Annotated in this window: 54 protein-coding genes and 1 pseudogene (1 of these 55 running past the window's edge); 32 read left to right on the forward strand and 23 right to left on the reverse strand. The window is 59.9% G+C overall.

The genetic code is table 11. The annotated features are described in order from the left end of the window. The first annotated feature begins 79 nt into the window (after positions 1–79). Complete coding sequence (locus tag E5K03_RS12835) at positions 80–883, forward strand: succinylglutamate desuccinylase/aspartoacylase domain-containing protein (RefSeq protein WP_138007216.1); 804 nt, start codon at positions 80–82, stop codon at positions 881–883. Positions 884–902: 19 nt separating this feature from the next. Here E5K03_RS12835 and E5K03_RS12840 read toward each other — a convergent pair whose 3' ends face one another. Both E5K03_RS12840 and E5K03_RS12845 read right to left on the reverse strand, forming a co-directional pair. Beyond that, positions 903–1,349, reverse strand: coding sequence for a UPF0179 family protein (locus E5K03_RS12840; protein WP_138007217.1), 447 nt, complete (start codon positions 1,347–1,349; stop codon positions 903–905). An 88-nt stretch (positions 1,350–1,437) separates the two neighbouring features. Then, positions 1,438–1,827: a DUF5820 family protein gene (locus tag E5K03_RS12845; protein ID WP_138007218.1), complete on the reverse strand. Its 390-nt coding sequence runs from the start codon at positions 1,825–1,827 to the stop codon at positions 1,438–1,440. Positions 1,828–2,291: 464 nt separating this feature from the next. On the opposite strand from E5K03_RS12845, the gene E5K03_RS12850 reads away from it, so the two are divergent. The 6 genes from E5K03_RS12850 (at position 2,292) to E5K03_RS12870 (ending at position 12,018) form a co-directional block, all read left to right on the forward strand. Next, on the forward strand, positions 2,292–4,370 hold the full coding sequence (locus tag E5K03_RS12850) for a PrkA family serine protein kinase (RefSeq protein ID WP_138007219.1): 2,079 nt from the start codon (positions 2,292–2,294) through the stop codon (positions 4,368–4,370). A 12-nt stretch (positions 4,371–4,382) separates the two neighbouring features. After that, positions 4,383–6,650: a PrkA family serine protein kinase gene (locus E5K03_RS12855; RefSeq protein ID WP_138007220.1), complete on the forward strand. Its 2,268-nt coding sequence runs from the start codon at positions 4,383–4,385 to the stop codon at positions 6,648–6,650. Further along, complete coding sequence (locus E5K03_RS12860; protein WP_138007221.1) at positions 6,641–7,957, forward strand: YeaH/YhbH family protein; 1,317 nt, start codon at positions 6,641–6,643, stop codon at positions 7,955–7,957. Before E5K03_RS12855 ends, E5K03_RS12860 begins: the two co-directional genes overlap by 10 nt. Positions 7,958–7,996: 39 nt before the next feature. Beyond that, positions 7,997–10,003 carry a SpoVR family protein gene (locus E5K03_RS12865; RefSeq protein WP_138007222.1) on the forward strand — a complete coding sequence of 669 codons (2,007 nt, stop codon included), beginning with the start codon at positions 7,997–7,999 and terminating at the stop codon, positions 10,001–10,003. A gap of 61 nt (positions 10,004–10,064) precedes the next feature. Further along, entirely contained in the window at positions 10,065–10,991 is a 927-nt protein-coding gene (locus E5K03_RS17285) for a DUF5995 family protein (RefSeq protein ID WP_171006691.1), read from the forward strand. A gap of 64 nt (positions 10,992–11,055) precedes the next feature. Then, a complete protein-coding gene (locus tag E5K03_RS12870) occupies positions 11,056–12,018 on the forward strand; it encodes a sensor histidine kinase (RefSeq protein WP_171006692.1) in 963 nt (320 codons plus the stop codon). Positions 12,019–12,194: 176 nt separating this feature from the next. Here E5K03_RS12870 and rpl12p read toward each other — a convergent pair whose 3' ends face one another. From rpl12p to E5K03_RS12895, 5 genes are all read right to left on the reverse strand, one after another. After that, positions 12,195–12,524: a 50S ribosomal protein P1 gene (rpl12p, locus tag E5K03_RS12875; protein WP_138007224.1), complete on the reverse strand. Its 330-nt coding sequence runs from the start codon at positions 12,522–12,524 to the stop codon at positions 12,195–12,197. A 24-nt stretch (positions 12,525–12,548) separates the two neighbouring features. After that, entirely contained in the window at positions 12,549–13,604 is a 1,056-nt protein-coding gene (locus tag E5K03_RS12880; protein ID WP_138007225.1) for a 50S ribosomal protein L10, read from the reverse strand. Further along, positions 13,604–14,242, reverse strand: a complete 639-nt coding sequence (locus E5K03_RS12885) for a 50S ribosomal protein L1 (protein WP_138007226.1) — start codon at positions 14,240–14,242, stop codon at positions 13,604–13,606. The genes E5K03_RS12880 and E5K03_RS12885 overlap by 1 nt, the downstream gene beginning before the upstream one ends. Positions 14,243–14,449: 207 nt before the next feature. Further along, complete coding sequence (locus E5K03_RS12890) at positions 14,450–14,923, reverse strand: 50S ribosomal protein L11 (RefSeq protein WP_137196167.1); 474 nt, start codon at positions 14,921–14,923, stop codon at positions 14,450–14,452. Positions 14,924–15,064: 141 nt separating this feature from the next. After that, positions 15,065–16,129: a M20/M25/M40 family metallo-hydrolase gene (locus E5K03_RS12895; RefSeq protein WP_138007227.1), complete on the reverse strand. Its 1,065-nt coding sequence runs from the start codon at positions 16,127–16,129 to the stop codon at positions 15,065–15,067. A 160-nt stretch (positions 16,130–16,289) separates the two neighbouring features. On the opposite strand from E5K03_RS12895, the gene E5K03_RS12900 reads away from it, so the two are divergent. Next, a complete protein-coding gene (locus E5K03_RS12900) occupies positions 16,290–17,264 on the forward strand; it encodes a zinc-dependent metalloprotease (protein WP_138007228.1) in 975 nt (324 codons plus the stop codon). Between the two features lie 90 nt (positions 17,265–17,354). On the opposite strand, the gene E5K03_RS17755 is transcribed toward E5K03_RS12900, so the two are convergent. Then, entirely contained in the window at positions 17,355–17,489 is a 135-nt protein-coding gene (locus E5K03_RS17755; RefSeq protein WP_265338735.1) for a hypothetical protein, read from the reverse strand. Positions 17,490–17,802: 313 nt separating this feature from the next. Between E5K03_RS17755 and E5K03_RS12905 the strand changes: the two genes are divergently transcribed. Together E5K03_RS12905 and E5K03_RS12910 are read left to right on the forward strand one after the other, a co-directional pair. Beyond that, positions 17,803–18,429 carry an IS607 family transposase gene (locus E5K03_RS12905; protein ID WP_138007229.1) on the forward strand — a complete coding sequence of 209 codons (627 nt, stop codon included), beginning with the start codon at positions 17,803–17,805 and terminating at the stop codon, positions 18,427–18,429. Beyond that, positions 18,422–20,080: a zinc ribbon domain-containing protein gene (locus E5K03_RS12910; protein ID WP_205743000.1), complete on the forward strand. Its 1,659-nt coding sequence runs from the start codon at positions 18,422–18,424 to the stop codon at positions 20,078–20,080. Before E5K03_RS12905 ends, E5K03_RS12910 begins: the two co-directional genes overlap by 8 nt. Positions 20,081–20,236: 156 nt before the next feature. On the opposite strand, the gene E5K03_RS12915 is transcribed toward E5K03_RS12910, so the two are convergent. From E5K03_RS12915 to E5K03_RS12925, 3 genes are read right to left on the reverse strand one after another with little or no spacing between them, the layout of a single operon-like run. Then, positions 20,237–20,458, reverse strand: coding sequence for a hypothetical protein (locus E5K03_RS12915; RefSeq protein WP_138007230.1), 222 nt, complete (start codon positions 20,456–20,458; stop codon positions 20,237–20,239). Then, positions 20,458–20,961, reverse strand: coding sequence for a nuclear transport factor 2 family protein (locus E5K03_RS12920; protein ID WP_138007231.1), 504 nt, complete (start codon positions 20,959–20,961; stop codon positions 20,458–20,460). The genes E5K03_RS12915 and E5K03_RS12920 overlap by 1 nt, the downstream gene beginning before the upstream one ends. Before the next feature lies 1 nt (position 20,962). Then, complete coding sequence (locus tag E5K03_RS12925) at positions 20,963–21,514, reverse strand: hypothetical protein (RefSeq protein ID WP_138007232.1); 552 nt, start codon at positions 21,512–21,514, stop codon at positions 20,963–20,965. Between the two features lie 713 nt (positions 21,515–22,227). On the opposite strand from E5K03_RS12925, the gene E5K03_RS12930 reads away from it, so the two are divergent. Both E5K03_RS12930 and E5K03_RS12935 read left to right on the forward strand, forming a co-directional pair. After that, entirely contained in the window at positions 22,228–23,250 is a 1,023-nt protein-coding gene (locus E5K03_RS12930) for a ribonucleotide-diphosphate reductase subunit beta (protein WP_138007233.1), read from the forward strand. A 2-nt stretch (positions 23,251–23,252) separates the two neighbouring features. Further along, positions 23,253–24,941 carry a ribonucleoside-diphosphate reductase subunit alpha gene (locus tag E5K03_RS12935; protein ID WP_138007234.1) on the forward strand — a complete coding sequence of 563 codons (1,689 nt, stop codon included), beginning with the start codon at positions 23,253–23,255 and terminating at the stop codon, positions 24,939–24,941. 34 nt (positions 24,942–24,975) lie between these two features. Here E5K03_RS12935 and E5K03_RS12940 read toward each other — a convergent pair whose 3' ends face one another. Further along, the gene (locus E5K03_RS12940; protein ID WP_138007235.1) at positions 24,976–25,329 is read right to left on the reverse strand and encodes a hypothetical protein; all 354 of its coding nucleotides are present in this window, start codon (positions 25,327–25,329) and stop codon (positions 24,976–24,978) included. 88 nt (positions 25,330–25,417) lie between these two features. Here E5K03_RS12940 and E5K03_RS12945 point away from each other — a divergent pair, with 88 nt between their 5' ends. Then, positions 25,418–28,111: an AAA domain-containing protein gene (locus E5K03_RS12945; RefSeq protein WP_240730025.1), complete on the forward strand. Its 2,694-nt coding sequence runs from the start codon at positions 25,418–25,420 to the stop codon at positions 28,109–28,111. A 55-nt stretch (positions 28,112–28,166) separates the two neighbouring features. On the opposite strand, the gene E5K03_RS12950 is transcribed toward E5K03_RS12945, so the two are convergent. The 3 genes from E5K03_RS12950 to E5K03_RS12960 form a co-directional block, all read right to left on the reverse strand. Then, the gene (locus E5K03_RS12950; protein WP_138007237.1) at positions 28,167–30,224 is read right to left on the reverse strand and encodes a glycoside hydrolase family 15 protein; all 2,058 of its coding nucleotides are present in this window, start codon (positions 30,222–30,224) and stop codon (positions 28,167–28,169) included. Between the two features lie 100 nt (positions 30,225–30,324). Continuing rightward, positions 30,325–31,023, reverse strand: a complete 699-nt coding sequence (locus E5K03_RS12955; protein ID WP_138007238.1) for a VOC family protein — start codon at positions 31,021–31,023, stop codon at positions 30,325–30,327. Between the two features lie 9 nt (positions 31,024–31,032). Next, a complete protein-coding gene (locus tag E5K03_RS12960) occupies positions 31,033–33,786 on the reverse strand; it encodes an ATP-dependent helicase (protein ID WP_138007239.1) in 2,754 nt (917 codons plus the stop codon). A 463-nt stretch (positions 33,787–34,249) separates the two neighbouring features. On the opposite strand from E5K03_RS12960, the gene E5K03_RS12965 reads away from it, so the two are divergent. The 3 genes from E5K03_RS12965 to E5K03_RS12975 all read left to right on the forward strand — a co-directional run bounded on the left by E5K03_RS12965 (position 34,250) and on the right by E5K03_RS12975 (position 35,655). Next, entirely contained in the window at positions 34,250–34,510 is a 261-nt protein-coding gene (locus E5K03_RS12965; RefSeq protein ID WP_138007240.1) for a type II toxin-antitoxin system HicB family antitoxin, read from the forward strand. Continuing rightward, on the forward strand, positions 34,511–34,762 hold the full coding sequence (locus tag E5K03_RS12970) for a type II toxin-antitoxin system HicA family toxin (RefSeq protein ID WP_138007241.1): 252 nt from the start codon (positions 34,511–34,513) through the stop codon (positions 34,760–34,762). A 134-nt stretch (positions 34,763–34,896) separates the two neighbouring features. Beyond that, positions 34,897–35,655 (forward strand): MBL fold metallo-hydrolase, encoded by a 759-nt coding sequence (locus E5K03_RS12975; RefSeq protein ID WP_138007242.1) that lies wholly within the window; start codon positions 34,897–34,899, stop codon positions 35,653–35,655. Between the two features lie 73 nt (positions 35,656–35,728). Here E5K03_RS12975 and E5K03_RS12980 read toward each other — a convergent pair whose 3' ends face one another. Then, the gene (locus E5K03_RS12980; protein ID WP_138007243.1) at positions 35,729–36,013 is read right to left on the reverse strand and encodes a type II toxin-antitoxin system RelE family toxin; all 285 of its coding nucleotides are present in this window, start codon (positions 36,011–36,013) and stop codon (positions 35,729–35,731) included. Beyond that, on the reverse strand, positions 36,006–36,287 hold the full coding sequence (locus E5K03_RS12985; protein ID WP_138007244.1) for a ribbon-helix-helix domain-containing protein: 282 nt from the start codon (positions 36,285–36,287) through the stop codon (positions 36,006–36,008). The genes E5K03_RS12980 and E5K03_RS12985 overlap by 8 nt, the downstream gene beginning before the upstream one ends. 201 nt (positions 36,288–36,488) lie before the next feature. Between E5K03_RS12985 and moaA the strand changes: the two genes are divergently transcribed. Both moaA and E5K03_RS12995 read left to right on the forward strand, forming a co-directional pair. Then, positions 36,489–37,505, forward strand: coding sequence for a GTP 3',8-cyclase MoaA (moaA, locus tag E5K03_RS12990; RefSeq protein WP_137196184.1), 1,017 nt, complete (start codon positions 36,489–36,491; stop codon positions 37,503–37,505). Between the two features lie 513 nt (positions 37,506–38,018). After that, a complete protein-coding gene (locus E5K03_RS12995; protein ID WP_138007245.1) occupies positions 38,019–39,419 on the forward strand; it encodes a hypothetical protein in 1,401 nt (466 codons plus the stop codon). Positions 39,420–39,541: 122 nt separating this feature from the next. On the opposite strand, the gene E5K03_RS13000 is transcribed toward E5K03_RS12995, so the two are convergent. Next, complete coding sequence (locus E5K03_RS13000) at positions 39,542–40,645, reverse strand: pyridoxal-phosphate-dependent aminotransferase family protein (RefSeq protein WP_138007246.1); 1,104 nt, start codon at positions 40,643–40,645, stop codon at positions 39,542–39,544. Between the two features lie 41 nt (positions 40,646–40,686). On the opposite strand from E5K03_RS13000, the gene E5K03_RS13005 reads away from it, so the two are divergent. The 6 genes from E5K03_RS13005 to E5K03_RS13030 all read left to right on the forward strand — a co-directional run bounded on the left by E5K03_RS13005 (position 40,687) and on the right by E5K03_RS13030 (position 44,295). Then, positions 40,687–41,031 carry a hypothetical protein gene (locus E5K03_RS13005; protein WP_321167631.1) on the forward strand — a complete coding sequence of 115 codons (345 nt, stop codon included), beginning with the start codon at positions 40,687–40,689 and terminating at the stop codon, positions 41,029–41,031. Further along, on the forward strand, positions 41,028–41,867 hold the full coding sequence (locus E5K03_RS13010; RefSeq protein ID WP_138007247.1) for a BKACE family enzyme: 840 nt from the start codon (positions 41,028–41,030) through the stop codon (positions 41,865–41,867). Before E5K03_RS13005 ends, E5K03_RS13010 begins: the two co-directional genes overlap by 4 nt. A gap of 49 nt (positions 41,868–41,916) precedes the next feature. Then, positions 41,917–43,149 carry a tripartite tricarboxylate transporter permease gene (locus E5K03_RS13015; RefSeq protein WP_240730026.1) on the forward strand — a complete coding sequence of 411 codons (1,233 nt, stop codon included), beginning with the start codon at positions 41,917–41,919 and terminating at the stop codon, positions 43,147–43,149. Between the two features lie 88 nt (positions 43,150–43,237). Beyond that, positions 43,238–43,417, forward strand: coding sequence for an HVO_2753 family zinc finger protein (locus E5K03_RS13020; RefSeq protein WP_137196188.1), 180 nt, complete (start codon positions 43,238–43,240; stop codon positions 43,415–43,417). A gap of 2 nt (positions 43,418–43,419) precedes the next feature. Continuing rightward, positions 43,420–43,686 carry an elongation factor 1-beta gene (locus tag E5K03_RS13025; RefSeq protein ID WP_138007248.1) on the forward strand — a complete coding sequence of 89 codons (267 nt, stop codon included), beginning with the start codon at positions 43,420–43,422 and terminating at the stop codon, positions 43,684–43,686. Positions 43,687–43,854: 168 nt separating this feature from the next. Next, complete coding sequence (locus E5K03_RS13030) at positions 43,855–44,295, forward strand: universal stress protein (RefSeq protein WP_138007249.1); 441 nt, start codon at positions 43,855–43,857, stop codon at positions 44,293–44,295. 8 nt (positions 44,296–44,303) lie between these two features. Here E5K03_RS13030 and E5K03_RS13035 read toward each other — a convergent pair whose 3' ends face one another. Next, positions 44,304–45,044, reverse strand: a complete 741-nt coding sequence (locus E5K03_RS13035; protein WP_138007250.1) for a hypothetical protein — start codon at positions 45,042–45,044, stop codon at positions 44,304–44,306. A 323-nt stretch (positions 45,045–45,367) separates the two neighbouring features. Here E5K03_RS13035 and E5K03_RS17600 point away from each other — a divergent pair. After that, a pseudogene (locus tag E5K03_RS17600) lies at positions 45,368–46,194 on the forward strand (DUF3179 domain-containing (seleno)protein). Between the two features lie 45 nt (positions 46,195–46,239). Here E5K03_RS17600 and E5K03_RS13045 read toward each other — a convergent pair. Beyond that, positions 46,240–47,673 (reverse strand): FAD-dependent oxidoreductase, encoded by a 1,434-nt coding sequence (locus E5K03_RS13045; RefSeq protein ID WP_138007252.1) that lies wholly within the window; start codon positions 47,671–47,673, stop codon positions 46,240–46,242. A gap of 217 nt (positions 47,674–47,890) precedes the next feature. On the opposite strand from E5K03_RS13045, the gene E5K03_RS13050 reads away from it, so the two are divergent. After that, positions 47,891–48,838, forward strand: coding sequence for an NAD-dependent epimerase/dehydratase family protein (locus tag E5K03_RS13050; RefSeq protein ID WP_138007253.1), 948 nt, complete (start codon positions 47,891–47,893; stop codon positions 48,836–48,838). A 32-nt stretch (positions 48,839–48,870) separates the two neighbouring features. On the opposite strand, the gene E5K03_RS13055 is transcribed toward E5K03_RS13050, so the two are convergent. Beyond that, a complete protein-coding gene (locus tag E5K03_RS13055) occupies positions 48,871–49,245 on the reverse strand; it encodes a winged helix-turn-helix transcriptional regulator (protein ID WP_138007254.1) in 375 nt (124 codons plus the stop codon). 123 nt (positions 49,246–49,368) lie between these two features. On the opposite strand from E5K03_RS13055, the gene E5K03_RS13060 reads away from it, so the two are divergent. Together E5K03_RS13060 and E5K03_RS13065 are read left to right on the forward strand one after the other, a co-directional pair. Continuing rightward, positions 49,369–50,094 carry an NAD(P)H-hydrate epimerase gene (locus tag E5K03_RS13060; RefSeq protein WP_240730028.1) on the forward strand — a complete coding sequence of 242 codons (726 nt, stop codon included), beginning with the start codon at positions 49,369–49,371 and terminating at the stop codon, positions 50,092–50,094. Positions 50,095–50,175: 81 nt separating this feature from the next. Continuing rightward, on the forward strand, positions 50,176–50,526 hold the full coding sequence (locus tag E5K03_RS13065) for a thioredoxin family protein (protein ID WP_138007255.1): 351 nt from the start codon (positions 50,176–50,178) through the stop codon (positions 50,524–50,526). 61 nt (positions 50,527–50,587) lie between these two features. Here E5K03_RS13065 and E5K03_RS13070 read toward each other — a convergent pair whose 3' ends face one another. Continuing rightward, complete coding sequence (locus E5K03_RS13070) at positions 50,588–51,907, reverse strand: RimK family alpha-L-glutamate ligase (RefSeq protein WP_138007256.1); 1,320 nt, start codon at positions 51,905–51,907, stop codon at positions 50,588–50,590. Between the two features lie 105 nt (positions 51,908–52,012). Between E5K03_RS13070 and E5K03_RS13075 the strand changes: the two genes are divergently transcribed. The 3 genes from E5K03_RS13075 (at position 52,013) to E5K03_RS13085 (ending at position 54,069) form a co-directional block, all read left to right on the forward strand. Beyond that, entirely contained in the window at positions 52,013–53,035 is a 1,023-nt protein-coding gene (locus tag E5K03_RS13075; protein WP_138007257.1) for a succinylglutamate desuccinylase/aspartoacylase family protein, read from the forward strand. Between the two features lie 115 nt (positions 53,036–53,150). After that, the gene (locus E5K03_RS13080) at positions 53,151–53,336 is read left to right on the forward strand and encodes a hypothetical protein (protein WP_138007258.1); all 186 of its coding nucleotides are present in this window, start codon (positions 53,151–53,153) and stop codon (positions 53,334–53,336) included. A gap of 52 nt (positions 53,337–53,388) precedes the next feature. Further along, on the forward strand, positions 53,389–54,069 hold the full coding sequence (locus tag E5K03_RS13085; RefSeq protein ID WP_138007259.1) for a cyclodeaminase/cyclohydrolase family protein: 681 nt from the start codon (positions 53,389–53,391) through the stop codon (positions 54,067–54,069). A gap of 23 nt (positions 54,070–54,092) precedes the next feature. Here E5K03_RS13085 and E5K03_RS13090 read toward each other — a convergent pair whose 3' ends face one another. Then, positions 54,093–55,661 carry a phytoene desaturase family protein gene (locus E5K03_RS13090; RefSeq protein ID WP_138007260.1) on the reverse strand — a complete coding sequence of 523 codons (1,569 nt, stop codon included), beginning with the start codon at positions 55,659–55,661 and terminating at the stop codon, positions 54,093–54,095. 122 nt (positions 55,662–55,783) lie between these two features. On the opposite strand from E5K03_RS13090, the gene E5K03_RS13095 reads away from it, so the two are divergent. Continuing rightward, positions 55,784–56,363: the 5' portion of a helix-turn-helix domain-containing protein gene (locus E5K03_RS13095; protein ID WP_240730029.1), read on the forward strand. Its footprint extends 62 nt past the window's final position; the window shows 580 of its 642 coding nt (coding positions 1–580); it begins with the start codon at positions 55,784–55,786; its stop codon lies beyond the right edge, outside the window.

Raw genomic sequence — 56,363 nt, forward strand, 5'->3', positions numbered from 1 at the left:
GATGGCTGGTCGTCGATCGTCCCCGTCTGTGACCAAGCGATCGATTTTCTCAAATGCACGGAGCCCATGGACACGGTATATGGAAGTCATCGAGCTCGGGGAGGGCACCCCCGAGGTTGCGGTCGTCGGCGGTATTCACGGCGACGAGCCGTGTGGTCCGCTCGCGATTGAGCGGGTGCTCGCCGACGAACCAGCTGTCGAGCGGCCGGTCAAGTTCATTATTGCCAACGAGGAAGCGCTCGCCGAGAACGTCCGGTATCTCGAGGCAGATCTCAACCGGGCGTTCCCGGGCGATCCTGAGTCACCAGTACACGAGATTCGGCTCGCACACGACGTCGCCCGCGAGATCCAAGGCTGTACCACCCTTGCACTCCACTCGACGCAGTCGTACGCCGCTCCGATCGGCGTGATCAAATCTGTTGACGAGGTCGCACGAGCGATCTACCCACGGCTCCCGGTCGACGTGATCATCGAAACCGACGAACACACCGACGGACGGCTGATCGAGTACCCCCACACGATCGAAGTCGAGTGTGGGCTGCAGGGCTCGGACGCAGCTGTCGAAAACGGCTATGACCTCGTGCGCGCGTTCCTTGCGGCCACAGGGGTGTGTCCGATCGATCCCGCAGAAACCCGCTTCGAGCTCCCCGACCGCGAGGAGGTAGAGGTGTTCCGCCTCGAAGCGCCGATCCCGAAACCCGACGGCGACCACTACGAGGTCTTCGCGAAGAACTTTCGGAAGGTCGACGCCGGCCAGGCGTTCGCGTCTGTGGACGGAGAGACGCTTGTCGCTGATCGGCCGTTCTATCCGGTGTTATTGTCGCCGTACGGCTACCAATCGATCTTCGGGTATATTTCGCAGCGAGCCGGGACAGTCGAGTGAGCAGCGATCGTTGGGTGGGTCACTCTTCTGGTGAAAGCTCGACGAGGGTGAGCGATCGATCGAGATAACAGTATTCGTGTGGGGGATCGCCGACAACCGCCGAGATTCGGTACTCCTCGTCGAATGAGGCCCCCTCCGGGACACAGTATTCGTGACTTGGGCAGTCGACGTGCGGACAGGGACCCGCAAGCGAGGCTTTGCTTCCGGCGAACGCTCCACGAGATGGGACGTTCGCGTGGATTGCGACCGGCTCAACCTCCACAGCCCTGACGCCAGTGTCGTGGACTGCGCAGTCGAGCGTCTGCGCATTCTCCCTGACATCAGTGACGCGATAGCGCCTCCCCTCTGTGAGGTTGAGACACTGGCTCCGATACGGACACCCTTCACAGGCCGGCGATTCTCCCTCGTAGACGAACTCGGTGTCAGGCTCGGCGAGGCGGGTTCCAATGAGTGTGACGGTGGACATATCGATCCGTAGGACGGTTGCTCCGTTAAGTCGTTCGCCCTCTCGGTTAGTCTGTCAATGTGAGCGGTAGGTGATCAGCTGTCCAGCCTCAGGTCTCTTCGTGACCAGTGAGTTCGTCGAGCCGATCGAAGTACGCCTCTCGGGGGACCTGATACGCCGCCCGGTAGTCGATCGCCCCGGTTGCGAACCGCTCGGCGATCGATCGCGCGCCGTCGATCGCCGCCGCTCGCGAATCGAACGCTTCGGTTTCGACCTCGATGTCGGGTTCAGTAAACAGGATTACCCGCCAGGTATCGGTCTGCACCGATCCTGCGCCGGGTCGGCGACGCGGCGAGCCGTTGGTCACGTAGATCGTCGGCAGACACGCCGAATCGAACGCATCGCCGCTGAAAATATCTGGCCGGTACGCAAGAATGACCCGCCCCTCGGGCTCTTCGTTCCACAGCCGCCACCCCTCGGGAAGTGTCTCGTCGTTCATACCTGCCGCTTTGGCCTCGATCGGCCTAAGCGATCGGATTCGGGTTGGGAGTTCCAACGTTTTCGGCTGGCAGCTACTGCACCGTCGATTTGACGGATAGTATATAAATACCGCCGAAAGAACGACTGTGTGAAGGCGTATCAATTCGGTACCGTAGATGTGTTTTTGTACTAGGTGTATGGTCTATTACGATATGTATATATAGGTGGACGGCAGGAAACTTATATAGCCTCGGGTCATACGCCGCATACAGTCATACGCTCTCCGCGTGATCGTGTCGTTCCCCGCTGTCTTTGTCGTTGATGTCGACCGTTGATCACGCTAGGATTGGTATGTCTTCACATGTCAGGAACGAACCGACCGCAAACGGCTGATGGTCCCGCCGGAAGCGAGCGGATCGTCCGGGCACACCCGCGACAGCGCGGCGACACAGGTCGCCGATCGTCGCAGAGACCAGTGATACAATGAGCAACGACATTCGAAGTCTCGAAGATCTCAGCCAGGCGTACAGAGCGTCGGTTCCGGAAGATCTCCGGCAGGCCCACTCCTTCGAGTGGTACCTCTCGGAGCTCGCCCGCGATCCAAAGATTGCCCGCAACGCTCACCAGCGCGTCGCGGACATGTTTGACCACTACGGCACCGACTACGACGAAGATGCCGGCGTCGTGGAGTACCGCATGGGCGCCGAGGATCCGCTACACGACGGAGAAAACGTCTTCTACGGCCGTGAAGTCCACGAATCGATCCACGAGTTCGTCAACAAGGTCAAATCCGGCGCCCGCGGACTCGGCCCAGAAAAGCGCATCAAGCTGCTGTTAGGGCCGGTTGGATCGGGTAAGTCACATTTCGACTGGCTTGTCCGCCGGTACTTCGAGGATTACACGCGAAGCGAAGCCGGACGGATGTACACCTTCCGGTGGACAAACCTCGGGGACGTGATCCGCGATCAGGATCCAAGCGATGACACCGTGCAATCGCCGATGAATCAGGATCCGATCGTCCTCCTGCCACAGCAACAGCGCGACTCGGTGATCGAAGAGCTCAACGAACGACTCGAGGCACCTTACACGATCAGAAACGAACAGCATCTCGATCCTGCCAGCGAGTTCTACATGGACCGCCTGCTCGCACAGTACGACGACGACCTGCAGGCCGTCCTGGAAAACCACATCGAGATCGTCCGGCTCGTCGCCAGCGAGAACCGCCGTGAGTGCATCGAGACGTTCGAGCCCAAAGACAAGAAAAACCAGGATGAAACCGAACTCACCGGCGACGTGAACTACTCGAAGCTCGCGATCTACGGCGAGAGCGACCCGCGGGCATTCGACTACTCGGGGGCATTTTGTAACGCCAACAGAGGGATATTCTCCGGCGAAGAACTGTTGAAACTCCAGCGAGAGTTCCTCTATGACTTCTTACACGCCTCTCAGGAAGGGACGATCAAGCCGAAACAAAATCCCCGGATCGACATCGATCAGGTGATTGTTGGCCGGACGAACATGCCCGAGTACCGCGAAAAGAAAGGCGACGAGAAGATGGAGGCGTTCAACGACCGGACCAAGCGGATCGACTATCCGTACGTCCTCGAGTACGAACAGGAAGCCGAAATCTACCGCAAGATGCTCCGGAACGCCGACGTCCCCGATATGAACATCGAACCGCACACCCTCGAGATGGCCGGGCTCTTCGGCGTGCTCACCCGGATCATCGAACCCTCGGACGACGCAGTCACGCTCGTCCAGAAGGCGAAGGCGTACAACGGCGAGATCGACGACACCGACGACATCGACGTCAAAAAGCTCCGCGAAGACGGCGAGGCGCGTGCAGACATTGCCGAGGGGATGGACGGCGTCTCCGCGCGGTTCATCGGCGACGAGATCGCCGAAGCGATCATGGATTCGACCCACCGCGGCCGATCGTATCTCTCGCCGCTGGCAGTGTTCAGACACTTCGAGGCGAACCTCGAAAACCACGGGTCGATCCCCGAAGAGAACATCGAGCGCTACGAGCGCTACCTCGAGTTCGTCCGCGAGGAGTACCGTGATCGGGCGATCGAGGACGTCCGCCACGCGCTGGCGTACGATCTCGATGAGATCCAGCGACAGGGAGAAAAGTACATGGATCACGTCATGGCGTACATCGACGACGCAACTGTCGAAGACCGCCTGACTGGCCGCGAACAGGAACCAGACGAGACGTTCCTACGATCGGTTGAGGAGAAACTCGACGTGCCGAGCGATCGCAAGGACGACTTCCGCCAGGAGGTCTCCAACTGGGTCTCCCGGCGCGCCCGCGAGGGGACGTCGTTCAATCCACAGGACAACGATCGTCTCCGCCGTGCCCTGGAGCGAAAACTCTGGGAAGACAAAAAACACAATATCAACTTCTCTGCGCTGGTGTCGGCGGGCGAACTCGGCGACGACGAGCGCAGCGCCTGGATCGACGCGCTCGAAGAGCGTGGCTACTCTACTGATGGTGCCAAAGAGGTGCTCGAGTTCGCTGGCGCAGAGGTGGCCAAAAGCGAACTCGAAGGCGAGGAGTGAGGCGTTTGAGCAATGACTGAAAAGTTCATCCGAGCAGCCGACGAGGCGGTTCGTTCGGCCTACGAGGAGCCGATGACGCTCGCGGAGTACGTCGAGGCTGCGATGGAATCACCCTCGATCGCCGCGCACGCGAGCAAGTACCTCCTCAACGCGATCGCCTCAATGGAAACCCGAACCGTCATCGAGGAGGGCGAAGAGCGCGAGCGCTACCGCTTTTTCGATGACCCACACAACGACGGCGAACACGCAATCTTGGGCAACACGGCGGTACTCAATGCGTTCGTCGACGACCTGCGAACGATCGCGGCCGATCGCGGAAAAGCCGAGAAGCTCCTGTGGTTCGATGGCCCAACCGCGACCGGGAAATCAGAGCTGAAACGCTGTCTGATCAACGGGCTCAGAGAGTACTCGAAGACCGAGGCAGGCCGACGCTACACGCTGGAGTGGAACATCTCCGGGACGGACGGCAACAGCCTGAGCTACGGGATCGAAGCGACCGACGACGACGAGTGGTATCGAAGCCCGGTGCAGACCCATCCACTCAGTGTGTTTCCCCGGTCGGTTCGGGAGTCAATCGTCGAAGATATCAACGACACGAGCGCTGATTCGGTCCCGATTCGAGTCGAATCCGAGCTTGACCCGTTCAGCCGCGAGGCGTATTCGTATCTCGAGGATCGCTACCGGAAGGAGGGTCGCCGAGATCTGTTTTCGGCGATCACCGACGAGAGTCACCTTCGGGTGACGAATTACGTGGTCGACACCGGCCGAGGAATCGGCATCTTACACGCCGAAGACGACGGCTCGCCGAAAGAGCGGCTCGTCGGCTCGTGGATGCCCGGGATGCTTCGGGAACTCGACTCACGTGGCCGAAAGAACCCACAGGCGTTCAGCTACGACGGGGTGCTCTCACAGGGCAACGGCCTGCTCACGATCGTCGAGGACGCGAGCCAGCACGCCGATCTCCTCCGAAAGCTGCTCAACGTCCCCGACGATCGGCGCGTCAAGTTGGACAAGGGAATCGGGATGGACATCGACAGTCAGCTCATCATCATTTCGAATCCCGATCTGGATGTCGAGTTAGACCAGTTCTCCGATCGCAACGGCCACGATCCGCTGAAGGCGCTCAAGCGGCGGCTCGATCGTCACGAGTTCCGCTATCTGACGAATCGACGACTGGAGACAGAACTCATCTACCGAGAGCTGACCGGCGAAACGACCGTGTGGGGCCAACTGGAGCCAGAAACAGTCGATCAAAAGGTTCGCACCGCGATCGAAATTCCGGTCCGCGGACAGGACGGCGTCGTCCGGACGCGCGAGCTTGCGCCGCACACGATTAGTGCCGCGGCGATGTACAGCGTGGTGACGCGGCTGGACGCGGACTCGCTGCCGAGCGACCGAACCCTCGTCGACAAGGCGATTGCCTTCGAACAGGGGTATCTCCAATCTGGCGACGAACGGATTTCCGTCGAGGAACTCGATCTTTCGACGGCCGAAGACGGCCGCAACGGAATCCCGGTGACCTACACCCGCGACGTGATCGCTGATCTGTTGCACACAGATACCGAGCGATCGCATCCAGAACTCCCAGTCGAAGAGGTGCTCCTTCCCTCGGACGTGTTGAACGCGATGGCTGAAGGGCTCTCGGCGGCGCCGGTCTTCTCGCGAGCGGAGGCAGCAGAGTACGAAAATCGCGTGTCTGTCGTGAAAGACCAGATCCTGACCGAACAGGAAGCAGATGTCTTGGACGCACTGTTGGCCGAAAAGCAGGTCGCCGAAGAAACGGTCACCGAGTACGTCGAACACGTCTTCGCGTGGGACAGCGGCGGAGAGATCGAAACCGTCCACGGAACAATCGATCCCGATCCGCTCGTCATGAAGCTCTTCGAAACCGAACACCTCGGGCGCTTCTCGGAGGACCACTACCGCGGGACAACGCCGTCCCCAGCGGTCGAGTCGTTCCGCCAGGAGAAGGTGATCACCGCGTTGAACCGCTACGCGTGGGAGAACCGCGACGAAGGATTCGCCGTTGAAGACATCGATCTGCGATCGATCCCAGTGATCAAAGCGGTGCTCAACACCCACGACTGGGATGACATCAAGCGGCTCTTCGAGGATTTCGATCCACGACAGTGGGAAGATCCCCCAGAGGGGACCGAAACCGAGCGGCTGAAAGAAGCGACGATCGAGCGGCTCTGCGGAGAGGAATACGGCTACTCGCCGGCCTCCGCAGAGCTGACGACCCGCCGCGTGATGCGGGAGGTGCAACACAGATGGGATTGAGAGAAGATCTCGAACGATTCAAAGACGTGGGCGAAACGCGCAGACAGGACCTCTCGGAGTTCATTAGCTACGGCGATCTCGGCGGCTCGAACCCCAATCGCGTCCAGATTCCGATCAAGATCGTCGATCTCCCGGAGTTCGCCTACGACAAGCGATCGATGGGCGGCGTCGGCCAAGGACAGGGCGGGACACCAGAACCGGGCCAGCCGGTGGGACCGCCCGAGCCCGGCGATGGCGATGAAGACGGCGAGCCAGGCGAGGAGGGCGCTGATCACGAATACTACGAGATGGACCCCGAAGAGTTCGCCGAGGCGCTGGATGACGAACTCGGGTTGGATCTCGAACCGAAAGGAAAGCGGGTGATCGAAGAGATCGAAGGCGACTTCACCGACATCACCCGGACCGGGCCACGCGGGACCCTCGATTTCGAGACGCTGTTCAAACGCGGGCTAAAGCGCAAGCTCGCGATGGACTTTGACGAGGACTACGTCCGCGAGGGGCTCAAAGTCGAGGGGGCCACACCGCGAGATGTGTACGAGTGGGCTCGATCGCAGAACATCCCGGTGTCGATGTCGTGGATCGAAACGGCTGCCCAGGAGATTCCTGCCGACGAACTCGGAACGTGGGAGAGTTTCGAGGCCGTCGAAGCCAACGTCGATCGCGAGCCAACGATCCGTCGACTCCGCCGAGAAGGACTAAAGGAGATTCCGTTCAGACGCCAGGACGAGCGGTTCCGCTACCCGGAGATCATCGAGAAAAAACAAAAGAACGTGGTCGTCGTCAACATCCGCGACGTGTCAGGATCGATGCGTGAGACGAAACGGGAGCTCGTCGAGCGGACCCTGACGCCGCTGGATTGGTACCTCACCGGCAAGTACGACAATGCCGAATTCCACTACATTGCCCACGACGCCGAGGCGTGGGAGGTCGAGCGATCGGAGTTCTTTGGGATTCGATCGGGCGGCGGGACCCGAATCTCCTCGGCGTACGAACTCGCCGCCGAGATCTTAGAGGCGTACCCGTTCAACGAGTGGAACCGCTATGTCTTCGCCGCCGGGGACTCAGAGAACTCCTCGAACGACACGACGGACGCGGTGATCCCGCTCATGGAGGAGATCGACGCGAACCTCCACGCGTACGTCGAAACCCAACCCGGCGGCGCGGCGATCAACGCCACGCATGCCGAGGAACTCGAACGGCACTTCGGCGGCGGCGACAACGTCGCCGTAACTCGGGTGAGCGACCCAGAGGACGTGATGGACGCGATTTACAGTATTCTCAGCACGGAGGCATCCGACGATGAGTGACCCACAGCGTACCCGACAAAACAGACAGTTGAGGCCAGCATGAAAGACGAACGACAGCTCGCACGAAAGACTGCGACGGCGCTCGAAGAGCCCGTCGATCGGGCCAGACAGCTTGCGATCCGTCTCGGACTCGATCCGTATCCGGTGAACTACTGGATCGTCGATCACGACGAGATGAACGAGCTGATCGCCTACGGCGGCTTCCAGCGGCGATATCCGCACTGGCGCTGGGGGATGGCCTACGATCGCCAACAAAAACAGGACCAGTTTGGGATGGGCAAAGCCTTCGAGATCGTCAACAACGACAACCCCTCCCACGCGTTCTTACAGGAGTCGAACTCGATGGCCGATCAAAAGGCCGTCATCACCCACGTCGAAGCGCACGCGGACTTCTTTGCGAACAACGCGTGGTTCGGCCTCTACAGCGATCGTGGCGAGGTCGGTGAGCCGGACGCTGCGGCGATGTTAGAGCGTCACGCAGACTCAATCGACGACTACATGAACGACCCCGAGATCGATCGCACTGAGGTCGAGCGGATCATCGACGCGGTGTTGTGCTTAGAGGATACGATCGACCAGCACCGAACGTTGACCGACGAGCGAGGAGATGACGATCGCGATCTCGACGATATCGCCGACAGGCTCGATGATCTCGGACTCTCGGAGGACGTCCGCCAACACGTATTCACCGATGAGTGGCTCGATTCCCGTGAGGATGGACTGGACGATCCATCCCTCGAGAACCCAGAGCGCGATCTGTTGGCGTATCTGCGCGATCACGGGATGGCGTACGACGACGACCGAGACAAGGCCGTCGAGCGTGAGTCGTGGGCGACAGATGTGGTCGATCGGCTTCGCGAGGAGGCGTACTACTTCGCCGCTCAGAAGATGACGAAGGTGATGAACGAGGGGTGGGCTGCCTACTGGGAGTCGCTCATGATGGGCGACGAGCGTTTCGCCGGCGACGACGAGTTCCTCACGTACGCGGACCACCAGGCGCGGGTGCTCGGCTCGCCAGGACTGAATCCCTACAAGCTCGGCAAGCAGCTGTGGGAACACGTCGAAAACACCGCCAACCGCGCGGAGGTCGTCGATCGGCTCCTCCGGATCGAGGGAGTGACGTGGCGAAACTTCCACGACGCGATCGACTTCGAGGCCGTCGGGGCCGCGCTCGCACCCGATCCGCTCGTCGCTGGACTCACCGCCGAGGATATCGACGAGTTGACCGCCCGCGTCGAGGCGGGTGACGAGCGCTTCGATCCCGAGGGGGTCGCCGCCGCCCAGGTGGGCGAGGTCGATCTCGATCGCTACCCGTGGTTTGCATTGACCTACGAGGGGCTGGCCGAGCGACACTACTCGCTCGCAAAGCGCCAATACCGTCGGTTTGTCGAGTCGATCAGCCGTGAAGCGCTCGAACGGCGCGCTCGCTACATGTTCGACGACGATCGGTACGGCTCGATCGAAGCGGCGCTCGAAGACATCCCCTACACCGCCGGCTGGGAGACCATGCGCGACGTTCGAGAAAGCCACAACGACATCACGTTCATCGACTCGTTCTTGACGCCCGAGTTCGTCGACTCGAACAACTACTTCACCTACGAGTACTCCCAGGCAGCCGGCGAGTACCGCGTTGCGAGCGTCGACGCTGCGGACGTCAAAAAGAAGCTCCTGTTGCAGTTCACCAACTTCGGCAAGCCGACGATCGCCGTCTACGACGGCAACTTCGACAACCGCGGGGAGTTGCTGCTCGGCCACCAGTACAACGGCGTCGCCCTGGACGAGGGACAGGCGAAAGCCGTCCTCGAACGGGTATTCGAGCTGTGGGGTCGACCGGTGAATCTGATGACGATCCGCGTCGAGTACGACGACCATGAACTCGAGGTGGCTCGACGCCGCAGGCAGGAGCCGGAAGGAACCGAGGTTGGCGTCCGCCTCCGCTACGACGGCGAGTCGGTGACCGAACACGACCTGCCGCCGGGGCTGACCGAGGCGATCGAAGCGACTGACGTCGATTACGACACAAAACCGGACGACTGGCTGGCCTGATCGTCCTCACCCCTCGTTACAGCCGAGAACGTTCAAGCCATCCGGCGACAAATCGCAGTCGATGTTGCGAGAATCGGCGATCGGGCTCGTTTTTGATCGCCACACCCTTCGACGACTTCGGTATAGCTTCGGCCGATCACCGAAGTCCTTCGCGGTTGAGACTGACCCAGATCCGGAGACGGTCGCGATCGTGGCGAAGCCGTTCGATGATGTCGAGGATGTCCAAGATCGACTCGGCCGGCTCGAATCGCACCTACTCGATCGCGACGATCGCAGAGCCGTCTTTCTCACCGTCTACACGGAGATGACTGCCGAGACGACTGCTGCGATCGACGCCGGTGAGTTTAACGATGCTGTTTGGATGCGACGATATCTCATTTGCTTCGCAGAGTACTATCGACGGGCGTTTCTCGCGTTCGAACGTGGGTCGATGGCCGCGGTTCCGGACCCGTGGCTCGTCGCTTTCGGCACGGCACATCGAGGAGATGCACTGATTCTGCAAGACGCGTTCCTCGGAATCAACGCTCACATCCTGTACGATCTTGCGTTGACAGTTTCAGATGTCGGAACGCGTCCCGACCGAGGCCGAAAGTACGCCGATCACCGCCGCATCGACGGGGTATTGACCCGCCTCGTGGCCGTTCAACGCGAGTTACTCGCAGATACGTATGCCCCCGGACTCTCGCGAATCGGCCACGGACTCGGGGGGCGAGACGAGCGATGGTCTACCGAGGCCTTAGAACGCGCCCGCGAGTTCGCCTGGCGGGCAGCGATCGTGAGAGCTGATTGGTCGTCACCGTTACTCGATGCCGGCGTCGAGCGGCTACTCTCTCGGACCGCAACTGGCGGCGCCTATTCGCTGCGTGCGCCGCTTGCGAGCCTGGAGGCAATGGCTGCACTTCGGCGCGTCGAAGCCGACGAGTTCGAACTTGGAGGCTTTGCGATCGACTTCCACAATCGGGTGCGAGCCAGCAGTACGCGGCGCTGAGGACACCCAAATCCAGGCCATCCGGACACAAATTTATACCAGAGAGGGACGAGGGAGTAGACGGATGGCCCTCCCAGAACCGATACGGTCGCTGTCCCCGCTTCGAATAGCGATCGCGTATCTCCTGTTCGGGATAATCTGGATTCCGGTAACAGATGCTGCACTCGCAGCGCTGACGGGTGCGACGTACGCTCCGGCGCCGGGTGCACTTCTCAAAGGATGGGTGTTCGTGTTGTTTTCGGCACTGTTGATATATCTGCTCTCGGCAGCGCACCGGAGACAGATCCAGTCCACGCAGGCTCGCCTCAGCGCATCAAATCAGCAGCTTCAGGTATTACAACGGGTGTTCAGACACAACGTCAGAAACACGTTGAATGTGATTGAGGGCCACGCTCGCGAACTCTACGAGCGCACTGGTAGCGGACAGATGAAGAGACAATCGGCGATCATTCACACCCAGTCTGAGAGCCTTGTGTCGATCTGTGAGAAGCTGAAACTCATCGAAGATGTCGATCCAAGCGCGAATAGTGATTCGACAGATCTTGTCTCGATCGTTGAAGCGAACGTGGCGCGGGTTCGACACACACATCCAGAGATCGAGATCGAAACCTCGCTTCCGGAGTCCGCATGGATCGTCGGCGACGAAGTCATCCATCGGGCCGTCGGAGAGGTACTCGACAACGCGATCGAACACGGCGAAGCAGTCGAAAACGGAATGACGATCAAAATCGAGCCGTCGTCGATCGGGTTTCAGGTCGTCGTCGCAGACAGCGGTCCAGGGATCCCTGCCGGGGAGATTGAACCGATCCTGGCAGGCGAAGAAACCGCACTCACTCACGCGAGCAGCATTGGATTGTGGCTCGTGAAGTGGATCTGTGAGCGTCACGGTGGGTCGCTATCGTTCGATGACGCCGAAGAAGGGACCGTGACCATACTGGAGTTTCCGACCGATGCGGAGTCACGGGTTGTTGGGATGACACAGCAAGTGTCTGCAGAGGCTACCGTTCCAAAGCTCCTCCAAGACTGAGTTTCGACTCGACGAGGGCTGAGTTTCGGCTCGACGAGGACTGAGTTTCGGCTCGACGAGGACTGAGTTTCGACTCGGCAACACGCACAACGCAAGGTGACAGTGCTGTCGCTCGTCGGTCAGGTCCACAAAAAATACGGATTTACCGGGCGTCGATCGACGCGATCGTCGCCGAGTTAGCCGAAGAGCGAGCCGAGGCCCTCGCCGCTGGCCTCTTCGTCTTCTTCGTCTTCTTCCTCTTCGGCGGCGTCGGCCTCCTCGGCCTCGTCGTCGCCGTCGTCCTCGGCAGCGTCAGCATCGCCCGCGGGAGCAGCGCCAGCGGCAGGCACTGCGGCGGCCGTCTCGATCGCCTCTTCGATGTCGACGTCCTCCAGCGCGGCGACAAGTGCCTTGACGCGGGATTCTTCGACATCGACACCGGCGGCTTCGAGCACCGCGGTGAGGTTGTCTTCGTTGATCTCTTCGCCCGTCTCGTTCAGGATAAGTGCTGCGTATACGTATTCCATTGTTGTGTCTCCAAATTGTAGTCGTTAGCCGAACATCGCGCCGAGGCCGTCCGCGCCATCGTCGCCGTCATCGTCGTCATCAGCGTCGTCAGCGTCATCGGCCGACGCGTCGTCGGTCGTGTCGTCTTCATCAGGCTGTTCCTCCTCGTTGGCATCCGCCGAGGCCGCAGGGGCTTTGACGCCGCGGAGTTCTTCGGGCAGGGCCTCCTCGTCGTCGATCGCCGCAGCGAGCGCACGAAGTTGTGCGTCGGCCTTGGTGATGAGGTCTGGCATGACGTCCGGACTCTCGATCGCCGCGTGCAGTGCGACGGATTTGGCCTCGTTGGACGCCTTGGCGACGATGTCGCCGGCAGTCCGTGTCGTCGGGTAGACCGCGTTGATCGACAGGTTGCGAGCGGCCGCAGCAGCCGACTGGATGTCGGTGCGGTACTCGTCGACGTCGATCGCGAGTTCGTCCGGCGAGAACAACACGCCTTCGGAGAACACGCTCTTGAGGTCGAGGCCGACCTCTTTGGGTTCGATGCCGAGTTCACTCAATACGCCGGCAAGGTCCTCAGAGACGACCTCGCCTTCGTCGAGGACCTGGCTGTCGGACATGACCTGGATCGATCCGTCCTGGATCCGCGCGTCTGCGCCGACCTGCTGGAGTTCGCCGACAAACGGTCCTGGATCGACGCCGGTGTCGCCCTCAGGAATAACGATGTCGTTTGGGGCGACTTCGCCAGCGTTGATCGGGGCAGGCGTCTTCGACGCCTCGAGTTCTTTGTACAGTCCGAATGGATTGGCGTCGGTGCCAACGAGCGCGATCTGACCGGCAATGAAGTCGGTCAGTTGCTCGTAGCCGTCGTCGATCTCCTCGAGCGCACGGGTAACGAGCGTGTTTCGGCTCATCCGAATCGCGGCACTGCCGTGAAGATCTTTCCGCATCAACTGCAGCTGGCGGCTCGGAATGCCAGTCACGCCGACAATGCCGACTGAGCTGTATCCCTCGATGAAGTCGACGAGTTTGTCGACCTCCGCTTGTTTCCACTGTGGGACTGTTTCGGTCTTGCGGACTGATTCGCTCTGGCTTTCGCTCATTAGGCGCTCACCTCGACTGCGGGCCCCATCGTCGTCTTGACGTAGATGCTGTCGATGTTGAGCGGGCCTTTCTCGAGGTCCGCTTCGAGCCGGCGGATGATGACGTCGATGTTGTCCGCGATCTCTTCGGCGGACATGTCGTCAGCGCCAACTCGGGTGTGGAACGTCCGGCGATCGCGCGAGCGAACCTGGACTGTACTTTTCATCTGATTGACGGTTTCGACGACGTCGTCGTCGGGCTGCAGCGGCGTCGGCATCTTCCCGCGCGGACCGAGAACGGTCCCGAGGAAGCGGCCGATGTCCTGCATCAGTGGGGCCTCGGCGACGAAGAAGTCTGCTTCGTCGGCGAGATCTTTTGCGGCATCGGTGTCGTCACCAAGCTCTTCAATGTCGTCTGAAGAGAGTACTTGATCGGCGACGTCTTCGGCTCTGAGGGCGGTTTCGCCCTCGGCGAAGACGACGATCGTGGTGTCTTGACCGGTGCCAGACGGGAGCACGATGCTCTCGTCTACACGGTTCGACGGATCGTTGAGGTCTAGGTCACGCAGATTAATCGCGAGGTCCACCGTTTCGCGGAAGTTCCGCTCGGGTGCGTCCTCGAGTGCGCGAGTGACCGCTTGTGCTATGTCGTCTGCCATATTCACCTCCGTAGTACGCGTAGGTTGCTCCTACGGGTCAGTGAAACAGGGAGTAGCCTGTCTCATCGGTAACTGGCTGATGACGGACTTAAAACCGTCGAAGCGTCCGTTCGTGCGTGATTGATTCGGTTGGGTGTGAGAGACACGCACGATTGAGCAACGACCGATCGCTTGCGGTCGTCGATCGTCGGAAAAAACGAGGTTGAACTACGCCAAGACGTCGTCGTACTCGCCGTCGTCGACGCGCTGTTTGAACGTCCGCGCGTCCTCGCCCTCGATCGTCACACCGAGCGTGACGCAGGTGCCACCGACCTCCTTGGCGGCGTTTTTAACCTCGTAGGAGAGCAGGTCGCTCGATTTCTGCTCGGCGATCTTTTTGACCTGCTCGATCGACAGGTCAGCGACGAAGTCGTTTTGCGGTTCGCCGCTGCCGGTGTCGAAGCCAGCTTCGTCTTTGATGAGCTCCGCGGTCGGCGGGACACCCACCTCGATCGAGAACGAGCCGTCGTCATCGTACTCGACGGTGACGGGGACTTCCATCCCGTCAAAGGCGGCAGTTTCGTCGTTGATTTCCTGTACGACGGCTTGTACGTCCACCGGCGTCGGACCAAGTTCTGGACCGAGCGGCGGGCCTGGGTTGGCCTTCCCGCCAGGGACGAGGACTTCAATAGTTCCAGCCATACCGTATTCGAATCCCCGACGAGTTTTAACCGTTTTTCTTTCCCGCGCGGTACGTGGGGGGGTGTCACGGCGGGACAAGTCGGGCGATCGAAGCCTCGACTACAAGATCGATCGAAGCGTCGGCTGGCGGCTTCTAACTGCTCAGATATCAACCGCAAACGAGTCGACTTCGCCCGCTCGTTCGGCGATCGACCCGAGTAACGCTGCGACCGCGTCGAGATCTTCGGTATCAATCACTTCAACGGGCGTGTGCATGTAGCGGTTCGGGATCCCGATGTTGAGCGAGGGAATCCCGCCGCGGGATGTGTAGAACGCGTCGGCATCAGTTCCAGTTCGAATACCGGCGGCCTGTAGTTGGACGTCGATATCTGCAGATTTGGCGGCTTCGCGGGCCACAGAGACAACGTTCGGGTGGTTTGCGCTTCCGCGGCCGATCACGGGTCCATCACCGAGGCTGACCGGTCCGCGCCGTTTGCTTGGGACGTCGGGGTTGTCCGTGGCGTGGGTCACGTCGATCGCGATCGCGGCGTCTGGTTCGAGTTCGTAGCCGATCATCTTTGCTCCCTGCACTCCGACCTCCTCCTGGACGGTGCTCACCGCGTAAACAGTCGCGTCAACGTCAGCTTCGACCGCACGGCGCAGACCCTCGGCGGCACTCCACGTTCCGACGCGGTTGTCCATCCCGCGGGCAGACAGCCGAGTGCCGTGAAGCTCGAACAGTTCGGTCGAAAACGTCACCGGGTCGCCAACCTCGACCAGATCGGCCGCCTCGTCTTCGTCTGTCGCGCCGATGTCGACGAACTGCTCGGCGATGTCTTCGTACTCCTCGTCACCGTTCTCACGGAGGTGGATCGCTGTCTGGCCGATGACCCCCTGCACAGGCCCGTCAGCCGCGTGAACGGTCACGTGTTGACCCTTCGAGACCGTTCGATCGGAGCCGCCGATCATCCCCAGTCGGAGATATCCATCGTCAAGGATGTCCCGAACGATGAACCCAATTTCGTCTGCGTGGCCGGAGAAGGCGATCGACGGGGCATCGTTGGTACCCTCGTGGACGGCGACGGTGTTTCCGTACGCGTCGGTGTGAACCTCGTCAGCGAAGTCCCGGACGTGGTCGACCCAGACGCGCTGGCCGTCGGCTTCGTACCCGGAGGGACTCGGCGTGGTTAACAGTGATTCGAGGAATGCCCGCGATCGGTCGTCCATACAAAGAGCTGTTTGGCTTACTACATGAAAACCGCGATATCGGTTCAATCAGCCGGGTAGTGTACTGTTTTGACACCTGTTGGTCGATCGGAGTCGTGTGTTGGTGACTGTCGATCGTACCCGACACAAGCGCTTTGGGGCCCGATCGCTAATCTCGCGTATGAACTTGTACCGCAGCGTCCGAGCGGTCGCGGACGCCGGATCGACCGGCACCGGTGTCATTGATTGGGGTTCCGTCGCCGAGTCCGCAAAGGCGGCCACAGAGCCTGGCGACATCACGCTCACTCCGGACGAGGAGGCGGGCTACGCCAACGACGTCCGGGACGCCCGCGATCGGCTTCGGACGATCGGCGAGGTTGAATTTGACCTGCCGAACGCGATCGAGGTCCAAAACCGCCACCATTGGATCGACGCCAACGTTGAAACCTTCCGGCGGGTTATGAAGCCGATCGAGGAGGAGGCCGACACACTGTTTCCGGACATCGCGCGCTCTGTTAACACCGGGACGATGGCGTTTACCCTGAGCTTTCTCTCGAAGAACGTCCTCGGGCAGTACGACCCGCTGTTGCTGGCAGACGCCGAAGAGCACGGGCTGTACTTCGTGCGGCCAAACATCCTCCGGGTCGCCGATGAGCTTCGTGTTTCCTATCCCCGGTTTCGGCGCTGGATCGCCTTCCACGAGGTCGCTCACGCTGCGGAGTTCGGCGCGGCACCGTGGCTGCCCGAATACCTCGAGAGCCGGATGCACGAGGCGGTCACCTCGATCGGCTCGATATCACTACGGTCGGCACCACTCGACAGCCAGCCGTTAAAAGAGCTGAACGTCGCGATGACGGCTGTCGAGGGCTATGCAGAACTGCTCATGGATCGAGCGTTCGACGACGACTACACCGATCTCCGCCGGAAGCTTGACGCGAGACGGCGAGGTGGGGGGCCGATCGCCAGGGTCATGCGCCGACTGCTCGGGTTGGGAATCAAACGCCAGCAGTACGAACGCGGCGCACGCTTTTTTGAGGCAGTCGCGGACGCTCGCGGGATCGGCGCTGCGAGTGTTGTGTGGGCCGATCCAGCAAATCTGCCAACCGACGCGGAGATCGACGATCCTGCGGCGTGGCTCCGCCGGGTCGACCCGTAAGTTGCCGACGACGGCCAGTCAGCCCTCAAATTCGAGGCCAGTAATCTCAAATCGAGCCCTGCCTGCAGAGCCTTCGGTCACGGTGATCGCTCAGCCGTGGGCGGTGACGATTTCGCGTACGATGCTCAGCCCGAACCCAGTCCCGCTCGGTGTCGTCGAGTGTCCAGGATCGGACATCGACTCACGGCGATCGACCGGCACGCTCAGGCCGTAGTCGGCCAGCATTAGAGTACCGTTTGCAACTCTTTGCAAGAGCCACCTCGAAATACAGTCTGAGAGAACGTGAACCGGCAGTTCCTGCAAAGTGGGAAGATAATTGCAAACGCTACTATATTCCAGACACCACCACGAGCGCGCTGATCCGATCGCCGTTCGCATCCGATCGGCCGGGAGCGGCGTCGTTCACAAAGTACGATTATTTCCGAACATGGCTACCTATAGCTTATGTAGGTGTTCACGTGTCACCGCCTGAGAACAGGGTAGCGTAACTGCTACAAAATTCAATAGTATTAAGTAGTAAACAGTATAATATAATTACATGCCCCGGTCGTACTCCGTGGGAGAATTTGCTGATGAACTCGGAGTCCACACCCAAACCGTCAAAAACTGGTGCCGTGAGGAAAAAATCGACTACACACGAACACCTGGCGGCCACCGGCGTATCCCCCATCGCGAACTCTTGCGACTCTCTGGAGACACACAACAGACCGATAAAGTCGCTATTTACGGCCGAGTTTCAGGCCACGCACAAAAACAAGACGGCGACCTCGACCGACAACTCGAATCGCTTACCAAATACGCACATGACCGCGGCTGGAGTATCGAGAACACATACTCCGACGTTGGAAGCGGTCTCAACGAGAATCGTCGTGGGCTGAACAACCTCCTAGACGACGCAAACAACGCTGACTACGGCCGCGTTCTCGTCACGTACCAAGATCGACTCACCAGATTCGGGTTCTCCTACCTCGAACGCCTCCTCAACCAGTACGGGGTTGAAATCACGGTCATCAACGAAGAAACTGACAAAACTGCACACGAAGAACTCGTAGATGACTTGCTCCAGCTCGTCGCCAGTTTCGCAGGCAAACTCTACGGAATGCGGTCTTCGAAACGCAATCAACTCGTCGAAACTGTGCAAACAGCGGTGGATACTGATGAGTAATCACCTCTCACTCCCGATTCGCCTCCCCTTCGAAGGACAAGAGCGCCACGCTCGATTAGACGCACTCACAACCACCGTCGCAAACACGCTCATTGAGACGTACTGGAGGGCTGAACACCTGTCAGGAATTGACGAATACGCATACCGAGCGTGGAAATACTTTGACGAAGCCGAAGCCTTCACAGACATTGACTGCTATCTCCCATCACGGTACAAGCGGTGTATCCTGCAGAAAGTCGGCGAGACACTTCGGAGTCACGCCGACAAGCGCAACGCATTCCAGTCAATCAAATCCGTTCTCTCTGACCGCAAGATCCGACGCATCGACACCCGTCGAATCAAAACCCAACTCTGGGACGCTGGAGAATACCTCACATCGGGGTATGTCGACGTGCTCATCGGACAGCTCAACTCCTACTACGACAAACACGGGCGATTCCCCGAGACGTACTTCGATCTCCAAGCGTGCCCATCGTACGCAAAAGGCGTCCTCCCGTACTCCGCAGACGATGGCCCCACCTCGGGACAGGCGGTAAAGTACACATACGACGAAGACACCCAGATACTCACGGTCAAACTCAAAACCCCAGATACACTCGAACCGGAAACTCGTGGCGATTGGACGTGGACAGAACACGAACTGGAAGGATATGACGCGTTCGACGACCTGCTTGACCATGGCAGTCTCTCTGCTCCCTCGTTTCAACCCACACAGACCAAAACCGGAGAGACATACTACGAACTTGCGTTCCCCGTCGAAATTGAACACCAAGAGAAATCAGACGACGTGGAAACCGTCGTCGCCATTGACAGCGGTCTCCGAAAAGACGCGACTGCAATCGTTATGAACGAGGATGGCAAACAACGGTCGGTCCCGTATTTCATCCAGAACACAGAACGAGACAGGATGCAGAATCTCGCTCACGAACGCAACCAAATCAACGCCAAACTCGCACACTTGCGTCGAAACGGACGCGACCACACAGACTCGTTCAAACACGTGCAAGCAGAATATGAGCGAGTCAACAACAAGATCCGCCACAAGCGTGAACAACTCGTCCACGACGTTGCGAACCAAGTCCTCGCACTCGCGTTGGTGTACGACGTGGATGCGATCGTTCACGAAGACCTGCGGAGTCTCTCGCCACCGCGCGGCGAGGGACAACTCTCGTGGGAACTCTCCTCATGGGCACGCCGGGAAATTATTGAAAAGATCGAGTACCGGGCGGAAATCGTTGGACTACACGTAGACCGTGTGCATCCAGAGAACACGTCCCGATCGTGTCCTCGATGCGGCTCGACAGGCCACACGACGAAATCACCGGAGCACTCGTTCGAGGTGTGGTGGGGCGGGCATTTCCGCTGTGACAACGCTCGGTGTGGCTTCGAAGCCGACCGTGACTACGTTGGGGCTGTCAATGTGGCTCGGGTGTTCTTCAGCGACACCGGCTCGCTGCAACACGAGTTCACGTCTTCCTATACGGGAGACGCTGAAATCGTGCCAGCGAGCCGTTCCGCTGGAGAGCAACGAACTGCGTTTCGATCCACGTCAGAATCAGATTCTGACGGTGGCACGCGTCTCACGTTCGGTGGCGCGCCTGTAGCGTTTACCGGACAGTCGGAGCAAGAGGTGACTGCTGGTGGCGGGTAGTGCGTGATAGCGCCCGCTGTCACCCCGACAGAGACGAAAACCAATAGTAGCAACCCTTCTGCATCAAGCCCAGCGATGCTTGGCGTGACCCGTTTTACACGAGTCACTACCAATTGCTACGGAAAATAGGAACGGTGCAACTGGGGATTCAGGTGTTCACAGCCGGTAGTAAAACTTCTGGAGGTTTCGTAATACAAACCACAAAAGGACGGCACCAAAGATGAGTCCGCCGACGAAGACAGCGGCGACCTGTTCGATCGTCGGGTCGATCTGGAGGCTCATGAGTACCGCTGAGACCGCGACCAACAGCACAAATCCGTATTTGAGCCGCCGGTTTGCGATATCGCGTTCTTCGGCAGTGATGCTCGGACCGACCATCAGCAGCCACCGTGTTCGTGCTCACCTTCGGACCCGAACAACACATCCGCATCTGATCGCTCAGTCTCGGGCTTGCCCCGATCGACCGGAACAGATACATGGAGACTCACGAACTGCCAGCGATCGACCGGTTCGCGATATTCGAGTGTCCCAGTCCACCGAGTGTCGTAGGATTCATCGGTTCCGGTCGGATCGTCGTGCCACGAGAGCCGGACCTCGTCGTGAAACCACGCGAACGCGTCGCGTTCGGTGACGCGGAGGCTGTTGCTTTCGACAGTCCACTCGCTCGTCCGATCGGTCTGGCTGCTCAGGCCGTCGGCGATGTCGGCATAGCCGACGAGTGTCTCCTCGATTCCGAGTTTGACCGCCTGCGGGTCCTCGCTGAAAAAGGGAGTGAGCGGCTCGCCGCGGCGCAGTGTCTCGTAGTACGTTTCGATCGTCTCGTGCGGCGAGTCAGTTGGGGAAAACGGCGAATCAGGGTCTATCGACTCATCGCGGCTCATTTCAGTGGAACCCGCGATCGACGCCGTCCTCGTCGATGAGATCGTCGAGTTCAGCGCTCAACAGCGATTCAGCCTCTTCGAAGGTGTCCGAGAGGGTGTCGAGCCGATCGGGCCGATCCGAGAGTTCGAACTCCATCGGCCCGTAGGCAGGACTCTCGATCGCGTCCATCACGTCGGTAAAGAGGTCATCAGGCGTTGTCGGTGCTTCTGAGTGAACCCGCAATGTCTCGGTGAGCCGCTTTGCCATCGTCTCTGCTTGGTCTTCGTCTTCCGGGGGCTTGCGAACGGCAAATCGGCCCCCGTCATCGCGGCCCGGTAAGAGCGGATCGAGCTCGTCGTCGATCCGGCGGGCGACCTTGGCACCGACGCCTTTGACCTCGTAGGGGTTTTTCGCGTACGTCTTGAGCTGGTAGACGCCGATCGCGGGGTGGCCGAGAAAGAGATCTTCGCCGACACCCTGACGACGCTGTCCGGCGATCGCACGCCAGCCGTCGGGATCTTCCGATCCGTCCGTTACGTCCGCGAGGATATCCTGCCAGTCTCGAACGCGCATACGTTGGTGTACAACGGGCGATCGTATGAGAATGTCGATCGCGGTGGGACCTGCGTCGATGCACTGTCGATCGCAGGGGGATCTGCGACGGCGTGTATTGTTGTGACTCGTATCAAGACGAGCGAAATATAGTAACATTTACAATTATTTTCCACTTCGCAGGAACTGCTGGTTCACGCACTCTGGGACTACATTTCGAGATAGCTGTTGCAAAGAGTTGCAAACGATACTATAGTTGTCTACGTCCGTTGTCACAAGACGTGGCGATAGATACAACGCGCGGGTTTTATACCGTGCTTCTCTCGAACACCGAACTCCTGTTTTTGTGCAATCCACCTATGGATTTTCTCAGCATGTTCGGAGAGACCCCTGGTTGATTCAGCAAGGTCACCCGGGCATTCATGACGTGCAAAGATCGAGAAATCAATCTTACTTGTAATAATACTATCTGGCTTGCAAAGACTTATCATCCTGCTCTCATCACTACATGCTGTAGGTGCATTAGTTGAACACTATATAATGGACTGTGGGGGCAAGGAAACTCAGAACACAAATGAACTACCTGGACTGCAACCACGACGACACGTCCATTCGAGACACGAAAATGATAGAAAATATCCTAACCGACACAACTGCGATCGGACACACCAGACCGATGTTGGATAGTGACAGAGCCAGCCCAACGCTAGCGGTTACGTTTGAGGTGACCCGCGATGAGTAAAAGCGAGGATACAAACACAAGTACAGCCACAGATACAGAGACGGACATCTTCTCAGAGAGAAAACAGCTGAAGCCCTACGAGTATAGCGACTTTCTCGACTACGTTGAGGCGATACGGAACAGCTACTGGGTACACACAGAATTCAATTTCGATGGGGACGTCCAAGATTTCAAGGTCAACACAACCCCGGTTGAGCAGACCGTAATCAAACGGACGATGTTGGCGATTGCGCAGATTGAGGTGCAAGTGAAGACGTTCTGGGCGGATATCTACAAGGAGATGCCCAAGGCCGAAGTTGGGAATGTGGGCATGACTTTTGCAGAGAGTGAAGTACGGCATATGGACGCCTACAGTCACCTCCTCGATATTTTGGGGATAACAGACGATTTCGAACAGGTAACTGCGGTGCCAGCGATGAAAAAGCGAATCGAGTATCTCGATGCGTATCTGAAAAAAAGTGACGGTGACGACAAACAGGAGTATGTAATGGGCATCCTGCTGTTCAGCACCTTTGTCGAGCATGTGTCGCTGTTCAGCCAGTTCCTAATAATGACGAGCTTCGATAAGCACGAAAAGAGATTCAAGGGGATAGCGAACGCTGTCGAAGCAACCAGCAAAGAAGAGCAGATTCACGGTCTGTTCGGGGTCGAACTGGTGGAAACAATCAGAGCGGAGAATCCGGACCTCTTCGATGATGACTTTGCGGAAGATATCCAAGAGGCCTGTCGACAGGCCTACGAAGCGGAAATGGAGATTCTGGATTGGATATTCAGTGATGGCGAGCTAGAGTTCCTTCCACGGGCACATGTTGATGCGTTTCTGCGAGACCGGTTCAATCAGAGCCTAGAAAATGTCGATGTGGAATCGATATTCGAGACGGATGATGACCTGCTTGCGGAGACGCGCTGGTTCGATGAGGACATTATGATGACGAAGGATAACGACTTCTTCAGTAAACGGTCAACCACGTACAACAAACACACACAAAGCGTTACCGCCGAGGACATATTCTAACAATGGCACAAACAGCACTCGATCGAGTTGAGGCACAGCACGAAGAACCGTTCTACTGGCTGAACGAGGACAGTAGGGCATTTCTCAGAGAAGGATATCTAATTGAGGGTGTCGAAGCGGAAGAGCGGGTCAGACAGATCGCAGAACGCGCCGAAGAGATCCTCGATGACGAGGGCTTCGCAGACAAGTTCTACGAGTACATGAGCCGTGGCTTCTATAGTCTCGCCAGCCCAGTGTGGTCCAACTTCGGATTAGACAGAGGCCTTCCGATCAGTTGCTTCGGCAGCTACATGGAAGATACCATAGAGAGTATTCTCTACACTCAAGCCGAGGTGGGTGAGATGACCAAGTTGGGTGGCGGTACGAGCGGCTACTTCGGTGACCTGCGACCACGAGGTACCCCGATAACGAACAACGGCAAGAGTAACGGGAGTTACAGTTTCACAGAACTGTTCGACACGATCATCACCGTCATCAGCCAGGGTGAAACCCGGAGAGGGCAATTTGCGGGCTATATCGACGTTGAACACGATGACCTGGAAGAATGGCTTAACATCAAAACCGAAGGAGACCCTGTGCAGGACATCTACTATGGCGTCATCATCGGTGATGACTGGTTCCAGGCGATGATTGACGGCGACACAGAGAAACGAGAGACGTGGGCAAAAATTATTGAAACCCGGATCAACATCGGCGTCCCATATATTATTTTCCGGGGGAACATGAATGAGGGAAAACCACAGGTGTACAAAGACAAGGACTATCAAATAAACGCGTCCAATCTGTGTACCGAGATCGCACTGCCAGCCACGCCAGATGAGAGCTTTGTCTGCTGTCTCTCAAGCATGAACGCCCTCCAATACGACGACTGGAAAGAGACCGATGCAGTGGAGACACTGACGCGGTTTTTAGACGCAGTGATGGAGGAGTTCATCCAGAAGGCAGATGGGGTACAGTTCATGGAGCGGGCTGTGCGGTTTGCGAAGCGACACCGAGCGATAGGGATCGGCGTTCTCGGGTGGCACAGCTACCTCCAGAGTAAGATGATTCCCTTCGACAGTATGGAGGCGATGCCGAAAAACGAGGAGGTGTTCCGGACGATCAAAGAGCGGAGCTACGAGGCGAGTGAAGCACTGGCCGACGAGTTTGGTGAGCCAGAGATGCTTGAGGGCTACGGCAGACGGAACACAACGACGATGAGTGTGGCTCCGACGAAATCGAGCAGTGTCATTCTGGGCCAAGTCAGTCCAAGTATTGAGCCGCTGAAGTCGAATTACTTCGTGCGAGACGGTGCGAAGCTGAAGTCAACGCAAAAAAACAGATTCCTCCAAGCGATACTGGCGGAGAGAGGCAAGGACAAGCGTGAAGTCTGGGACAGCATCGCAAACAAAGACGGGAGTGTGCAACATCTTGAGTGTCTGACGGACAAAGAGAAAGAGGTCTTCAAAACCTTCGCTGAGATACCACAGATGGCGATCATCAATCAGGCGGCGCAGCGACAGAAGCACATAGACCAAGCACAGAGTGTGAACGTCTCAATCGACCCCAGTGAAGTGAGCGTCAAAGAGATCAATCAACTCTACATAGAAGCCTGGAAGAAGGGAGTCAAAAGTCTCTATTACCAAAACAGCGTGAATGCTGCACAGAAATTCAGTCGGAATATTCTTGAGTGTCGAGCCTGTGAGAGCTGATCTCTCCTAATGCGGTGAGTGCTGCGTACAGGGGTCAGTTCTTGAGGAATGCCTCGCGTGTCACGAGCGCACCCCCGCCGAGGATCAACAGGTACGTCATTGTCGTTTCGGTGCCGGTGAGTAGGTCCGTGACCCCCCAGAGAATGACGCCACCGTACAGCGCGATCCGGAACGGCCGAGAGTTCATCTTATTGTAGAAGATGCCATAAAATACGAGTCCGGCGACGTAGAGGTTCACGAACACGCTTGACACCGTATTGAGGGTGACCCCATCCGATCGGAGCAGCGCCGCGGACGTGAGAACCGACAGGACAATCAAGGCGATAACGAAGAGCCGAATGAACTTCTGGATCCCGCCTGGGAGGTCCGCGTCGCTTTGCTCTGCCATGGGCCTACTCGGAGCGAGAGGTATTTTTTTCTGCCGTCTTCGATCGACTGCCAGCGTTTTTGTACGGTCGGGCCCTGACGATGTGACAGTGGCTTCGACCCTCCGCGGCTCGATCGTCGACATCGACGGGCCCAAAACCGTTGAAACGGCACACGGCGAGCGATCGCTCGCGGAGTTCACCCTCCGCGTAGACGATCAAAACGTGGGATCGGCACCCGCTCGGGACGACCCGATCGTAACCGATGGGCTCACAACGGCGACCGTCTGGGGCAAGTGGGCCGAAACAGCATCGTACGCCGAAGCGGGGATGGAACTGCTCGTCACCGATCCCAAAGAACGCGAGTACAACGGCGAGACGAAATACGGCACCCAAAAGACGTCCTACGTCGTGCTCGAACCCGGCTTTCTCGTAAACGTTACCGACATCCGCTACTGGGTGAGCTGTCCCCGCGAGTACTACCTGAACAAGCTCTCAAGCGTCCCGCTGAAATATCCCGTCATCAAGGGGACGATCGTCCACGAGGTGTTCGGCGACTTGCTTCGTGGCCGAGACCTCGATGAGTCGATCGCCGATCGGGTCGAGGAGGCCGCCCTCGAACTCGGTCTGCTCGGCTACGAACCCAAAGAGGTCGAAGACGAGGTGCGGCGCAACGCCGCGGCGATCGAAGGCTGGCTCGCACAGGGCACGCTCACCGAAGAGGACAACTGGCGATCCGAGTACACGCTCATCAGCCCGACGTTCGGACTGAAAGGCCGTGCAGACGCACTGAGGCGTGGGATGCCTGTCGAACTAAAGACCGGCAAGAACACCGGACGAGAACCGCGCTTTCAGGACAAGATCCAGGCGGCTTGTTACGCGCTCATGCTCGAAGAGCGCGGCGTGCCGGTCAACACTGGAACCCTACTGTACACAAAGAACAGCGCCCTCGAGCGGACCGAGGAATCGGGGGACCTCTCGCCAGCCAAGGAGTTCTCGATCGGCCGCGGGCTCTTACAGTACGTTGTCCGCTGTCGGAACCACCTCGCGGCGATGGAGGCTGCTGGCGAAATTCCAACGGGATACGAGGCCGACGCGAAGTGTGAGTACTGTTTCGTCCAGGATACCTGTATGGTCGTCTCCGGGCGATTAGACCAGCGATCGAAGGCCGGTGCGATCGGCTCATCGCTGCCGGATGCAGAACAGGCGTACTTCGAGCGATTCTACGAGGCGATCGAGGCCGAACGCGAGACTGTTCACGCCGAGTACCGCAAACTCTGGGAGCAAACCGCGGCCGAACGCGCCGCGGACGATCGCGCGCTGATCGGACTCACATACGAGGGCAAAGAGCCGATCGACGGCAACCGCTGGCGGCTCCGCGCGCGATCGACGACCGACGCAGTTTCGAAGCTCAGAGAAGGCGACGTGGCGCTCGCGAGCGACGGCAACCCGGTCGCCGGGCACGCAGAACTCTGTCGGATCGAGCGGCTGGGCGAAGAGATCACCGTGACGACCGACGAGCCAGTCGAAGTTCGCCGCCTCGACGTGTACCCCACAGAGTTGTCCGTCGATCGGATGCTGTCGGCGTTGCACGACGGACTGCTCAAACGCAGTCCCGATCGCAAGGACGTTCTCTTCGAGCGACGGGAGCCCGAATTTAGCGGTGAGAAGCGGACGTATATTGACAACAATCCCGCCCAGAACGAGGCGGTGAACCTCGGCATGCGAGCCGACGACTGTGCGTTGATTCACGGGCCACCGGGGACCGGCAAGACGTACACGATCGCACGGCTGATTCGCGCACTCGTCGATCGAGGCGATCGCGTGTTGCTCACCGCGTTTACAAACCGCGCGGTCGACAACGCCCTCGAAGCCCTGCGCGAGCAAGGCTTCGAAGACGCTGTTCGCGTCGGCACGAAATCCGGGATTCGATCGGACATGCTCGACCTCCGGTTAGAGACCCGCGGCGACCCACACACGCAGGCAAAACAGCTCCGTGACGCGCCGGTCGTCGCGGCGACGACGACCTCGTGTGGTTCGCGGGTGCTGGCCGAGGAGACGTTCGACGTAGCGCTCGTCGACGAAGCCTCACAGCTGACTGAGCCGGCGACGCTCGCGGCGATCAACCTCGCCGATCGGTTCGTCCTCGTCGGTGACCACGAACAGCTCCCGCCGGTTGTCCGAGCCGACACTGAATTACAAACCTCGCTGTTCGAGCGACTGATCGATGCCTATCCAGCTGCGTCAGTGATGCTCGATCGCCAGTATCGCATGGCCCAGCGGATTCAGGCATTCCCCTCGGTGGAATTTTACGATGGTGAACTCAGACCCGCAACGGGGGCCGTCGCAGCCCAGTCGCTGTCAGATCTCGGCGTCGACACAGCCACGCTGCCGGCAGCGATCCGCGAGCAGGTGTCGTTTGTCGATCCCGATGGGACCCGCGAGGGCAACGCCAATCCCACTGAGGCCGATCGCGTCGCCGAGATCGTTCGCGCGTACATTGACGCTGGGATCGACCCCGATGCGATCGGCGTGATCGCACCGTTTCGCGCACAGGTCGCAGAGATCTCTCGACGCGTGGATGTGACCGTTGACACAGTCGATCGCTTCCAGGGATCGAGCAAGGAGGTCATTGTCGTCTCGTTCGTCGCGACCGGCGACCTCGCGGGGCCGATTTTCGAGGATTACCGCCGGGTGAACGTCGCGCTCACGCGGGCGAAGAAGGCGCTCGTGTTGGTCGGCGATCGCGAGGCACTCGCCTCAGAGCCGTTCTACGATCGGATGCTGCAGTGGGCCGATCGGTGAACACGGACTTAATTTGATAGCCGATTGAGGAGCTAGCGGTCGTGACTACTTCTGGCTACCGCGGCGCAAGCCCATAGGGCTCTCCGCGGCGATGGCTCTCGACGAGGAGGATATACATCGCCTGGCTCCACTGGAGGTTCGAGTTCCAGCTCACCGTCCCGTCGGCATCCACGCGCTCTGGTAACAGGCCAGCAGAAGTGGTCCACTCGGCAGCGTGTTCTGAAATGTACTCCGAAACCGCATCGGGATCGAGGCCAGATTGCCACCGAACGACATCAGCGTAGGCCTCACACAGCGGCCAACCGCCGTCTTCGGCGGTTCCAGTCGGCGTGTACGTATCACCAGGGTATCGCCCGAGACATGGGGTTTCGCTTGCACACCAGGGAGGTCGATCGGCCAGCACAAGCGTCGAGGCGATTCCCTCGTCGTCAGCATCAAGGACGTTCCACGGCCAGACAGCCATGAACGCCGCGGCGTCTGGGCGTTGCGCTGGGGCGTCCCCGTGTTCAGGTTTGGCGGCCGTGATGTAGTGATCTCCGTAAGGGGTATTCTCTCGGTAACAGTACGTCTCCATGTTGTCTGCCCAGGTGTCGGCGCGTTCGCGACAGACCGCTGCGAACTCGTCGTCACCAACAGCGGTTGCCAGTTCGGCCATACAGCGGAGCCCAGCGATCGCCGAGGCGACTCCCTCCGTCGAGTAGCCCCAGACCTCCTCCCAGGGATCTTGGTGTTTCTTCGGGAAACCGTATCCGTTGTCCCACTCCAGCAGGAATCTCGCAGCGCGTTCGCTCATGTCGTAGTGCGCGTCGAGGAGGGAATCGTCGCCAGTCTCACGCCACAGGAGCCAGTGGGCGTAGATCGGCCCGCCCACCTGATCCAGTTGGAGTGCTCGCCAGTGAGGTTTACCGGTGGTGTAGTAGTTTTGCCACCACGTCCCCCGCCGATCGATTCCGCGATCGTCGCTCGTCTCCGCATCGTCGTCGGTGATCTGGACCCGATCGAGCCACTCGAGCGACTGCGTCGCCTCTTCGATCGCGCCGGCAGCCGCAAGCGCTTGGATAATGATCACCTGATCGCGCGGCCAGATGAACTTGTACGTCATGTCGTTCGGTTTGAACGCGCCGGCGATCATGGCCTGACAGTGGTCCTCCGCGCACTTGAGGCTCGTCAGTGACCGCCGGTAGCGATCGGCGACCCCGTTGTCGGTGAGCGCTCGCGACGGAAGTCCGTCGTGCCACCCCTCCCACGCGCTGGCGAAGGCGTCCTGTTCGGCGTCGTAGCCGGTGTCGAGCGCGGCTCTGGCGTGGTCGATCGCGTGCGCTTCGCTTTCGGTCGCGAATCCGATCGCGGTGAGCCACTCGACAGTGGACGCTTCGCCCGCGTAGAGGCCGAACCCCGCGTCGAGGTCGCCGGTCCCGTTTTCGGTGTTGTCGATCCATCCGTCGTTTTCTTCGTAGATGTCCGTCCACGCGCTGCGTTCGAGCCCATCTTTGACGCCAGCGTGGCCGATTCGATGGCCGTCGAACCGTTGGATTCCATTGTGGGCCTGTGCGAATGCGACGTGTCGCGTACCGTCAGTCGCAGTGAGCACGTCACAGTCGTTGGCGTGGACGACGTGTGCCGCCTGGACGGCATCAGGATGCTCGTGGCTGTGTCCGTTGATTCCAAGATTGAACACCGTAAAGAGCGTTCGCTCGTGGGCTTCGTCGAACGTCGCGCGGTTGTGGAGGAGTATCGAACACTGGTTTGAACTCGCGAGGAGTCGCTGTGTAATCGAACCCGTGGTCTCGTCGCCGAACTCGAAGTTGTTTCGGAGGTGTAGCGCCGGTACCGACGCGGAGTGCCAGTCGAGTTCGCTGTCGATCGCGTCGTTTCGCACGTCGTGGGTCTCCTCGAGATCGCCGTCCCAGACGGCCGTGTGGAGGTCGTAAAACAGTTCCACGTCGGACCGAAACGCCGAGGTCTCTTCGACGATCGCGCCCTGGTACTCGGTCCGAGGATTGTCTGCATAGCGATTCGCCGTTACGAGGACGTGTTGGCTCCGGCCCGCTGGCGAACTCGTGATCGCGTCCTTGTCGCTCGGGACCTGGAACTCGATCGGTGGCTCTTGCATGCGAATATATACCACGGCAAGTGGGAAGATACTAGTGGGGTCGTGCAGACGAGTGACCGAACGGCCAAATCCGTGCGCTACGTCCGGTCTACCGATAGGCCTACTCAACGACGACAGTGTACGGCGCTGTGGGGTGTTCGTGTCGGCCAGTGACGCCGGCACCGGTCACCGTCGCCTCGATCGGATCAATCCCTGAGAGTCGATCGGTCGGATACCACTCTCGGCCGGCAGGGACCACGACAAAGCGCGCTTCGAAGTCGCCGACCCACGCGAACGAGGGGCTCGGCGAGCCGATCGTCCCCAGTCCGATGGTTTCGATGAGCCACTCCCGAAGCGCGACAGGATCAGATCCGGGGAGTCCGACTTCGGTTACCGATCGAAGCGCCTCATTCATCAATTCGGATCGATCGGCGTGCTCATCGGCGTTTTGACCGTCAACGTCACGATCGTAGGCAAGACACTCGAGGATGTTCCCTTCCGGATCGAGAAAGTACGTGGCGTCGGCGTCGAGAAAGTCGAACCGGATCGTCGGTTCTCCCTCCACGGAAACGGGCGTCGATCGCCCGTCTAAATCCTGCCGCTGGAGGCTTTCATAAATCGCCGCCGCAGGGGCGAGCGAGCGGAATGCGAGATGGTACGGCGCGTGATCGTCCACCTCCGCAAACGACACCGCGGTGTCGGGGAGAAACGCGGTTGCGCCGTCAGCACTCGTCTCGATCGGCAGCGAGAATACACTGTGATACCACTCGGCGAGGGCGATCGGATCGCAGCTCGGGACGGTTACATGAGTGAATTGCATGATTGGTCTTCAGTCAGTCGCCGCGGACTCAGTTGTTTCGTCGATCGCCTCGCGAACCCGCGCGTGAAACGCTTGCAGGACCGCGGACTCATCTTCGGCGAGCACCACGTCGCTGGCCGCAAGCGTCGCCAATCCGAACGATCGCGGGCTCGGCGAGTCGACCTCGTGAGAGACGACCGCGAGGTCGCCGCGTGCGATCCGTTCGATCGCGTCCTCGATCGCCGAGACGTGGAGTTTGTCTTCGAGGATTTCTCGGTAGGTCTCTTCGATGACCGCGAACGAATCGAGCTCCTGGGCAAACGACAGCAGCATCTCGCTTGAGACCTGCTGTTGGGCCGCAGACTTCTCGTAGCCCTTGTAGCGTTTGAGGATCATGAGCGATCGGGTTGCGTTGATGCGGAAGTATCGCTGCAGCAGATCAGTCCCGTCGATCGCCGCCCGTAGCTCTGTGGCTACCTCGTCGGGTCCGATCGACCGGAGGATCTCAGCGATGTCGACCTTGCGGTTCAGCGGCATCTCGATCGAGAAGCCGTTGTCCGCGACCGCGACCTGGACGTTGGCAGTCGCACGCTGAGCGCAGTGGTACGCGACCAATCGAGAGAGCCCATCATTAAACCGACGACCGTACGTTGAGCGGACGTAAAACCGCCGCCGGTACGCGGTCCGGTCGAGCACCGTTTCGACGACGAGTCGATCGGGCGTGCTCATCCCTTCTGGACCGAGATACGCGCGCTGTTCTTCAATCGTTCGGGCGATCGCACGGACGCTGTTTTCGTCGATCGGGAACTCCCGCAGCCACGACCGGAGGCCTGCAATCCCGCCGGTCTCGTGGCGATCGACTGCTTCACCCTGAAACGCGGCGATCTCGCGGCCAAGATCATAAGACAGCGGTAGACGTTCTGAGAACCACGAGGGGACCGTCGGGCGAGCGCTCGTCGGATCAACGTACACCTTCGAGCCGCGACGGTAGCGGAACTCGAAGTTCCGCCCCCCGAGGACGAACACGTCGCCCGGTTCGAGGGTGTCGAGGTAATTCTCATCGAGCGATCCGACCCACTCGTCGCTCCCGCGAACAAACACCTCGCAGGTGAACGAGTCGGGGATCGTCCCGATGTTGGTCATGTAGATCACCCGCGCGAGCCGTCCGCGCTTGCCGATGAGCGGTTCGCCCACGTCGAAGTCGGGATAGTGATGCTCGCCGTCGGGGCGATCGTTGGTGTCCCGCCAGATCTTCGCGTAGACGTTTTTGTCTTCCATGCCGGGATACGACGCGGTGAGGTACCGCATGAGCGATTCCCACTCCGCATCAGTGTAGTTGCGAAACGGGTACGCGCGTTCGAGTGTCGCCCGCAGGTCGGCTTCGCGCTTGACGCCGTTTATTCCCATCCCGTAGACGTGTTGGGCGGCGACATCGGCGGCGTTTTCCGGCACGAAGACGCGATCGACAAACCCTGATTCGGCCTTCTTGAGCATCACCGCACACTCGATCAGTTCGTCGCGATCGAGCGCAATCACCCGCCCTTCAACAGTCTGGCCGAGCCGGTGACCCGCCCGGCCGATTCGCTGTAACAGCGCGGCGACAGACTTCGGCGAGCCGACCTGGACGACCAGATCGATGTGTGGCATGTCAATCCCGAGTTCGAGGCTCGTCGAGGTCGTCACCACGTCGAGGTCACCGGCTTTGAGTCCGGTTTCGATCGTCCGCCGGCGCTCCTTCGAGAGGCTGCCGTGGTGACACCCCGAGTTGTCCTCGTCGTAGGCGTCGGGGAACCGATCACGGAGGCTGTGTAACACCCGCTCTGCGCCCGATCGCGTGTTCGTGAAGACGAGCGTATTCGTGTGGGCGTCGATGAGTTCGTGGAGGCGATCGTAGAACCGCCCCTGGACGATCTCTCGAGGCGTATCAATGAGGTCGTCAGTAGGACACTCAAGTTTGATATCGAAGTCCCGAACGAACCGGGTGTCGACGATCTCACACGGTCTGGACTCCCCGGCAGGTTCCGTGCGGCCAACGAGAAACTGCGCCATCGTCGACAAGGGCTCAACAGTCGCCGAACAGCCGATCCGCGTCGGCGAGTGCTCTGTGAGCGTTTCGAGCCGTTCGAGGCTGACCGCGAGGTGCGTCCCACGCTTGTTTTCGGCGAGGCTGTGGATCTCGTCGACGATGACGTACTCGACGGTCCGTAGTTTCTCTTTGAATTTCGGGGAGTTGAGCAAGATTGCGAGGGTTTCCGGCGTCGTGTTGAGGATATGCGGGGTTTCTTTGAGCATCCGCTGGCGATCGGCGCTTTCGGTGTCGCCGTGCCGTATTGCGTGGCGGATTTCGGTGTCGATCCCGCGGGATGCGAGGCGATCGGTGATTCCCTCGAGCGGAACTGTCAGGTTGCGGTGAATGTCGTTCGCGAGCGACTTCAACGGCGAGACGTACAGACAGTACACCGAGTTCTCGAGGCCATCGGGGTCGTCGCGCTCGCGGCGAAAGAGGTCGTTGATAATCGCTGCGAACGACGAGAGCGTCTTGCCGCTGCCGGTCGGCGCACAGACGAGCGCGTTCTCGCCTTCGTCGATGAGCGGGATCGCCTCGCGTTGGGGCGGCGTAAACAGCCCCTCGTTTTGGTCCACGTACGCGCCGAACTCATCGAGCCACCACTCTTTGACCACGGGTTCAAACCGATCGAAGACGTCCTCATCGGCGATCGTGACCGTCTCTGGGTCAAACTCGAACGATCGATCGATCCCAAGCAACCGTTCACGTACGTCCATCAGAACTGTGCGAGAGTAGGGGTCGGATGGGTAAGTCAATTTGGTGTATCCCTAAATCGAGCGGCGTTGCGCGAGATCAGGTCTCTTTGGAAGAAGGTCAAATTAGCCAAATGCGTTGGATTCGTGGTGAATATCCTCGTGATATCGGTAACGAGGAAGACGACGACTCGGAGACTGAGGCGTGATCGCGGCAGTCGATACGAACGCATTCTTCGCACCGTTATCGGATGAACAGGTGGAAATCTCGCTCTTCAACGCGTGATACGCTCCCTCACTTGATGCCACAATTCAGCGATCGCAGCAGTGCCGGATATTCCAGCATTGACTGTGTATTTTGCGTGAGCTACGTTTTAAAAATATGAGATTTTGTTGAAATCCTCTGCAGGCGATATATTTTGACCCGAGTGTGGTCAATACAGGTGGCCAACCGAACACTTATTCGCTCGTTTCGCCAATTTAGAATATGGCCAGTGCAACGCGTGACGAGTCACCCGAAGAAGGAGTAGAGTTCATCCACGAAGATGACGGGAAGATTACAGCTCGTGACCTCGAAACTGGCGTTGCCTCTTTTGGAGAGACAAAAACAGAAGCACTCCGAATGCTCGCGGAAGCCCTCGAACTGCACGAGGGTGGCGGAGAGCCAGTCACTGACGAAGACCTCGAAGAGTGGGGGCTCGATGATATTGGGCCCGGCACCAAGGAGCTCCCAGAGTTTATGGGGTAGATGATCCGGACGAATTTTTCCGGGCGTGAAATCGCAGCTGTATTAATTGACCACGGATTCGTGCAGACAGGCCGCGTCGGGAGCCATCTGAAACTCCGCTACGAGTCGCCAGACACGAACGAAGTCCGTATCGTGACGGTTCCGATGAAATCGGCGGACGACATCCCAACCGGGACACTCCAGTCCATCGCTCAGCAGTGTGGCGCGAACGATTTTCACGCGTGGTGTCAGTGGATCAATCAGAATCTGTAACGCTCAGTTCGCACCGCTCATCAACCGGCTGTTTCAGTCGATACTGTGTCTGAAGTATAGGATTTCAACAGAGCCAAATATGAACAACAGTACACGGCCCCAACCGATTTGTCGATCGCCCGCCACCACCCGGTATGCACGTAACGTTTCTCGGAACCGGTGCGGCGATGCCGACGCCCGATCGCGTCCAGACCGGACTGCTCGTCGAATCTGACGATCGATCGCTGCTCGTCGACTGCGGCAGCGGGATCCTCCACCGGCTCTCACAAACTGACACGGGCTACGAGGGAATCTCGACGGTACTTTTGACCCACCACCATCTCGATCACGTCTCGGACCTGTTTGTCCTGCTCAAAGCTAGGTGGCTCGCCGGCGAGACCGATCTCGAAATCGTCGGTCCGCCGGGCACCGAGGCACTCGTCGACGGTTTGTTCGACGTGCATTCGTATCTTGACGATCGGATGGACCTAAAATTCCGCGAGATCGAACCCGGCGATCGCCACACGGTCGCAGGCTTCGCCGTCGAGGCCACGAAAACCACACACTCGATGGCGGGCAACGCCTACCGAATCGCCGAAACCCCATCCGACTCGCCACAGTTCGGCTTTAGTGGCGACACCGAGGCCGAACGATCGATCGCGGACTTCTTCGAGGGCTGTTCGCTCGTCGCACACGACTGTTCGTTCCCCGACGAGATTGACGTCTCGAACCACCCGACGCCGTCGCAGTTGGGCGAAGCGTTCGAAGACAGTACGGTCGATCGGCTCTACTTGACCCACCAGTACCCGCACACGGAGGGCAAACACGACGAGATGTGCGCCTCCGTCGCGGAGTCATTCGACGGGACTGTTCGGGTCGCCCAGGATGGGTTGCAGATCGAACTCGAGCGCTGAGTGTTTCGTCAATCGTTGGCGTAGATTGGCCTCGCTCGTCTAAAATGAATTCTACCGAGCGTTCTCGGGCGTATTAATCGTCGTCAGCGGTGTATGCCCCACCACGACGCTTGATACGGGCAACGACCAGTCGTTTGTCATTTCCATGGAAGCTCACAGAAAGGCGGAACTCCCCGATACGAATTTTCTTGTACGGGCTATTCTGGAGCGGTTCGCCGTAGTCGGGCGGGTTACGCCACGGTGAGGTGACGATCTCGTCGAGTTTGTCGAGTATCCGTTCTTGCTCGGCGGTAGAAAGCGAACCGAGGTCATTTTGGGTATTTGAGGAGAGTTCCCACGTCCACTCTTCGTCATTCATCACTCGTGCCAAACTGTTCGCGGGCCTCCGCAGCGCTCATCGTTCGTCCCTCGCGAATATCCTCCTCAGCTTCAAGCAGGGCGATAAGTTCATCGCGATCGAACGTCGGAAACTCGACGGCATCTCGAAGTGTGTACCTGATAAACTCGCTTCGGCTGTTGAATCCGCGTCCCTGCCACGTGTCGTCTATTTTCTCAAGAAACGACTCGGTGACTTTGAAATTCACCGTGACAATGTCATCCGTGCCGTTGTCGTTTGTGGCCGCTTCAGACATACGTACGTAATACGATGATCTTACCAATAGTCGTTTCGCCGGAATTCTGCTTGCTGTGTACTTCTCAGAGATTCGATAGGAGAGATAGAAACCTATTGCAGTCGTTCACTGTCACGATTGCCGCTATCCGTAACCGCTTGTCATTACACACTCGTGCGATCGACCCGCACGTTTATCCTCAATCATATGCTGTGATCGAACATGAGCGTTCTAGACGGGGATGGCGTCGACGCGCAGCCGGGGAGTGGCACCGCGTTGTCGGATGATTTTGGTCGGGAAGTAACCGGCGTGCGGGTATCGTTGACCGATCGATGTAATTTTGACTGCGTGTACTGCCACAACGAAGGGCTGGGCGACACTCGGGGACCAATGGAGCCCTCCGAATCGGAGATGAGTACCGACGACGTGGTCCGCTTTCTGGAGGTCGCCGAGGAGTTCGGCGTCGGCAAGGTGAAATTCACCGGCGGCGAGCCGATGCTTCGACAAGACCTCGAGGAGATCATCGAGCGAACGCCCGACAGCATGGAGGTCTCGATGACGACGAACGGGACCTTCCTGCCCGGCCGCGCTGCGGACCTCGTCGATGCAGGACTCGAACGAGTAAATGTCTCCCAGGACGCGCTCGATCCGGAGGCGTTCGCGGAGATCACCCAGTCAGGTGCGTACGAGCGGGTCATGGAGGGTGTTCAGGCCGCTCTCGACGCAGGATTGGATCCCGTGAAGCTCAACATGGTCGTCTTCGAACGCACCGCCGGCTACGTCGAGGGGATGGTCGACCACGTCGCCGAGAACGACGGCCTCCAGCTACAGTTGATCGAGTACATGCCAGAACTCACCGGCCGTCCAGACTGGAACATCGACATCCAGCGGGTCCACGACTGGCTCGCAGACATCGCCGACGAGGTCGAACACCGCGAGATGCACAACCGCAAGCGCTACTGGGTCAACGGCGGCATGGTCGAGATCGTCGATCCCGTCGAGAACGCGAACTTCTGCGCGAACTGCCACCGCGTCCGGGTGACCCACGAGGGCTACCTCAAGGGGTGTTTGAACCGCAACGACGATCTCAAGCCGATGGGCGAGATGACGAAACCCGAAATCAGGGCGGCGTTCAGACAGACCGTGGCCGATCGGGTCCCCTACTACGGCGAGTACATGGTTCGCGACGGCGAGGGGGGCTGGGAGTTCAACGAGAAGTACTTAGACGGCGACTGGTAGCGAAATATAATTGGATTTTATTCCCCGGTAAAGTACCACGGGTCGGGTGACCCGTGGCGTTCGCAGAGACACGTCACGCCCAGAATCGGGCGGTAAAGCGTGCGAATCTTTAATTCCCTTCGCGCTCCCGTTTGGTCGCGTGGAACCAGTAACACCCGAACACGCCGTTCGTGTCCGTGAAGGCCAGCCACTTTACGATGACTCGACACCACCCGTCTCACCACGTCTTACCATGTTTCAGTGCGTGGGTTTTGAGAGGTTGTTAACGGTGAGTTCCTATCAGACTCAACGAGTTGATGCGAAATAAAACCGTGGATTATGACGAGGAGCGTACGCGATTCACCCACGGCTCAGGTGTTGAGCAAATCGAAGATTTGCGAAAGCCGAAAACGGACGTTTTCGGAAACCCGTGGAACTCTCGCTGTACTCTTTAGATTCAATTACGCACTCCAACCGAGACACGACCCTGATTATCCACAGAAGATTTTTATCGTTCGTTCCGAACGTCAGATTATGGACCGCAGAGCCCTCCTCTCCGTTATTGGCGGTTCTTTCGTCGCACTCGCCGGGTGCGCCGCGGACGAGACCGATACGGACCCGACGACGAATGGGACCGGCACCGGGAACGGAACCGAGACTGACAAACAGAGCGGAACCGACGACGAGACGACTGCGATGACCGACATCGAACTCCAGCCCGTAAGCTACGTCGTCAACGCATACGAGCCGTCGCGCGGCCGCGGGATCGATCCGGACGACGTCGTCCCCGAAGACGAGATCCCGTCCGCACTGCGTGATCCACTCTCTGAGGCCCGCAATGGAACGTTCGAGACCGACGATCCAAGTGATGCCCTGCTGGCCGCAGTCGACGAGTTTCGCGAGTACGATCGCGGCGAGCTGAAGCCGTATGTCGAATTGGACGAGACACGGTACGTGTTCGACCCGACACTGCCGACGTTCGTCGCGGAGCTTCTGGACGAATACGCCGAGGAGTACGACGAGGACCGGGTGTTGCGAGAGGCGAGACAGCGCGAGGACTACCGCTCTGCGGCGGTAAAGGCGTTCGTCGACGCGTTGACGGCGTCTGGCACGCACATTCCACGCGCGGAGTACCGTCGATGTGTCCTCCCGGAATCCGTGGACGCCTTCCTCGACGAGTACGACTACCTCGAAGACCAATTCGGCGTCTCCCAGATCCGTACGACCGTCGAAAATGAGAATCCTCCGTACACAATTACGGCGCGCGAGTTGACAGAGGCGGACATGTGGGGCCAGCCGGTGGTCGACGAATCCGAACTCGCCGACGAAATTGTCGCGTTCTTTGAGCGTGCACTGTCGTCGCCACACCGGCGACCAGCGCTACCGTCTCCGGACCGCAGGCAGTACTTCACCGACGACGTGCCGGACGCCTACAACGACCTCGCCGCAGAATACGACACACCGCCGTACTACCGGCTCGACGACACGGTGTACGCCATCGCTGTCGGGGAGCCGCTGTACGATCGGCTTCCGGTGAATGTATCTGTCACGGCGGACGGCGGTGCCGAACTGGAGTTTACGCTCACGGTTTCGCCGGCCCCTGAGAAAGCCGACGGCGACGTGGAGGGGCCGTACACGTTCACGAGCCGGGGCGCGCTGCCGAGCGCGCTCTGGGTTCGCCACGAGGGTGAGCGGCGATCGCTAGAGATCGTCGATACCACTATCGAGGACGCCGAATCGAGCCGCTCGGACAGCGAGGTGCTGGAGACGGCAGATGCCGGCGACGATCTCGCCTCGACTTACGCGGTCCCGGCTGCCCTCCCCGCCGGCACGTACGTGAGCCGTGGGCTGTTCGGTCTCTCCTGGGGCGTTCCCGACCAGACGCCAGAGGAACACGGGATGTATCCGTTCGAGTTGGAACTCACGATCGAGTGATCCCGAACCGAATCCACGGATAGCAATAGCAACTGGCGGCGGCTTTACTAGAACGAATTGTGGAACGTACCGTCTCTACTGGCCGAGAGTGAAGTCGTCTAGTGATTCAACAGAGCCGGATTTCAGAGATCGGCGACGGCTTCGAGCGCGTCCGTGAGTGCGCGAATACTCTCGAGGGTGTGTTCGCCCATGTGGCCGATCCGGAACGTCTTCTCGCCAAGTTGTGAGCCGTAGCCGTTCGAAAAGACCATATCGTACTCCTCGCTAACTGCCTCTATCGTCGCTGCGACGTCAATCCCACGGGTGTTTTCGACGCAGGTTACCGTCTGTGAGGCGGCCGTCTCCTCGGGGAACACGTCGAAGTGATTGCGGGCCCACTCGCGGGTGTATTCGGCCATCTCGCGGTGGCGGCGATCGCGCGCGTCGTGGCCCTCCTCGAGCATGTACTTCATCTGCTTTCGATACGCGAGCATGAGCGGAATCGCCGGCGTCGAGTGGGTCTGGCCCTTGCGATCGTAGTAGTCCAGACATCGCTGGAAGCCGCCGTACCACGACGCGGAGTCGTTCTCGAGTTCGCGCTCGTATGCCGCGTCGCTGACGACACAGACCGCAAGCCCGGGCGGCATCGCGAACGCCTTCTGGGTCGAGGTAAAGATCGCGTCGATGTTGTGTTTCTCGATGTCGATGAAGTCCCCGCCGAGACAGGAGATCGCATCAACGACAAAGTACGTGTCCGGGTAGTCCGCGACGATGTCACCGATCGCCTCGATCGGATTGCGAACGCCCGTTGAGGTCTCGTTCATCACCGTGCCAACGACGTCGTAGTCGTTCGTTTCGAGCGCCTCGCGGACATCGTCAGGATCGACCGCCTGGCCCCAGTCGTACGCAATTCGATCGACATCCTTACCGAGGCGCTCGGCGACGTTGGCCTGTCGTTCGCTGAAGCTACCGCAGGTGAGACAGAGCATCGAATCGTCGACGAGATTCAGCGTCGTCGCCTCCCAGAACTCCGTCCCAGAGGCCGAGAGGATGATCACGTCGTTGTCTGTCCCGAGGAACTCCTTCGTGTCCTCGACGATCGTCGTGTAGAGGTCAGTCATTCGGTCCATGCGGTGGCCAAACATCGGTTGGGCCATCGCGTCGATCACGTCTTCGCGGACCTCCGTGGGCCCGGGAAGGTACAGCGTCTTGTCTGGATAGTCGTCGGTATACTCGCGTTTGTCCATTGAATCGTCCACCGTTGGCTGTCGTTGGGCAGCGGAACGATATGGCAGTTGTGATCCCGTCATTGCTTCCGAGCACAGAGACGCGACAACCCTCCTCGGTCACCGCGACCCACGGCTTCAAGACGCTGTCGACCGTGCGGATTGCCATGACCGATCGCTGCCCATTGCTCGAATATCGATCCGAACACGGCGACCGCGATTTTGCGGTTGATCGCGCCTTCTGTACCGCGGTCGACCGGTTCGTCCAGCCGATGCGTGCGGACATATGTAATGGCCGGTATGACCTCTCGCACGCAAGTGACTGTGAGTTCTACGACGATTACTACGCGAAGACCGACAAGTCTCTGCTAGAACAGGCCGACGATGAGTCAGGCGATCGCGAATGACCTACCGCGAGTATCTCGACGAGAAGCCGATCATCATTACCGCAGCGCTGACCGGCGGTGTCCACGGCAAGGAAGCGAACCCAAACCTGCCAGAAACGCCCGAAGAGATCGCGACGGCGGCTGCAGCCTGCGAAGCCGCGGGCGCGAGCATCCTGCACCTGCACGCCCGGCGACCGAACGGCGAGCGGGCCTTCTCGACCAAGCGGTTCCAAGCTGTCACCGACGCAGTTCGATCGGCAACCGAAGACGCGATCATCCAGCACTCGACGGGTGGAACTGCCGCACCCGACGATCTCCGCGTCGAACCGCTGTTGACCGATCCCGCGCCAGAGATGGCCTCGCTTGATATGGGGCCGCTGAACCGCTACGATCGGCTCACGAGCGAGAATACGCGAGAGCTGGTCGATCGGCTCCACGAGATAATGAGCGATCGCGGAATCAAACCCGAACTGGAAGTGTTCAATGGCGGCCACCTCAACGAGTCGCTGCGGATCGTCGACGAGCTACGCGATCCACCGTACATCAATCTCGTCTTCGGCGGCGGGACAACGACGATCCCACATCCTCGAAACCTCCAGACGCTCGTCGACAACCTGCCCGACGGCGCGGAGTTCAACGTCCTTGGCTTTGGTGCCCATCAGCTTCCGATGACGACCCACGGGCTGTTGCTCGGCGGCCACGTCCGGGTCGGCCTCGAGGACAATCTCTACTACCGTCGTGGAAAACTCGCAGAGAGCAACGCCCAACTGGTCGAGCGCGCGGCCCGAATCGCCACGGAACTGGGTCGGCCTGTCGCGTCGCCGGCGGAGGCCCGATCGATCCTCAACGTTACGTGACGTTCGGCCCGCGGTTTATATACGAGCGCGGAGCCAGTGCTGCGCGATCGTGTCTCCGTTCGCCTGGCTGAACACTGCCCCGTTTGTTGTCGGCCTCACGGCCTATGTCTTTGCGGGTGCAACGCTGGGGATCGCAAGCGGGCTCGTTCCCGGGCTCCATGCGAACAACTTCGCGCTTTTGCTCGCGGCTGCCGCGCCGACGATCGACGCCGATCCGCTGTTCTTGGGGACGGCGATGCTGGCCGCAGGCGTCGTCCACAGCTTTCTCGACATCGTACCCGCGCTCGCACTCGGTGTACCGGATGCGGCGATGGCGATCGCGGCGCTGCCGGGTCATCGACTAGTGTTGGCCGGCCGCGGTCGGGAGGCCTTGCGACTCTCTGCACTTGGGAGTCTGGTGGCAGTCGTGCTCGCAATCCCGCTTGCGGTTCCGATTACCGCGGCGATGGTGCGGCTGTACCCGACAATTCGATCGAATCTGGCGATTGTCCTCGTGGGGATTGTCTGCTTGCTCGTTGTGACTGAACGATCGCCGCGGCGAGCGCTCGCCGCACTCGCACTCCTCGCCGCGAGCGGACTGTTAGGAATTGCGACGCTGGATGTCGATCCTGATGCGCCGCTCGGTGCCGGAAGTATGCTCGTCCCGCTTTTGAGTGGGCTATTCGGCGCGCCCGTTCTCATCGACGCACTCGACGGAACGGGGGTTCCCCCACAAGGTGGTGCCGAGTTATTGCTTCCCAGACGGCGATTTCTCGGCACAGCAGGGGCTGGATCGATCGCCGGCGCGATCGTTGGGTATCTCCCAGGCGTCTCAGCGGCGATCGCGAGCGTCCTTGCGCTGCCAGCAGTCCCGGCAGAGGATGTCGATCGGGGCTTCATCGTCGTGACGAGCGGGGCCAGTACGTCGAACACGGTCTTCGCGCTGTGTGCGTTGGTCGCGCTCGGGACGCCACGGACCGGCGTCACAGTCGCTATGGACAACGCGGGCGTCCCCCTGGAGCTCCCGGTTTTGTTGGTGACAGTCGTAATCGCCGCGTGCGCGGGGTTTCTCGGCGTCATCATGCTTGGCGATCGAGTGCTGGCTGTCATCGGCTCGATCGAGCCAGAGATTGTCTCCAGCGTGGTTTTGGTCCTGCTCGTTGGACTCTCAGCCGGGTTTGCGGGGGTCTTCGGGGCGATCGTCTTTCCGGTAGCAACCCTGTTAGGACTGGTTCCGCCGCGGCTTGGAGTACGACGGGTGACGCTGATGGGTGTATTGATCGGCCCGCTGTTGGTTGGCTGAGCCACGGTCCCACGCGAGCGTCGGCGGTAGCAATCGGGGAGAGGTCGGAAAGATAACGGTTAAAAGTCGTCCGACGGTTAGTAGAGGTATGAGCGAGAGTCAGCAGGAATCGACGCGTCAGTGCGTCTCCTGTGGAATCAACGTCGCCGGGATGAACGCCGCGCGGTTTAAGTGTCCGGACTGCGGCACCGAAATCCACCGGTGTGCGAAGTGCCGAAAGCAGAGCAACCTCTATGAGTGTCCCGACTGCGGATTCCGAGGGCCATAACCATGGGAAAAGTCGCTGCCAAAATGAAAGTCATGCCGAATAGCCCAGAGCTCGATCTCGACGAGTTAGAAGACAAACTCGAAGCCTCCCTCCCCGAGGGCGCACAGATCAACGGCTTCGAGCGTGACGACGTCGCGTTCGGTCTGGTTGCGGTGTTGCCGACCGTATTGGTTGCCGACGACGCCGGTGGAACCGAAGCGGTCGAAGAGGCGTTCAGCGGCGTCGAAGGCGTCGAGAGCGTCTCCGTTGAGAACGTCGGCCGCGTCTGAGCACCTGCGCGATTGACCGGTTCTTTTTGCGATGGGCTCCAACCGTAAGAGGCGTCTGGTATCGCTCCCACAGCCACCGTAGGCGGCCAAGTCGTGTCGCGTCGGTTGGGCTCGCATAAACTGGGAATTATCGATAGTATTGATTCGACGGAAGACAAATCTGAATCTATGGGAACCGATCGGATTCTGCTCGCGACAGATGGCACAGAGAGCGCGCTAGCGGCGACCCGTGAGGCGATCGAAATTGCGGCCAATCGCGGCGCGACGCTGCACGCAATCTATGTGATCGAACCACCGTCTGACTACGACAATGATATCATCGATCGTGAGGAGCTCGAAGCAGACTTGCTTGCGACGGGAACGAACGTGCTCGAGGATGTCGAGGCGGCAGCGGCGGCAGCGTCGGTGCCAATTCGAACAACGATCGACGACGGCCGCCCGGGAGACGTGCTGCTATCGTACGCAAAGACCGAAGACGTGGATCTGATTGTGGTCGGAGCCTACGGCGATCGGTCGGGGGTTACGTACGCACTGTTGGGCAGTACCGCCGACGCACTCGTCCGTGAGTCACGGTGTCCAGTGCTCGTTTGTCCGCCGACAGAGGAGTAAGCAGCGAGCTACGTCCGATCGGTCGGTGTAGAACACCGCAGACACAGCGTCGTGTTAGCGACGTAGTTCACGTCGTCAGCGCCACACGTCGGACAGCGGAACCGTCCCGTGTTGTACTCGGTCGATCCCCGCGGCGCGTGGAGCTTCTCGGCGTCGATCCTGGCATCAACGATCGAGGCAGTTCGCGAGCGCTTCACGGACACCCGACGCGTGAGCGCGTCGTCGCCGTTGCCGTGGATGTCGTCCCACCCGAGGTCGTCTGGGCGCGAGAGGTGTGCAAGCAGTTCCGTCCCGGCCTGCAAAAAGGGCCGGCCAGTCTCCGTTGCGGGCGAATCGATCCCAGCGTCTGCGTAGGCTGCGGCGGCGCGATCGTACGCATCGCTTGCTTTGTCCCTATCGCCGAGGATACTTCTGAAGTCCCCGATCCACTCGTTGCAATTGGCCCGTTCAACGGCACTTTCGAGCACCGCGTCCCGAAGCTCACCAGCGACAAGGATACCTTGGCCCGCAAGGGCACTCGCGCGACCGTGATCGCCGGCGATTCGGTGACAGACCGCGGCAGTTGCCAGCGACGCCAGCCCTCGAGCGGCTCGCGATCGCTCCGGAGACGCATAGAGGCCGTTGCTTCGCTCCGTTTGGCCTGAAAACACCGCATACGCGTCGAGTGTGTACGCCTCGGCTGCGTCGGTGTACCGTTCGTCTGCGATGTGTCCGATCGCGCGATCCCGTAGGCGGGTGCTCGCGTCCATGCAGTTGGTTCGGTTCGAACAGGGTTAATGGATCCGCCAGCCAGAATCCGCCAGCCGGACAAAACCGTCCAGCCACCGGAGAAAGACTTGTTACGACCAATCACGTTAATTTGGTATAGTGACTTTTCGCGTACGCAAACCAAAACACCTGTGAGCTGTTGGGTATTGATCAAGCAACGCTCAAAGAGATCAACCCAGTCGACATCCACGTCCACGAGCCGGATTCGTTCCAGTAATTCGTCGATCAAATTCAAACGGACAGCAGGGCGCGTACACCCCGACGTTCATATCAGACAATATATTAGTCGACCGTGCCAGTTGAGATGTCCAGGCTGCAGGTCGAACTTGACGATCGCGTCGTGGTGCTCGACACCTCGCCGCCGCAGGCGTATCCGCTTCGGGTTCTCAATTTTCACGAGATTGTCAACGATAGTGTGGATGGACGACCGATCGCAGTCATGTGGTGTCCTCGCTGTGGAAACAGTCGCGTGGAACTGCGATCGCCGGCGAGCTCGACGGCGAAACCCTGTCGATTCTGCCGGCGTCGATACTCACATACGACGCCTTCGAGCGTGCCCACCCTGACGGAATCGTGCTTGATCGAACCGACACAAAAAGCGAGGCGGCGAGCGACACCGACGAACCGGCGGCGATCGACTACGAGACAGACCCCTACGCCGAGTACGCACAGCGTCCCGGATTCGGTCTGGGAGCACACCGCGGTACCGGAAGTCGTGACTGGGATCGCGACGACATCGATCCGAAGACAGTAGTTGTTGGGATTGAACCCCGAGAGCTGACCGAGGACGACACTGACGGCGGCGAGCCGACCAAGGGCACCGACAGCAGTGAACCGATCGGCGTGCCGCTTCCGGCCGTTGAAGCCGCTGGCGGCGTACTGACAGTCACAATTGACGGCAACGCAGACGACATCACGATTATCGCCGGAGCCGACGGTGTCTTTGCGTTTGCAGATCCCGGCTTTGATCTCCAGTTTGTCGAGGGGGTGCTCCGCGGAGACGGGACAACGTGGGATCCAGTGACTGCCCAGAGCGACGATGGGCGTCTCCTGTCTCATGTTCCGATCAAGCGACTGTTCGCATTTGCCTGGCAGGACGATCACGGCCCGGACGCGTTCTGGATCGAGTAATGGTTGCCGCGAAGCTCGTCGATCCAATCGCCAATCGCCCCGAAGCTACAGTTTCCCGGCAAGCACCTTTGCCGCGACGAGGATCGGATCCCACACCGGGCTGAACGGCGGGGCGTACGCGAGATCGAGGCGCTCGACTTCAGGGACCGTGAGATCGGCCTCCAGCGCTGTCGCGACGGTGTCGATCCGGATCGCGGCGCGGTCGGCCCCGACGATCGAGCCGCCGAGGAGTCGTTCGGTTTCTCGATCGCCCACAAGCGTGACTGTCGTTTTCGCGTTGCCGGGGTAGTAGCCAGAGCGCGAGCCGGCGTCGATCGTTACCGAGACTGGATCGAACCCGGCCGCTCGTGCCTCCTCGGTGTCGATGATTCCGCAGCGTCCGCATTCGAGATCGAACGCCTTCAGCACCGCTGTTCCGGCGACCTCGCCGACCGGCATGGGCGCGCCAGCGACCGTGGCACCGATCGCTCGGCCTGCTCGGTTCGCAGTCAACCCAAGCGGGACCCACACGTCCTCGCCGGTCACCGCGTGACGTGCAGTCGCGACATCACCAGCCGCGAAGACGTTCGGAAGTGTTGTCCGCCCGTACTCGTCAGTACGGATCGCCCCGCCAGGACCGTATTCAATCGCTGTACCCTGGACCAGTTCGGTGTTCGGAACGATTCCGACGCCGACGATCGCCAGTTCGGCATCGATGTCGCCGAGCGGTGTTTCGACCGCGCGGAGTCGGCCGTCGTCATCTCCAATGAGTCTGTTGACCGGGGCCGCCGTGTGGACGCTCACGCCTTTTGATTCAAGATGCGGCTCAACCCGATCGGCAACCGATTCGCCGAACGGTGGAAGGATGTGTGAAGATCGCTGAAAAAGGTGAACGTTAAGCCCGCGATCGGCGAGTGCCTCTGCCATTTCGACTCCGACGTAGCCTGCACCGACGATCGCGGCAGTCTGTGGCGCGGGCTGGGTGCGGTTATGCTCGACGCGCTCTGCGTCGACAGGGCCATCCCCAAGCCGTGATCGATCGTAGCCGTCTGGATCGGCAATGTAGGCGTCGATCGCGGCCGCATCGTCGAGTCCGTGGAGCGTAAACACGCCGTCAAGCCCGGACACGTCGAACGGACCGCTCGTTGCGCGTCCCCCTGTGCCGATGAGCAAGTCGCCGTAGGGCTGATCAAACACCCGACCAGACGCCGCGTCCTGAACCCTGACAAGTTGGTCGTCAGGATCGACAGACAGAACCTCGTGGCCGCGGCGCAGGTCGATTCCCCGCTCAGCAGCCTCCTCCGGCGACAGCGACAGCAGATCAGTGAGTTGTTCGACACGTCCTGCGATGAAATACGGCTGTCCGCAGTGGGCATACGAAATCCACCGGCCCTTCTCGAAGACGATGACATCGCGATCGGGTGCCTCCCGCCTACATTTGCTGGCTGCGCTCAACCCGGCGGCGTCCCCGCCAACAACCACGAATGGCTCGGAGGTCATACCCGAGAATCGCGTCGAATCCATAAAATAGTGTGTCAGCTCAGCTGCTCACTCGGAAGCCATCGCACACGCGAGCGCAAACGGGACTGTGTAGACGATGTGACCGATCGTGCTGATGATCGTCCCGGGAATCCCGATCGGAAATTGGCTACCCCCACCGGGCCCCGGCCGCTCGTCGAGACGGAACCTACTTACACCAGTCAACCGATCGATACGTATGAAACTCGCGGACGCGCACGTGCTCATCACCGGCGGGGCGGGGTTGATCGGCAGCCATCTCGCCGCGCGATTGCTTGAACAGGGAGCGACAGTCCGGGTCGCCGACGATCTCTCAAAAGGAAGCCGCGATCGAATTCCCGAGGGCGCGTCGTTCGTCGACGCCGATATGACCAATGAAAACGACGTATCCGAGGCGGTCACCGAAGAGATAGACATCGTTTTTCATCTCGCGGCGTACACCGACACGAACTTCGACGACGATCGGACGCTGTTCGAAGAAAACACCGAGATGACGTACAACGTTCTCGAACGAATGACAGAGGTCGGCGTAGACAAACTCGCGTTCACCTCCTCGTCAACAGTGTACGGCGAAGCACCCCGCCCGACGCCCGAGGATTACGCCCCGTTGGAGCCGATCTCGATCTACGGCTCCTCGAAGCTCGCCGACGAGGCACTGCTTTCGACGTACGCACACTCCTACGGCTTCACCGCGTGGGTGTTCCGGTTTGCAAACATCGTCGGGCCACACCAGCGCGGCAACGTCATTCCCGACTTCATCGAGAAATTACAAGACGACCCAACTGAACTCGAGATTCTCGGCGACGGTCGCCAGGAGAAGTCCTATATGCACGTCGAGGAGTGCGTCGAGGCCATGCAACACGTCGTCGAGACCGCCGAAGAGGATCTCAACACGTACAATCTCGGGACGCGGACGACAACGTCTGTGACCGCGATCGCCGATATCGTCGCCGACGAGATGGGAATCAACCCCGAATACGCCTACACCGGCGGCGATCGCGGGTGGACCGGAGACGTCCCGAAAATGCGGCTATCGATCGAAAAACTCGCCGCGCTTGGGTGGGAGCCGAAGCGATCGAGCCACGAGGCTGTCCGGGCGGCCGCCCGACAGCTGATTGCAGAGATTGTCGGCGCGTCGGCCACGTAGTAGGTACGGCAACTCACGCCCAAGGCTGGTCTTTAGGCCAGCGATTGATCCTTCGTTTCAGCAGGACTGAGATGTTCCATTCCCCAGTCGCGCATTGCCATTATCACCGGTTCAAGCGATCGTCCCTGCTCAGTGAGCGAGTAGCTCACCCGAAACGGCTTTTCGCTCACGATTTCACGATCGACCAGACACTTCGTTTCGAGGTCTTCCAGCGAGTCTGAGAGCACTTTGCCCGAGATGCCGTCAACCTCGCGTTTGAGCTCATTGAACCCCAGCGGCCCATTCTCGAGCAGTCGATGGATGACGACCGGATGCCACTTCTTGCCGATGAGCGTCGCCGTTGAGGTGATCGGACACCACTCCTCGCCTGCACACCACACAGGAATTGCCATGTCTTGCTCGGTCATGTTCAAAACTATGCGGTCACATGTAAAGTAGTTACTGATGGTAACTTAATTTCTAAAAGATACTTTCGTCGATCGGTGTGACCTGCCGGCCGAACTTTTGTGCTCGCGTGCACCAATAGCGATGTGCAACCGAACGCATTCCAAACAGAGACTGGAGTCAGCGTTACTGCCGTGACCACAGAGGAAATGCGTGATGTCGATCGAGTCGCTGTCGAGACGATCGGCCTTGCCCTCTTGCAAATGATGGAAAACGCCGGCCGGACACTGGCGTGGCACGCGCGTGAACTCGCCGCAGGACCGATCGTAGTCGTTGCCGGAAACAGTGGCAACGGCGGCGGTGGGATGGCGTCTGCGAGACACCTCACGAATCACGAATGTGACGTGACAGTCGTTCTCGACCGCCCGCCGACAGAGCTCTCCGGTGCGGCGGCGAGGCAGTACCGGATCCTCGACGCGTCTGCGGTCCCCGTGTACCACGGGGAGGAGGCCACGGCAGCGATCGCTGATGCAGAGACGATCGTCGACGCGCTCGTCGGCTACGGGTTGAGTGGGCCGGTCCGCGGGGATGCACAGAGATTGATAGCTGCCATAGAAGACACCTCGGCGGCAGTTTGCTCACTCGACATACCGTCAGGCCGAGACGCGACAACCGGGGCGATTCAGGGAGTGGCTGTCGAGCCTGATCGAACGGTCACGCTCGCGCTCCCGAAGACAGGGATGCACGCAACTGCGGGCTTCGGCACACTGTACCTTGCGGACATCGCGATTCCAGCGGCTGTGTACGATCGCCTCGAGATCCCGTACGATCGGCCGTTTGGCGATCAAATGTGGGTTCGGCTGTCTCGCTGATCTGTTCGCAAGTGAGCGACTGCCCACGGGGTAACGAAACGCTCAGCAAACAGCTATGGCCCAGAGCGACAAGCACGTTGTATGTCCACAGAGCACAATGGCGAGAACGGGTCAGGGCACGCCGATGGCCCGATCAAGCCGGTTTCGATTGCCGGCGAGCTTGCCGCGTCAGTGGCAGATCCCGGCCGGGTGATCATTCTATTTTACGCAGAGTGGTGTGAGCCGTGTCGCACGATTATGCCGATCGTCGAGCAGTTCGCAACCGACGATCCAACACCAGTGTTTAGTGTTGACGTCGAGTCCTATCCCGTTCTCGGAGAGACCGCAGACGTCGAGCGGCTTCCGACGATCGTCAGGTACGCTGACGGAGCCGAACAGGACCGTATCGAAGGCGTCTGCTCGGCCGAAGAGCTGGCAACGCTCGTCATCTGACCGGCGCGTCGACACGTATCGACTGGCGAGTCTGCGTCTTCGTCGCCCTCGGGTCCGTCACTCATTCCTCACCAGCGCGGCGGGTGAGGTCGATTCGGTAGTCAGTTAATATGTCACGGCCGAGCAAGACCGGGTACCGCATGCCGCTCCGGTCGGAGATGTTGGCTTCGACGGTGTGCCATGACGAGTCGGTGCCGATCGACACTTCCACCAGTGGACGGCGGCGAATACCCGAACCATTCCGGACCGTCGCGTGTCCAACGATCGGACCGACACCAATCTCTCCAGCCAGTTTGGTGTCGATGCTTGTTCGTCGCGCGCCGGTGTCAACTTTCCCAACGGCGTCCACGCGGCCGTCAGTTCCAGAAACTGTTACGTCGGCAGTGTAGCCGATTGTCGGCGTTTCGGTGTCACGCTCAGTTCGTTGCCGGTAGCTGGTATCAGGGGGAGAGGTGTCAAACTCCTCGCGCACAGCCGCAAGCGCCGCAGTATCGACCCGGCCACCGGCACGTTCGATCGCCGCCCGGGCGATCGCTGCGGCCGGATTAATACCCGTCGCCGATCTGAATCCTTTGAACCCGGCGGTTGCGTTGACCTCGAGGACGTACCACTCATCTGCAGAGCGGATCAGGTCGACACCCGCGTAATCGAGCCCGAGCGCGGCCGTCGCGTCGATCGCCAGGTCGTACGCGGCCGACTCGAGACTGTCGCTCACGTCTTCAACACTGCTCCCACGGGCGACGTTCGATCGCCATTCGTCCGGCGCGGCAGTCCGTCGCATTGCGCCGATGGCCTCCCCATCGACAACGTATACCCGGATGTCGGAGGGCCGTTCGCCGTCGGTTTCGATGAATGACTGGAGGAACGATTGCCAGCCTTGGATCCGCGCTGGGATCGCGTCCGATGATTCGACGGCCTCCATCCGCTGGCCGTTCGTCCCGATTCCCGCTTTGTGAACCGCGCGGCCGTCGAGGGTGTCGAGGCGGTCTTGTAACCGGGTGCCGCTGATCGCAAAGTACGCGTCGGGCACTGGGATACCCGCGTCAGCGAGAACCGATGCGGCTCTGACCTTGTGGATCGCCCGTGAAACCGCCTCTGCGCCGTTGAGCGTTGGGACTGTGCGTTCGAACAGCCCGAGCACCTCAATCTCCTCGAGCGGTCGATCGCTCTTCGTTAACAAGAGCCGATTGCAGAGTACGTCGACCGACGGCTTAATCTCGATCGTCCCGTCTTGTACCGACCATGAGAAGTCCTCACGACGGATCCAGACTGGCGTGTGACCGAGTTCGGTCACCGCGTTGCAGATGGCTTTGGTTTCCGCGCTGTTGTGCAGACTCAAAACCCCTACCAAGAGCGGGTCAGCCTTGCGCGGTGAGTGCATAGGTAGTATAACAGTTGCTGGGTGTATAGCCTCTCGCTTACCCGCCGAAACCAGGTGAGAGAACGCTTAGGAGGAGGTTTTGTAAGATAGATCCCTAGAGGAGATATGTCACAATCGGTAGCGTTCAGCTACGAGGGAGGACGGGTCGAACCAGGGGAGACCGCACAGTTTCGGTTTGCAGTCAGCGAGACGTACCTGGGAGATCCGGTTCGAATCCCGGTGACGATCATCAACGGCGAGGTCGACGGCCCGACCGTGTTTTTATCCGCGGCTATACACGGCGACGAGCTCAACGGGATCGAAGTCGTTCGAGAAGTCGCCCACGAGTGGAGCCACGACAATGTCTGTGGAACACTCGTCTGTCTGCCCGTTTTGAACGTTCCGGGGTTTATCACCCAACAGCGGTACCTGCCGATCTACGATCGCGACCTCAACCGCGCGTTTCCCGGAAAGAAAGGAAGTACGAGTGCGAGGCGCATCGCTCAGCGTATTTTTGATAACTTCATTGAACCGTGTGATTTCGGGCTGGATTTTCACACCTCGACCCGCGGGCGAACAAACATGTTCCAGGTCCGTGCGGACATGGCAGATCCAGCAGTGGATCGGCTCGCACGCGCCTACGGAACGAACCTCATCATTGCCGGCCGGGGATCGAGCGGGATGCTCCGTCGGGAGGCGACCGAGGCGGGTGTTCCGACGGTCACGATCGAGATGGGGCAGGCCCACCGCTTCGAGCGTGAACTGATCGACCACGCGCTGGATGGTGTTCGGAGCGTCTTCGCTGAGTACGGCGTCTTCCCACAGGAGACCGTACGGTGGCCCGGCTGGACGACAGTCATCGAAGACAGCGACGAAAAGACGTGGCTCAGGGCTGATCAGGGCGGCATCGTTGAAATGCAGCACGATCGTGGCGATTATGTTGCTGAGGGCGAGACCATCTGTCGGATCACGAGCCCGTTCAAAACTGATACTGCCCACGTGGACGCCCCGTTCGATGGGATTATTGTTGGCGTTCTGGAGAACCCTGTCGTCTATCCGGGGAACCCGCTGTGTCACTTTGTTGCTGTTGAAGGGGCAGTGAAATCGATCGTTTCGAAGGCTGGAACGGCACCAGCGCAGAGTTCCTAATCATTCGCCAACAAAGGAGATCGAGACTGCCGTTACTGCCTCGTTAGCGAGCACTTATTAGGTTACAGATAGTAACTACATAGTGTAGAGTAACCGAACTCGACGGAGCATTCCCATGAGCACACACAAAACAGACATCGACTCGACGTTCGTCTCTCTCGGCGTTGGGGCGATCGACTTCGCTCGCTACTCACACGTCGCGGTGGACGAGAACGATGACGAGCGTATTATCTACGATGAGAATATCGAAGGGGCGTGGATCCAGTCGAATACATGGTTCCGGCTGTCTGCGTGTCAGTAGTCCCATCGCCGATCGGCAAAAGACCTATGGCGCTCACGGGATGAACCACGGTATGTCGTACCGATCGCGCCCGATCGACGCATTTCTCGACTCGATCGCGTCCCCACAGGTCACACCCGCTGGTGGATCAACAGCGGCAGTTGTCGGCGCGATGGGGGCCGCGCTGTGCGAGATGGTCTGTATCCACACGATTGAAAGAGCTGGAGCGAACACCGCGGACGGGCCCGGAAACAGTCACGCCACCGCGGACGGGCCCAGAGACCGTCGCTACACCGTGGACGGACCAAGAGACAGCCACGCCATCGCGGACGCGCTCAAACACAGCCGCAAAGTGTTCCACACGCAGCGAGATCACCTGCTTACCCTCGCCGATGCCGACGCCGAGGCCGTTGACGCGCTGTTGGCCGCCAGTGAGGCTGCAGAGTCGACTCGCGGGCGACGATCGAAGCGTGCGATCGGTGTCCCGCTGACGATCGCAGACAGCTGTTTGACGATCCTCGACGAAGCACCAACCGTCGTCACGCAAGGGACTGCCTCGGCGGTCCCAGATGCGATCACCGGCGCATACCTGACCCACGCGGCAGGGCTGGCGGCGGTATTCACTGTTCGAACGAACCTCGACGCTGCAGGCGATCCTGACTTCGAAACGCGGATCGGTGATCGAGCCGCTGATACCGAGCGGGCGATCGACGCTGCGTTCGAGGCGACGATCGACGCGGAGACGACACGGTAGCGACTGGGTGAATCTTGAGTCCGTTACGACGATAGCCACGCTGGCGGCGAGACGAGCCGCCCGATCGGCCCTGCGGTCGCATCAGCTTCGAGCGCATCGACCGCGTGTTCGCCGCTCACCAGACACATCGGTACCCCGATCCCCGGCGAGGTGTACGAGCCGGCGTAGTACAGCTCGTCGATCGCCGAGGACCGAATTGAGGGCCGAAGCGGCCCGGTCTGTCTCAGCGTGTGTGCGAGCCCGAGCGCGCTTCCGTTCGGCAGCGAAAACCGATCGGCGAACTCGGAGACGCATGCCGAGCGCTCGAAGACGATCCGGTCGCGGAGATCGACACCGGTGTGTGTCGCAAGATCCGAAAGTACCTGCTCGCGGTAGCGCGATCGCGCCGTTTCCCCGTCAGCCAGCCCAGCAGCGATCGGAACGAGAACCACGACGACCGAGTGACCGGCCGGGGCCATCGTGTCGTCCGTCACCGTTGGCACGTTCACGTAGTAGGCAGGGTCCGCAGGCCACTGGGGGTCGTCGAATATCGCCTCGAAGTGGTCGTCCCAGTCAGTCGGCAACACGAGCGTGTGGTGTGCCAGCGGATTGACCTCTCCTTCGACGCCCAAGTACATCAGAAACGCCGAGGGGGCGTACGTCCGGTCCTCCCAGTACTGGTTTCCGTACTCCGTCGCCGTGGGCGAAAGGAGATCGCGCTCGACGTGATACGGATTTGCGTTCGAGACAACACGATCGACTGTGTGGGTCTTGCTGTCGGTTGAAACTAGCACGCCATCAGGATGCGGTTCGATCGCCGAGACCGGAGTGTTCGGCTCGATCTCTACGCCGAGTTCAGTCGCGAGGTCGGCCATCCCATCGATCACCGACGCAATTCCCCCCGTGGGATGGTAGACGCCAAGGTTAAAATCGACGTGGCTCATGAGCGTGTAGATCGCCGGCGTGTTGTGTGGAGAACCGCCAAGGAACACGAGCGTGTACTGGACGAGCTGTTGGAGCTTTGGGTGCTCGAAGTACTCCTCGACGTACTCTTGCATCGACGAGAGGAGGTCGACACCGCGAGCGGCTTTGAGGATTCGGGGGTCCAGACAGTCACGAAATCGGGATCGATCGCGATAGACGAACTCCTCGATGCCAACCTCGTAGGCGTGTTGGGCCATGTCGAGATACGATTCGAGTGCGTCTCCTGCGCCGGATTCGTAGGCCTCGAACAGCCCGGGCAACGCCGCTGGATCGTCTGGCACGTCGATGCGATCGCCGTCCTTCCAGAAGACCCGGTAGTGGGGATCTAATCGCGTGAGATCGTAGTAGTCACTCGGCTCACGATCGAAAGCCGAAAAGAACCGCTCGAAGGTATCCGGCATAAGATACCACGAGGGCCCGGTGTCGATACGGAAGCCCTCGGTCTCGATCCGACCAGCGACGCCACCGAGCGTGTCGTGCCGCTCGAGAAGCCGAACGTTTGCGCCGCGCCCTGCAAGGTGACACGCCGCCGAGAGCCCGCCAATCCCGCCGCCAATCACGACCGTGTCGAGCCCGGAAAGAGCGGTGGGATCGCTCGATCCGCCCTGCTGATCAGATCGACCCGTCATCCGCGTCTCATCGGCTGCCGTGGTTCGGTTCGCACACATGTATCTACATAGGGGCCCGATCGGTTCCTGTCGTCGCCGTCGCTCGGCGGTTCTTTATAATGATCGCGGCCGTAGTTCACTGTGTGTCGGGGGTCAGAGCCGAGATTGCGGTCGAGGATCCGAACGGGTGTCCACTCGCATCAGTGTCCACAGAGAACGAGATTTCAGTCTCCGACGTCACGTGGACCCGTGCGAGCGATGGGATAGTGACAGAGTCGTTCACCACCACGGGATCGATCGAAGCGGCAGGGTCAGACGCCATCGACGCCGAGACGACGTTTGACGCGGGCGATCGAACGATGTACCGTTTCGAACGCGAAACGGAGTCGTGTGCGTGCGAGCGCGTTGAAGCCGCCGGCCACCCGATCGACAACGTCGAGATTCGCGACGGCCAACTCAACATCACGGTCCACCTCCCAGAGGCGGCCGAGCTCCGAGAGGTCGTTGACGCACTCTCGGCGTCTGGCGCACGCGTCTCCGTCAACTACCTCGTCCGGGACGCCACGGACGAAGATCGCCGTGATCTCACGATCGTCGACCGCGGACGACTAACAGCGCGGCAACAGGACGTGCTCGAAACCGCCTATCGGATGGGCTATTTTGCCTATCCCCGCAAGCACAGTGCCGAGGAGGTCGCCGATGCGCTCGACATTGCCCGATCGA

It is taken from the genome of Halalkalirubrum salinum, assembly GCF_005543295.1.
In the GTDB taxonomy this organism is placed as follows: Archaea; Halobacteriota; Halobacteria; order Halobacteriales; family Haloferacaceae; genus Halalkalirubrum; species Halalkalirubrum salinum.

Excerpts from the sequence above, each read along its gene's own strand:
- E5K03_RS12880 (WP_138007225.1), bottom strand. The coding sequence starts at position 13,604 with ATGAGCGAAAGCCAGAGCGAATCAGTCCGCAAGACCGAAACAGTCCCA.
- E5K03_RS12930 (WP_138007233.1), top strand. The coding sequence starts at position 22,228 with ATGAGTAAAAGCGAGGATACAAACACAAGTACAGCCACAGATACAGAG.
- E5K03_RS12935 (WP_138007234.1), top strand. The coding sequence starts at position 23,253 with ATGGCACAAACAGCACTCGATCGAGTTGAGGCACAGCACGAAGAACCG.
- E5K03_RS12895 (WP_138007227.1), bottom strand. The coding sequence starts at position 16,129 with ATGGACGACCGATCGCGGGCATTCCTCGAATCACTGTTAACCACGCCG.
- E5K03_RS13090 (WP_138007260.1), bottom strand. The coding sequence starts at position 55,661 with ATGACGGGTCGATCTGATCAGCAGGGCGGATCGAGCGATCCCACCGCT.
- E5K03_RS13055 (WP_138007254.1), bottom strand. The coding sequence starts at position 49,245 with ATGACCGAGCAAGACATGGCAATTCCTGTGTGGTGTGCAGGCGAGGAG.
- E5K03_RS12890 (WP_137196167.1), bottom strand. The coding sequence starts at position 14,923 with ATGGCTGGAACTATTGAAGTCCTCGTCCCTGGCGGGAAGGCCAACCCA.
- E5K03_RS12925 (WP_138007232.1), bottom strand. The coding sequence starts at position 21,514 with ATGCGCGTTCGAGACTGGCAGGATATCCTCGCGGACGTAACGGACGGA.
- E5K03_RS13025 (WP_138007248.1), top strand. The coding sequence starts at position 43,420 with ATGGGAAAAGTCGCTGCCAAAATGAAAGTCATGCCGAATAGCCCAGAG.
- E5K03_RS17755 (WP_265338735.1), bottom strand. The coding sequence starts at position 17,489 with ATGCTGGCCGACTACGGCCTGAGCGTGCCGGTCGATCGCCGTGAGTCG.
- E5K03_RS12940 (WP_138007235.1), bottom strand. The coding sequence starts at position 25,329 with ATGGCAGAGCAAAGCGACGCGGACCTCCCAGGCGGGATCCAGAAGTTC.
- E5K03_RS13035 (WP_138007250.1), bottom strand. The coding sequence starts at position 45,044 with ATGGACGCGAGCACCCGCCTACGGGATCGCGCGATCGGACACATCGCA.
- E5K03_RS13020 (WP_137196188.1), top strand. The coding sequence starts at position 43,238 with ATGAGCGAGAGTCAGCAGGAATCGACGCGTCAGTGCGTCTCCTGTGGA.
- moaA (WP_137196184.1), top strand. The coding sequence starts at position 36,489 with ATGAGCGTTCTAGACGGGGATGGCGTCGACGCGCAGCCGGGGAGTGGC.
- E5K03_RS13000 (WP_138007246.1), bottom strand. The coding sequence starts at position 40,645 with ATGGACAAACGCGAGTATACCGACGACTATCCAGACAAGACGCTGTAC.
- E5K03_RS12885 (WP_138007226.1), bottom strand. The coding sequence starts at position 14,242 with ATGGCAGACGACATAGCACAAGCGGTCACTCGCGCACTCGAGGACGCA.
- E5K03_RS12860 (WP_138007221.1), top strand. The coding sequence starts at position 6,641 with ATGGGATTGAGAGAAGATCTCGAACGATTCAAAGACGTGGGCGAAACG.
- E5K03_RS12835 (WP_138007216.1), top strand. The coding sequence starts at position 80 with ATGGAAGTCATCGAGCTCGGGGAGGGCACCCCCGAGGTTGCGGTCGTC.
- E5K03_RS12985 (WP_138007244.1), bottom strand. The coding sequence starts at position 36,287 with ATGTCTGAAGCGGCCACAAACGACAACGGCACGGATGACATTGTCACG.
- E5K03_RS12870 (WP_171006692.1), top strand. The coding sequence starts at position 11,056 with ATGGCCCTCCCAGAACCGATACGGTCGCTGTCCCCGCTTCGAATAGCG.
- E5K03_RS12955 (WP_138007238.1), bottom strand. The coding sequence starts at position 31,023 with ATGCAATTCACTCATGTAACCGTCCCGAGCTGCGATCCGATCGCCCTC.
- E5K03_RS17285 (WP_171006691.1), top strand. The coding sequence starts at position 10,065 with ATGTTGCGAGAATCGGCGATCGGGCTCGTTTTTGATCGCCACACCCTT.
- E5K03_RS12965 (WP_138007240.1), top strand. The coding sequence starts at position 34,250 with ATGGCCAGTGCAACGCGTGACGAGTCACCCGAAGAAGGAGTAGAGTTC.
- E5K03_RS12970 (WP_138007241.1), top strand. The coding sequence starts at position 34,511 with ATGATCCGGACGAATTTTTCCGGGCGTGAAATCGCAGCTGTATTAATT.
- E5K03_RS13075 (WP_138007257.1), top strand. The coding sequence starts at position 52,013 with ATGTCACAATCGGTAGCGTTCAGCTACGAGGGAGGACGGGTCGAACCA.
- E5K03_RS12910 (WP_205743000.1), top strand. The coding sequence starts at position 18,422 with ATGAGTAATCACCTCTCACTCCCGATTCGCCTCCCCTTCGAAGGACAA.
- E5K03_RS12905 (WP_138007229.1), top strand. The coding sequence starts at position 17,803 with ATGCCCCGGTCGTACTCCGTGGGAGAATTTGCTGATGAACTCGGAGTC.
- E5K03_RS13030 (WP_138007249.1), top strand. The coding sequence starts at position 43,855 with ATGGGAACCGATCGGATTCTGCTCGCGACAGATGGCACAGAGAGCGCG.
- E5K03_RS13050 (WP_138007253.1), top strand. The coding sequence starts at position 47,891 with ATGAAACTCGCGGACGCGCACGTGCTCATCACCGGCGGGGCGGGGTTG.
- E5K03_RS12950 (WP_138007237.1), bottom strand. The coding sequence starts at position 30,224 with ATGCAAGAGCCACCGATCGAGTTCCAGGTCCCGAGCGACAAGGACGCG.
- E5K03_RS12845 (WP_138007218.1), bottom strand. The coding sequence starts at position 1,827 with ATGAACGACGAGACACTTCCCGAGGGGTGGCGGCTGTGGAACGAAGAG.
- E5K03_RS13085 (WP_138007259.1), top strand. The coding sequence starts at position 53,389 with ATGTCGTACCGATCGCGCCCGATCGACGCATTTCTCGACTCGATCGCG.
- E5K03_RS12980 (WP_138007243.1), bottom strand. The coding sequence starts at position 36,013 with ATGAATGACGAAGAGTGGACGTGGGAACTCTCCTCAAATACCCAAAAT.
- E5K03_RS12915 (WP_138007230.1), bottom strand. The coding sequence starts at position 20,458 with ATGGTCGGTCCGAGCATCACTGCCGAAGAACGCGATATCGCAAACCGG.
- E5K03_RS12850 (WP_138007219.1), top strand. The coding sequence starts at position 2,292 with ATGAGCAACGACATTCGAAGTCTCGAAGATCTCAGCCAGGCGTACAGA.
- E5K03_RS12900 (WP_138007228.1), top strand. The coding sequence starts at position 16,290 with ATGAACTTGTACCGCAGCGTCCGAGCGGTCGCGGACGCCGGATCGACC.
- E5K03_RS12995 (WP_138007245.1), top strand. The coding sequence starts at position 38,019 with ATGGACCGCAGAGCCCTCCTCTCCGTTATTGGCGGTTCTTTCGTCGCA.
- E5K03_RS13065 (WP_138007255.1), top strand. The coding sequence starts at position 50,176 with ATGTCCACAGAGCACAATGGCGAGAACGGGTCAGGGCACGCCGATGGC.
- E5K03_RS13070 (WP_138007256.1), bottom strand. The coding sequence starts at position 51,907 with ATGCACTCACCGCGCAAGGCTGACCCGCTCTTGGTAGGGGTTTTGAGT.
- E5K03_RS12865 (WP_138007222.1), top strand. The coding sequence starts at position 7,997 with ATGAAAGACGAACGACAGCTCGCACGAAAGACTGCGACGGCGCTCGAA.
- E5K03_RS13080 (WP_138007258.1), top strand. The coding sequence starts at position 53,151 with ATGAGCACACACAAAACAGACATCGACTCGACGTTCGTCTCTCTCGGC.
- E5K03_RS12920 (WP_138007231.1), bottom strand. The coding sequence starts at position 20,961 with ATGAGCCGCGATGAGTCGATAGACCCTGATTCGCCGTTTTCCCCAACT.
- E5K03_RS13005 (WP_321167631.1), top strand. The coding sequence starts at position 40,687 with ATGGCAGTTGTGATCCCGTCATTGCTTCCGAGCACAGAGACGCGACAA.
- E5K03_RS12855 (WP_138007220.1), top strand. The coding sequence starts at position 4,383 with ATGACTGAAAAGTTCATCCGAGCAGCCGACGAGGCGGTTCGTTCGGCC.
- E5K03_RS12840 (WP_138007217.1), bottom strand. The coding sequence starts at position 1,349 with ATGTCCACCGTCACACTCATTGGAACCCGCCTCGCCGAGCCTGACACC.
- E5K03_RS13045 (WP_138007252.1), bottom strand. The coding sequence starts at position 47,673 with ATGACCTCCGAGCCATTCGTGGTTGTTGGCGGGGACGCCGCCGGGTTG.
- rpl12p (WP_138007224.1), bottom strand. The coding sequence starts at position 12,524 with ATGGAATACGTATACGCAGCACTTATCCTGAACGAGACGGGCGAAGAG.
- E5K03_RS13010 (WP_138007247.1), top strand. The coding sequence starts at position 41,028 with ATGACCTACCGCGAGTATCTCGACGAGAAGCCGATCATCATTACCGCA.
- E5K03_RS12975 (WP_138007242.1), top strand. The coding sequence starts at position 34,897 with ATGCACGTAACGTTTCTCGGAACCGGTGCGGCGATGCCGACGCCCGAT.
- E5K03_RS12960 (WP_138007239.1), bottom strand. The coding sequence starts at position 33,786 with ATGGACGTACGTGAACGGTTGCTTGGGATCGATCGATCGTTCGAGTTT.